The organism is Pantoea dispersa (assembly GCF_014155765.1).
In the GTDB taxonomy this organism is placed as follows: Bacteria; Pseudomonadota; Gammaproteobacteria; order Enterobacterales; family Enterobacteriaceae; genus Pantoea; species Pantoea dispersa.
Genome location: NZ_SCKT01000002.1, coordinates 372,602 through 426,354, shown reverse-complemented (window position 1 = coordinate 426,354; position 53,753 = coordinate 372,602). Strand labels below are relative to the sequence as shown.

62 protein-coding genes (1 of these 62 cut by a window edge) are annotated in these 53,753 nt (G+C 58.3%); 34 read left to right on the top strand and 28 right to left on the bottom strand.

From position 1 onward, the window contains the following. The first annotated feature begins 23 nt into the window (after positions 1-23). Positions 24-1,235 carry an MFS transporter gene (locus H7K56_RS08735; RefSeq protein ID WP_150360114.1) on the top strand — a complete coding sequence of 404 codons (1,212 nt, stop codon included), beginning with the start codon at positions 24-26 and terminating at the stop codon, positions 1,233-1,235. After that, positions 1,232-2,146: an EamA family transporter gene (locus H7K56_RS08730; RefSeq protein WP_059009351.1), complete on the top strand. Its 915-nt coding sequence runs from the start codon at positions 1,232-1,234 to the stop codon at positions 2,144-2,146. The genes H7K56_RS08735 and H7K56_RS08730 overlap by 4 nt, the downstream gene beginning before the upstream one ends. A gap of 50 nt (positions 2,147-2,196) precedes the next feature. On the opposite strand, the gene H7K56_RS08725 is transcribed toward H7K56_RS08730, so the two are convergent. After that, positions 2,197-3,969 (bottom strand): methyl-accepting chemotaxis protein, encoded by a 1,773-nt coding sequence (locus tag H7K56_RS08725; RefSeq protein ID WP_223815660.1) that lies wholly within the window; start codon positions 3,967-3,969, stop codon positions 2,197-2,199. A 389-nt stretch (positions 3,970-4,358) separates the two neighbouring features. Continuing rightward, positions 4,359-5,297 (bottom strand): aromatic alcohol reductase, encoded by a 939-nt coding sequence (locus H7K56_RS08720; protein WP_150360113.1) that lies wholly within the window; start codon positions 5,295-5,297, stop codon positions 4,359-4,361. 84 nt (positions 5,298-5,381) lie between these two features. Between H7K56_RS08720 and H7K56_RS08715 the strand changes: the two genes are divergently transcribed. Further along, positions 5,382-5,789 (top strand): winged helix-turn-helix transcriptional regulator, encoded by a 408-nt coding sequence (locus H7K56_RS08715; protein WP_150360112.1) that lies wholly within the window; start codon positions 5,382-5,384, stop codon positions 5,787-5,789. A gap of 82 nt (positions 5,790-5,871) precedes the next feature. Here the strand turns inward: H7K56_RS08715 and H7K56_RS08710 are convergent, their stop codons facing one another. Continuing rightward, the gene (locus H7K56_RS08710) at positions 5,872-6,276 is read right to left on the bottom strand and encodes a winged helix-turn-helix transcriptional regulator (protein ID WP_211368501.1); all 405 of its coding nucleotides are present in this window, start codon (positions 6,274-6,276) and stop codon (positions 5,872-5,874) included. A 30-nt stretch (positions 6,277-6,306) separates the two neighbouring features. On the opposite strand from H7K56_RS08710, the gene H7K56_RS08705 reads away from it, so the two are divergent. The 5 genes from H7K56_RS08705 (at position 6,307) to H7K56_RS08690 (ending at position 10,156) form a co-directional block, all read left to right on the top strand. Beyond that, positions 6,307-6,879 carry an SDR family NAD(P)-dependent oxidoreductase gene (locus H7K56_RS08705; protein ID WP_211368500.1) on the top strand — a complete coding sequence of 191 codons (573 nt, stop codon included), beginning with the start codon at positions 6,307-6,309 and terminating at the stop codon, positions 6,877-6,879. Between the two features lie 106 nt (positions 6,880-6,985). Then, positions 6,986-7,114: an SDR family oxidoreductase gene (locus H7K56_RS23515; RefSeq protein WP_375140414.1), complete on the top strand. Its 129-nt coding sequence runs from the start codon at positions 6,986-6,988 to the stop codon at positions 7,112-7,114. Positions 7,115-7,353: 239 nt separating this feature from the next. Continuing rightward, a complete protein-coding gene (locus H7K56_RS08700; protein ID WP_150360111.1) occupies positions 7,354-8,373 on the top strand; it encodes an ABC transporter substrate-binding protein in 1,020 nt (339 codons plus the stop codon). After that, positions 8,370-9,401: a FecCD family ABC transporter permease gene (locus H7K56_RS08695; protein WP_150360110.1), complete on the top strand. Its 1,032-nt coding sequence runs from the start codon at positions 8,370-8,372 to the stop codon at positions 9,399-9,401. Before H7K56_RS08700 ends, H7K56_RS08695 begins: the two co-directional genes overlap by 4 nt. After that, positions 9,398-10,156 (top strand): ABC transporter ATP-binding protein, encoded by a 759-nt coding sequence (locus tag H7K56_RS08690; protein WP_150360109.1) that lies wholly within the window; start codon positions 9,398-9,400, stop codon positions 10,154-10,156. Before H7K56_RS08695 ends, H7K56_RS08690 begins: the two co-directional genes overlap by 4 nt. 12 nt (positions 10,157-10,168) lie before the next feature. On the opposite strand, the gene H7K56_RS08685 is transcribed toward H7K56_RS08690, so the two are convergent. Beyond that, positions 10,169-10,354 (bottom strand): tautomerase family protein, encoded by a 186-nt coding sequence (locus H7K56_RS08685; protein WP_021508848.1) that lies wholly within the window; start codon positions 10,352-10,354, stop codon positions 10,169-10,171. A gap of 200 nt (positions 10,355-10,554) precedes the next feature. On the opposite strand from H7K56_RS08685, the gene H7K56_RS08680 reads away from it, so the two are divergent. The 4 genes from H7K56_RS08680 to H7K56_RS08665 are packed head-to-tail and all read left to right on the top strand — an operon-like array spanning position 10,555 to position 15,194. Continuing rightward, on the top strand, positions 10,555-12,087 hold the full coding sequence (locus H7K56_RS08680; RefSeq protein ID WP_150360108.1) for an ABC transporter substrate-binding protein: 1,533 nt from the start codon (positions 10,555-10,557) through the stop codon (positions 12,085-12,087). Continuing rightward, positions 12,080-13,015: an ABC transporter permease gene (locus H7K56_RS08675; protein WP_021508850.1), complete on the top strand. Its 936-nt coding sequence runs from the start codon at positions 12,080-12,082 to the stop codon at positions 13,013-13,015. The genes H7K56_RS08680 and H7K56_RS08675 overlap by 8 nt, the downstream gene beginning before the upstream one ends. 2 nt (positions 13,016-13,017) lie before the next feature. Beyond that, positions 13,018-13,794 carry an ABC transporter permease gene (locus H7K56_RS08670; RefSeq protein WP_150360337.1) on the top strand — a complete coding sequence of 259 codons (777 nt, stop codon included), beginning with the start codon at positions 13,018-13,020 and terminating at the stop codon, positions 13,792-13,794. Further along, positions 13,794-15,194, top strand: a complete 1,401-nt coding sequence (locus H7K56_RS08665; protein WP_150360336.1) for an ABC transporter ATP-binding protein — start codon at positions 13,794-13,796, stop codon at positions 15,192-15,194. Before H7K56_RS08670 ends, H7K56_RS08665 begins: the two co-directional genes overlap by 1 nt. Here the strand turns inward: H7K56_RS08665 and H7K56_RS08660 are convergent. Then, positions 15,191-15,712 carry a GNAT family N-acetyltransferase gene (locus tag H7K56_RS08660; protein ID WP_058776198.1) on the bottom strand — a complete coding sequence of 174 codons (522 nt, stop codon included), beginning with the start codon at positions 15,710-15,712 and terminating at the stop codon, positions 15,191-15,193. The two genes, H7K56_RS08665 and H7K56_RS08660, sit on opposite strands and share 4 nt — an antisense overlap. Positions 15,713-15,903: 191 nt before the next feature. On the opposite strand from H7K56_RS08660, the gene H7K56_RS08655 reads away from it, so the two are divergent. Together H7K56_RS08655 and nadS are read left to right on the top strand one after the other, a co-directional pair. Then, positions 15,904-16,239 carry a type II toxin-antitoxin system RelE/ParE family toxin gene (locus H7K56_RS08655; RefSeq protein WP_104187610.1) on the top strand — a complete coding sequence of 112 codons (336 nt, stop codon included), beginning with the start codon at positions 15,904-15,906 and terminating at the stop codon, positions 16,237-16,239. 25 nt (positions 16,240-16,264) lie between these two features. Beyond that, positions 16,265-16,561, top strand: coding sequence for a NadS family protein (gene nadS, locus H7K56_RS08650; protein ID WP_150360107.1), 297 nt, complete (start codon positions 16,265-16,267; stop codon positions 16,559-16,561). A 128-nt stretch (positions 16,562-16,689) separates the two neighbouring features. On the opposite strand, the gene H7K56_RS08645 is transcribed toward nadS, so the two are convergent. Further along, complete coding sequence (locus H7K56_RS08645; RefSeq protein ID WP_058758972.1) at positions 16,690-17,238, bottom strand: helix-turn-helix domain-containing protein; 549 nt, start codon at positions 17,236-17,238, stop codon at positions 16,690-16,692. A gap of 102 nt (positions 17,239-17,340) precedes the next feature. Between H7K56_RS08645 and H7K56_RS08640 the strand changes: the two genes are divergently transcribed. From H7K56_RS08640 to corA, 3 genes are all read left to right on the top strand, one after another. Continuing rightward, complete coding sequence (locus tag H7K56_RS08640) at positions 17,341-18,015, top strand: AzlC family ABC transporter permease (protein ID WP_150360335.1); 675 nt, start codon at positions 17,341-17,343, stop codon at positions 18,013-18,015. Further along, positions 18,005-18,325 (top strand): branched-chain amino acid transport AzlD family protein, encoded by a 321-nt coding sequence (locus H7K56_RS08635; protein ID WP_150360106.1) that lies wholly within the window; start codon positions 18,005-18,007, stop codon positions 18,323-18,325. The genes H7K56_RS08640 and H7K56_RS08635 overlap by 11 nt, the downstream gene beginning before the upstream one ends. A 96-nt stretch (positions 18,326-18,421) precedes the next feature. Beyond that, a complete protein-coding gene (gene corA, locus H7K56_RS08630; protein ID WP_021508858.1) occupies positions 18,422-19,390 on the top strand; it encodes a magnesium/cobalt transporter CorA in 969 nt (322 codons plus the stop codon). A gap of 79 nt (positions 19,391-19,469) precedes the next feature. On the opposite strand, the gene H7K56_RS08625 is transcribed toward corA, so the two are convergent. After that, complete coding sequence (locus tag H7K56_RS08625; RefSeq protein WP_150360105.1) at positions 19,470-20,204, bottom strand: SDR family oxidoreductase; 735 nt, start codon at positions 20,202-20,204, stop codon at positions 19,470-19,472. A 160-nt stretch (positions 20,205-20,364) separates the two neighbouring features. On the opposite strand from H7K56_RS08625, the gene H7K56_RS08620 reads away from it, so the two are divergent. Next, on the top strand, positions 20,365-21,297 hold the full coding sequence (locus H7K56_RS08620; protein ID WP_021508860.1) for an AraC family transcriptional regulator: 933 nt from the start codon (positions 20,365-20,367) through the stop codon (positions 21,295-21,297). A gap of 1 nt (position 21,298) precedes the next feature. Here the strand turns inward: H7K56_RS08620 and H7K56_RS23350 are convergent, their stop codons facing one another. The 3 genes from H7K56_RS23350 to H7K56_RS08615 all read right to left on the bottom strand — a co-directional run bounded on the left by H7K56_RS23350 (position 21,299) and on the right by H7K56_RS08615 (position 22,504). Continuing rightward, entirely contained in the window at positions 21,299-21,430 is a 132-nt protein-coding gene (locus tag H7K56_RS23350; RefSeq protein ID WP_255412114.1) for a hypothetical protein, read from the bottom strand. 29 nt (positions 21,431-21,459) lie between these two features. Further along, positions 21,460-21,591 carry a hypothetical protein gene (locus H7K56_RS23345; RefSeq protein WP_254919537.1) on the bottom strand — a complete coding sequence of 44 codons (132 nt, stop codon included), beginning with the start codon at positions 21,589-21,591 and terminating at the stop codon, positions 21,460-21,462. A gap of 208 nt (positions 21,592-21,799) precedes the next feature. After that, on the bottom strand, positions 21,800-22,504 hold the full coding sequence (locus H7K56_RS08615) for an SDR family oxidoreductase (protein ID WP_104187607.1): 705 nt from the start codon (positions 22,502-22,504) through the stop codon (positions 21,800-21,802). A gap of 104 nt (positions 22,505-22,608) precedes the next feature. Between H7K56_RS08615 and H7K56_RS08610 the strand changes: the two genes are divergently transcribed. From H7K56_RS08610 to H7K56_RS08580, 7 genes are all read left to right on the top strand, one after another. Then, the gene (locus tag H7K56_RS08610; protein WP_104187605.1) at positions 22,609-23,508 is read left to right on the top strand and encodes a LysR substrate-binding domain-containing protein; all 900 of its coding nucleotides are present in this window, start codon (positions 22,609-22,611) and stop codon (positions 23,506-23,508) included. Between the two features lie 271 nt (positions 23,509-23,779). After that, a complete protein-coding gene (locus H7K56_RS08605) occupies positions 23,780-24,967 on the top strand; it encodes a M20 metallopeptidase family protein (RefSeq protein ID WP_150360104.1) in 1,188 nt (395 codons plus the stop codon). Positions 24,968-24,982: 15 nt separating this feature from the next. Next, complete coding sequence (locus H7K56_RS08600) at positions 24,983-25,831, top strand: transporter substrate-binding domain-containing protein (RefSeq protein WP_021508866.1); 849 nt, start codon at positions 24,983-24,985, stop codon at positions 25,829-25,831. A gap of 12 nt (positions 25,832-25,843) precedes the next feature. Continuing rightward, positions 25,844-26,563, top strand: a complete 720-nt coding sequence (locus H7K56_RS08595) for an ABC transporter permease (RefSeq protein ID WP_058758979.1) — start codon at positions 25,844-25,846, stop codon at positions 26,561-26,563. A gap of 9 nt (positions 26,564-26,572) precedes the next feature. Next, complete coding sequence (locus tag H7K56_RS08590) at positions 26,573-27,256, top strand: ABC transporter permease (protein ID WP_058758980.1); 684 nt, start codon at positions 26,573-26,575, stop codon at positions 27,254-27,256. Next, positions 27,256-28,032, top strand: coding sequence for an ABC transporter ATP-binding protein (locus H7K56_RS08585; RefSeq protein ID WP_058758981.1), 777 nt, complete (start codon positions 27,256-27,258; stop codon positions 28,030-28,032). Before H7K56_RS08590 ends, H7K56_RS08585 begins: the two co-directional genes overlap by 1 nt. 210 nt (positions 28,033-28,242) lie before the next feature. Next, positions 28,243-28,632, top strand: coding sequence for a response regulator transcription factor (locus tag H7K56_RS08580; protein WP_021508870.1), 390 nt, complete (start codon positions 28,243-28,245; stop codon positions 28,630-28,632). Here H7K56_RS08580 and H7K56_RS08575 read toward each other — a convergent pair. Next, complete coding sequence (locus H7K56_RS08575; RefSeq protein WP_150360103.1) at positions 28,629-29,411, bottom strand: molybdate ABC transporter permease subunit; 783 nt, start codon at positions 29,409-29,411, stop codon at positions 28,629-28,631. The two genes, H7K56_RS08580 and H7K56_RS08575, sit on opposite strands and share 4 nt — an antisense overlap. After that, positions 29,408-30,304 (bottom strand): extracellular solute-binding protein, encoded by an 897-nt coding sequence (locus H7K56_RS08570; RefSeq protein ID WP_150360334.1) that lies wholly within the window; start codon positions 30,302-30,304, stop codon positions 29,408-29,410. The genes H7K56_RS08575 and H7K56_RS08570 overlap by 4 nt, the downstream gene beginning before the upstream one ends. Positions 30,305-30,636: 332 nt before the next feature. Between H7K56_RS08570 and H7K56_RS08565 the strand changes: the two genes are divergently transcribed. Both H7K56_RS08565 and ahr read left to right on the top strand, forming a co-directional pair. Then, the gene (locus H7K56_RS08565; protein ID WP_010616678.1) at positions 30,637-30,906 is read left to right on the top strand and encodes a hypothetical protein; all 270 of its coding nucleotides are present in this window, start codon (positions 30,637-30,639) and stop codon (positions 30,904-30,906) included. 123 nt (positions 30,907-31,029) lie between these two features. After that, positions 31,030-32,046, top strand: coding sequence for an NADPH-dependent aldehyde reductase Ahr (gene ahr, locus H7K56_RS08560; protein WP_182688990.1), 1,017 nt, complete (start codon positions 31,030-31,032; stop codon positions 32,044-32,046). 68 nt (positions 32,047-32,114) lie between these two features. On the opposite strand, the gene H7K56_RS08555 is transcribed toward ahr, so the two are convergent. The 3 genes from H7K56_RS08555 to glsB form a co-directional block, all read right to left on the bottom strand. Further along, positions 32,115-33,854 (bottom strand): DUF2534 family protein, encoded by a 1,740-nt coding sequence (locus H7K56_RS08555; RefSeq protein ID WP_150360102.1) that lies wholly within the window; start codon positions 33,852-33,854, stop codon positions 32,115-32,117. 65 nt (positions 33,855-33,919) lie between these two features. Then, on the bottom strand, positions 33,920-34,336 hold the full coding sequence (locus H7K56_RS08550) for a DUF2946 domain-containing protein (RefSeq protein WP_104093432.1): 417 nt from the start codon (positions 34,334-34,336) through the stop codon (positions 33,920-33,922). Between the two features lie 543 nt (positions 34,337-34,879). After that, positions 34,880-35,839: a glutaminase B gene (glsB, locus tag H7K56_RS08545; protein ID WP_150360101.1), complete on the bottom strand. Its 960-nt coding sequence runs from the start codon at positions 35,837-35,839 to the stop codon at positions 34,880-34,882. Positions 35,840-36,136: 297 nt separating this feature from the next. On the opposite strand from glsB, the gene clcA reads away from it, so the two are divergent. Beyond that, the gene (gene clcA / locus H7K56_RS08540) at positions 36,137-37,540 is read left to right on the top strand and encodes a H(+)/Cl(-) exchange transporter ClcA (protein ID WP_150360100.1); all 1,404 of its coding nucleotides are present in this window, start codon (positions 36,137-36,139) and stop codon (positions 37,538-37,540) included. Between the two features lie 53 nt (positions 37,541-37,593). Here the strand turns inward: clcA and H7K56_RS08535 are convergent, their stop codons facing one another. Next, complete coding sequence (locus tag H7K56_RS08535; RefSeq protein WP_058758987.1) at positions 37,594-38,820, bottom strand: MFS transporter; 1,227 nt, start codon at positions 38,818-38,820, stop codon at positions 37,594-37,596. 159 nt (positions 38,821-38,979) lie between these two features. Here H7K56_RS08535 and H7K56_RS08530 point away from each other — a divergent pair, with 159 nt between their 5' ends. Both H7K56_RS08530 and sfnG read left to right on the top strand, forming a co-directional pair. After that, positions 38,980-39,327, top strand: a complete 348-nt coding sequence (locus H7K56_RS08530) for an ArsR/SmtB family transcription factor (protein ID WP_104093428.1) — start codon at positions 38,980-38,982, stop codon at positions 39,325-39,327. A gap of 220 nt (positions 39,328-39,547) precedes the next feature. Further along, positions 39,548-40,642, top strand: coding sequence for a dimethylsulfone monooxygenase SfnG (gene sfnG / locus H7K56_RS08525; protein ID WP_021508881.1), 1,095 nt, complete (start codon positions 39,548-39,550; stop codon positions 40,640-40,642). Between the two features lie 2 nt (positions 40,643-40,644). Here the strand turns inward: sfnG and H7K56_RS08520 are convergent, their stop codons facing one another. Then, on the bottom strand, positions 40,645-41,835 hold the full coding sequence (locus H7K56_RS08520; protein WP_150058874.1) for a CynX/NimT family MFS transporter: 1,191 nt from the start codon (positions 41,833-41,835) through the stop codon (positions 40,645-40,647). Between the two features lie 308 nt (positions 41,836-42,143). On the opposite strand from H7K56_RS08520, the gene H7K56_RS08515 reads away from it, so the two are divergent. Beyond that, the gene (locus tag H7K56_RS08515) at positions 42,144-42,677 is read left to right on the top strand and encodes a sterol desaturase family protein (protein WP_150360333.1); all 534 of its coding nucleotides are present in this window, start codon (positions 42,144-42,146) and stop codon (positions 42,675-42,677) included. Here the strand turns inward: H7K56_RS08515 and crtB are convergent. The 5 genes from crtB to H7K56_RS08490 are packed head-to-tail and all read right to left on the bottom strand — an operon-like array spanning position 42,616 to position 48,386. Then, positions 42,616-43,545 (bottom strand): 15-cis-phytoene synthase CrtB, encoded by a 930-nt coding sequence (crtB, locus tag H7K56_RS08510; protein ID WP_150360099.1) that lies wholly within the window; start codon positions 43,543-43,545, stop codon positions 42,616-42,618. The genes H7K56_RS08515 and crtB overlap by 62 nt on opposite strands. Then, positions 43,542-45,023, bottom strand: coding sequence for a phytoene desaturase (locus H7K56_RS08505; protein ID WP_150360098.1), 1,482 nt, complete (start codon positions 45,021-45,023; stop codon positions 43,542-43,544). Before H7K56_RS08505 ends, crtB begins: the two co-directional genes overlap by 4 nt. Next, positions 45,023-46,189 carry a lycopene beta-cyclase CrtY gene (gene crtY, locus H7K56_RS08500; RefSeq protein ID WP_058770349.1) on the bottom strand — a complete coding sequence of 389 codons (1,167 nt, stop codon included), beginning with the start codon at positions 46,187-46,189 and terminating at the stop codon, positions 45,023-45,025. The genes H7K56_RS08505 and crtY overlap by 1 nt, the downstream gene beginning before the upstream one ends. Next, a complete protein-coding gene (locus H7K56_RS08495) occupies positions 46,189-47,466 on the bottom strand; it encodes a glycosyltransferase (protein ID WP_150360097.1) in 1,278 nt (425 codons plus the stop codon). Before H7K56_RS08495 ends, crtY begins: the two co-directional genes overlap by 1 nt. Before the next feature lie 14 nt (positions 47,467-47,480). Further along, a complete protein-coding gene (locus H7K56_RS08490; protein ID WP_022547229.1) occupies positions 47,481-48,386 on the bottom strand; it encodes a polyprenyl synthetase family protein in 906 nt (301 codons plus the stop codon). Between the two features lie 117 nt (positions 48,387-48,503). Between H7K56_RS08490 and H7K56_RS08485 the strand changes: the two genes are divergently transcribed. After that, the gene (locus H7K56_RS08485; protein ID WP_346265372.1) at positions 48,504-49,775 is read left to right on the top strand and encodes an NAD(P)/FAD-dependent oxidoreductase; all 1,272 of its coding nucleotides are present in this window, start codon (positions 48,504-48,506) and stop codon (positions 49,773-49,775) included. Positions 49,776-49,916: 141 nt separating this feature from the next. Further along, positions 49,917-50,132: a hypothetical protein gene (locus tag H7K56_RS08480; RefSeq protein ID WP_021508891.1), complete on the top strand. Its 216-nt coding sequence runs from the start codon at positions 49,917-49,919 to the stop codon at positions 50,130-50,132. 34 nt (positions 50,133-50,166) lie between these two features. On the opposite strand, the gene H7K56_RS08475 is transcribed toward H7K56_RS08480, so the two are convergent. Further along, positions 50,167-50,874, bottom strand: a complete 708-nt coding sequence (locus H7K56_RS08475) for a phage antirepressor KilAC domain-containing protein (RefSeq protein WP_021508892.1) — start codon at positions 50,872-50,874, stop codon at positions 50,167-50,169. A gap of 263 nt (positions 50,875-51,137) precedes the next feature. Here H7K56_RS08475 and H7K56_RS08470 point away from each other — a divergent pair, with 263 nt between their 5' ends. Beyond that, complete coding sequence (locus tag H7K56_RS08470; protein WP_125310199.1) at positions 51,138-52,331, top strand: zinc-dependent alcohol dehydrogenase; 1,194 nt, start codon at positions 51,138-51,140, stop codon at positions 52,329-52,331. Between the two features lie 39 nt (positions 52,332-52,370). Here the strand turns inward: H7K56_RS08470 and H7K56_RS08465 are convergent, their stop codons facing one another. The 5 genes from H7K56_RS08465 to H7K56_RS08445 form a co-directional block, all read right to left on the bottom strand. Next, positions 52,371-52,718 (bottom strand): hypothetical protein, encoded by a 348-nt coding sequence (locus tag H7K56_RS08465; protein ID WP_150360096.1) that lies wholly within the window; start codon positions 52,716-52,718, stop codon positions 52,371-52,373. 29 nt (positions 52,719-52,747) lie between these two features. Beyond that, the gene (locus tag H7K56_RS08460; RefSeq protein WP_021508895.1) at positions 52,748-52,921 is read right to left on the bottom strand and encodes a hypothetical protein; all 174 of its coding nucleotides are present in this window, start codon (positions 52,919-52,921) and stop codon (positions 52,748-52,750) included. 105 nt (positions 52,922-53,026) lie between these two features. Next, positions 53,027-53,359, bottom strand: a complete 333-nt coding sequence (gene mazF / locus H7K56_RS08455; protein WP_058781048.1) for an endoribonuclease MazF — start codon at positions 53,357-53,359, stop codon at positions 53,027-53,029. After that, on the bottom strand, positions 53,359-53,604 hold the full coding sequence (locus tag H7K56_RS08450; protein ID WP_058770344.1) for an AbrB/MazE/SpoVT family DNA-binding domain-containing protein: 246 nt from the start codon (positions 53,602-53,604) through the stop codon (positions 53,359-53,361). The genes mazF and H7K56_RS08450 overlap by 1 nt, the downstream gene beginning before the upstream one ends. 99 nt (positions 53,605-53,703) lie before the next feature. Then, a protein-coding gene (locus tag H7K56_RS08445; RefSeq protein WP_058770343.1) for a helix-turn-helix transcriptional regulator crosses the window boundary here: on the bottom strand, positions 53,704-53,753 show its final stretch. It continues 805 nt past the right edge of the window; 50 of the gene's 855 nt are visible here — the last part of the coding sequence; its start codon lies beyond the right edge, outside the window — the gene reads right to left on this strand; its stop codon occupies positions 53,704-53,706.

The window sequence follows — 53,753 nt, the reverse complement described above, 5'->3', positions numbered from 1 at the left end:
AAAAAACCACATAGGAATGCAACATGACTTGCACCAGTGACACCCCTGCAACCTCTGAGGTGCCTCTTTCGCCGGCGACGTCCTCAGTGCTGTCGCCTCACATCATTTTTCTGTTCTCACTGACCTGCGCGCTGGCTGTCGGCAATGTCTATTCTGCCCAGCCATTGCTGGAATCCATCTCCGCAACGCTGCAGGTTTCGCCCGGTACCATAGGCCTGGTTATCACAGCAACGCAGGCGGGTTATGCCATGGGATTGTTCTTGCTGGTGCCGCTCGGCGATCGCTTTGATCGCAAAAAGCTGGTGGTCACGCACCTGCTGCTGTCGGTGCTGGCCCTGATCGCTGCGGCGTTAGCAGAGAGTTTGCTGGCGCTGCTGGTGGCGATGCTGCTGGTGGGGCTGATGGCGGTGGTGACGCAAACCGTGGTGGCGTGGGCCGCTATCCTGTCGGCACCGGCTCAGCGTGGCAAGGTGGTAGGCAGCGTCACCAGTGGCATCGTCATGGGCATACTGCTGGCGCGCCTGGTCTCTGGCATCATCGCCGATATCGCCGGCTGGCGGGCGGTGTATATGACCTCAGCCGCGCTGATGCTGCTGATTACCGTGCTGCTGGTAAAAGTGATACCTGCTGCCGGTCCGCAGAACACAGCCACTTCCGTGGCCGGGCTGCTGGGGTCTGTCCCGCGTCTTTTTGTCTCCGAGCCCTTGTTGCGTCAGCGCGGCGCGCTGGCTCTGCTGATTTTTGCCGCGTTCAGCATGTTGTGGAGTTCCATGGTTTTGCCGCTCACGGCCATGTCGCTTTCCCATACGCAAACAGGGCTGTTTGGTTTGGCTGGAATAGCCGGAGCGCTGGCGGCTTCCAGAAGTGGTGCCTGGGCTGACAGGGGAACCGGGCAGCGCGCCAGCGGATGCGCACTGGTTTTACTAACGCTCTCGTGGCTCCCGATCGCCTTCGCGCAGGCCTCTTTATTATTGCTGGTTATTGGCGTGATCATGCTGGATTTCGCCGTGCAGACGGTGCATGTCATCAACCAGAGCATGCTGATTGCCGGCAAACCCGCTATCACCAGCCGGCTTATCGGTGCCTATATGTGTTTTTATGCGGCAGGCAGCGCGCTGGGCGCTATTGCTGCCACCCAACTCTATGCGCACTGGGGATGGTATGCCGTGTGCGGCGGCGGGGCACTGGTCAGTGCCTGCGCATTTATTCTCTGGTATGGAACACGTCAATCATGAAATTATCACACCTGCTGCTGGCCATCGGTATTACCGCCATCTGGGGCATTAATTTTTCGGTGATTAAATTAGGGTTGCACGCCATCGATCCATTTATTCTGGCAGGGCTGCGTTTTACGCTGTGTGCCATCCCGGCGCTCTTCTTTATTAAAAAACCTGACGTCCCGTGGCGCTACCTTATTGGCTACGGACTGGTGTTCGGCATTGGCTTGTGGGGCCTGGTCAATCTGGGGATAAAAACCGGGCTGTCGGCGGGGATCGCCTCGCTGGTGCTGCAGTTCAGTGCCTTTTTCACTCTGCTGCTCGGCAGTTATGTGTTTAAAGAACAGCTCAGCCGCTATCAGATCGCTGGCTTTGTGCTGGCGTGCAGCGGATTGATGAGCATTGTGTTTATTACCGACGGCTCGGTGACGTTTGCCGGGTTGCTGCTGGTGCTGGCAGGCGCCATAGCCTGGAGTATTGCCAATATCATCATGAAAAAAGCCGGCACGAAGCAGGTATTCGCGTTTCTGGTCTGGTCGAGCGCCTTTTCGCCGCTTCCGCTTTTCCTGCTGGATGGATTAATTAATGGCAGCACGGGCTATAGCGCATTAATCAGCCATATGGATACCCGTGCGATATTATCCATTCTGTTTCAGGTCTACCCCAATACGTTATTAGGCTACTGGATCTGGAATTCATTGCTCAAACAGTATCCTGTCTCCACCGTTGCGCCATTATCACTGCTGGTGCCGGTATTCGGCATTCTCGGTTCGATGATGATATTTGGTGAAGCTATTTCTCCGATGAAAATCCTGGCGCTGGTACTGATTATTACCGGGCTGGCGGTTGGGTTGTATGGACAACGCATCAAACGTTATTTCATCCGCAGTCGGATTCGCTGTGATCAGCAGCCCGCTGATGAGCCGTGATCCGACAAGAGCGGGCATCCCGCCCGCTCTCTCTGTCAGTGAAAATCCGCTTACTGCACCACGAAACGCGCGACTGAGCCTTCCAGTGTCGACGCCTGATCGCGCAGTGCGCTGGCGGCGGCCGATGATTCCTGCACCAGCGCGGCGTTCTGCTGCGTCACGCTGTCCATCTGAACGATAGCGACGCCAACCTGCGAAATGCCGCGATTCTGCTCATCGGAAGCCTGCGCGATTTCGGCGAGGATGCTGGTTACGTTGCCAACGGAATGCACAATTTCATCCATGGTTTTACCGGCCTGACCCACCAGCTGTGAACCACTGCTGATACGCGCGACCGATTCGCCAATCAGGGTTTCGATCTCTTTGGCCGCCTGAGCGCTGCGCTGCGCCAGACTGCGCACCTCGCTGGCGACCACGGCAAAGCCGCGTCCCTGCTCACCGGCGCGCGCTGCTTCTACTGCTGCGTTTAACGCCAGGATATTGGTCTGGAAAGCAATGCTGTTAATGACGGTGGTGATTTCGGCGATTTTGCCGGAGCTGGCGCTGATCTGGTCCATGGTTTCAACCACGCCTTTGACCAGCGAGCCGCCCTGATTGGCCTTCTCTGAAGTGGCACGCGCCAGTTCGCTGGAGTGATGAATGTTTTCAACGTTCTGCTTCACGGTAGCGGTTAACTGCTCCATGCTGGCTGCCGTCTGCTCCAGCGCGGCCGCCTGCTCCTCGGTGCGGGCGGAAAGATCGTTATTGCCTGCGGCAATTTCTGCGGAAGCGTGGCTGACCTGCATCACGCCGCTGCGAATGTTACCAATGATGCCGCGCAGATCGTTGCTCATCTCACCGACCGCCTGCATCAGCTCGCCCAGTTCGTCCTTACGCGAAGTTTGCAGCTGTACGCTCAAATCTCCCTGCGCAATCTGCCGCGCGACGTTCAGTGTTACCGCTAAAGGACGGGTAATCTGCCGGGTGATAAACACCGCAATCAGAATGCTGATTACCACAGCCGCCGCCAGGATCAGCGACATCCACAGGATTGCCCGGGCGATATCCTGGTGCGTGGCGGCCAGCTGCTGGGTAAATAATTGATTACTGGTATTGGTCAGATGCAGGCCCGCGATGGCAAGCTGGCGGGTCGCTTCCACTTCTTCTTCCGCGGAGGCGTTGTAGTCCTGCACGCTGTCGCGTCTGGCCGCCAGCGTTACGGCAATTTTATCCAGCGCGTTGCTGTCATCAGCGCTCAGGCGTGGTCGAGCCTGGTCAATGAGTTGAATCGTTTCAGCTATAAAGCCTGACAAAGCCAGACGGTTTTCTTCACTGTTGTCCAGTGCCATCAGCTTTACACGAATACTGATACCATTCAGATATTTAGCGATTTCATTGAGCGCGGTTGCCGTATCCTGCTGTGTGCTGACGTAGTTTCTGGCCAGCGCGGCAACCGCCGTGGTTTCGTCACTGAAGCGCAGCGCCTGCAGAATGCTCTGGCGCTTATGCACTTCGTTCACCGTTTCTGCACGATGCTGACGATAAAGGTTCATCGCAGCCGGCAGAGAGGCAATCAGCGCGGTCTGCGCGCTATCCCATCGCCAGGTTTTCAGCTGGTTGATACTGCCCTCAATCGCCTGCAGTCGCGATTCGTTGTCGGCAATGAATTTTTCATCGTGGGTTTTAACGTATTGCAGGCGGGCATCTTTAGCTTGCGCGAACTGATCGTTGATGCCTTTCAACTGGCTGAGTTTTTCCGCACGTTCCGCGATGTCGTGCAGGTTTTTGATGCCACAGGAAGCTACAGCAATGCTGAGGATAAGCAGCACACCAAACCCGAGCATGAGTTTTCTGCTGACTCTGATATCTTCCAAAAAAACACGTATTTTTTTCATTAAGGTGAATCTCCCTGGTTGTTGTTGTCCACTCTTTTGCCTGATGGCAATGGCGTTATCGGCAGGGAGATGATTAATTTCAATTAAAATAATTAAAAAACATATAATCACCTAAATTTATTAGATGAGCTATGCTGGGGGAAGGGCTGGAGCGATGGGGCAGGCGTTGAGCTCGGATTTTCTTTTTTAGGCTGGTACTGATTTTGGTTGATGGCGGTGCGGGGGAAAGTATTGACGCAACCTGCCGGTTTGTCAAAGCGCCGGGATTTCAGGCGAAGGGCCCGATAGCCCTCAGGCCAGGCGTTGCGCCTGAGGACATTCCGCTACGCCTGAAATCCTCAGGACTCCGCTGGCTGGTTCGTCAGCCACTGAGCGGCGCTGGTGGTGGCAATGTGTTCGCGGTAATTAAACGTCTCCTGTTTAGGCCATGCCACACCGTCCGGACGGGCAAAGGCCAGCCGGTAGGCCGCGCCAGTGTCATGGGGATGACGCTCTGCATCTTCCTGTAGCCTCTCCCGGCTAAGTAATACTCGCCTGACCGCGCTTTGCCAGTGAGATTGCATCAGGTCAGCCAGCTCTGCGTAAGTCAGCGTATCGCCAGCGATATAAACAATGGCGTTCTGAAAAGCGGGCTGATGAAAGAAGATATCGGCTGTCAGCTGCCCGATGTCGTCTGGCGTGGTGAGTGTTAGGGCATAGTTCCAGTCGCCGAGGGCATAAACCGTTTTATTCCCGGCATCGATCACGCCAAAATCGGGTTCAAACAGATAGCTGGTAAAAATACCGGTCGAAACAATTACCCAGTCAGTGTTGCTTTGGGCGCGCAGCAGGTGGCGCACTTCAAGCTGCTCATCCCATACCGGTTGCCCACTCTCTTTGCCGATAACGTCATAATCCACGCCAAACTGCCAGGGAAAATAGCGGGCGACACCCGCCTTCAGCACGGCCTGAGTGATTCTGAGCTGCGTTCCCGGCCCGCCGACAAAACCACTGCAATTAATGATGGCATCATAAGAGCGAAATAATGCTGAGAGTTCGCTCAGGCTATTTTTCTGCAGGTCGCCTTCCACCACAGTGATATTTAGCTTTTGCAGCGCATCCAGCCGGGTTTTAAGTGGGCCGGACGTGGCATGTGTAGCCTCGCTTCTGAGTAATACACTTATTTTGATCAGCGGATGCTGCTGCACTTTTTTAGCCATGGCGTTTAACACCGCCATGCCTAATTCTCCTGCGCCGAGGATAAGAATATTTTCGACATGTTGATCAACGGGTAGCATGATTGTCTCCTTAGGTTATATCCGTCATCCTGACAGCGGACAAACCCTGATTCAATCAGGTACACCCGTGATACCGGAGGAGAGATGGAACCTAATCGCGAAGCCCTGCTGCAGTTTTCCAGACAATTTTGTGAGGCGTTGAGTCACGATGATGAAACATTAAAGCGTGAAATTCTTTCACACGCCGGCAATCGCTGGTCGCTGGGTATATTGCATATTCTGGTCACCCATGGACCGTTGCGCCATGCAGAAATGGGTCGTTTACTACAGGGTGTCACACAACGAATGCTGACGCGCACACTGCGTACGCTTGAGCGTGACGGCCTTATATCCCGTTGTGATTATCAGGAAAAAGTACCGCGTGTCGTCTATACGGCCACGGACGCGGGCGAAGAAATGATGATGAAAATGATGCCGCTCTGGGCGTGGATTATTTCGTCGGCCGACTATTTTAAGCAAAGCAGAATTACGTTTGATACTCCTCCTCAGTAATGGCATTAAATTGCGTGATGACGACCTTGCTGAGGATGCGTGATTATTTCCCTGCTGCCAATAGTGCAATTTTTTTGCACTATTAATCCTGTCCCGGTTTTGGCAGGTTGTCTCGTGAGAATTCACGCATTGAGAGCAGCACGGGCATCAGATTATGGCCTGCACGCGTGAGTGCGTATTCAACACGCGGGGGCAGTTCACCAAAATCAGTGCGGGTTATCAGCCCATCACGTTCAAGCTTGCGTAGATGTTGAGTCAGTACTTTATGCGATATCTCCGGCATACTCTTCATGAATTGCGAGTGACGCATCGCAGGCTCCGCAAATAACCTGAATAAAATCTGCAGTGTCCATCTGCCGGAAATAATAGTTAAACATTGCGTGACATAAGCGACCGAACCTTCTGGTCCGAGACAACGTGTTTTCTCATCATCGCCTACAGGCACTTTCAGGTGCGTAATTGATTCATTCATCAGTTTATTTTCCAATAGATTTTTCACGTATTCTGGAGAACAGTAATGGATCTGAAACTCGACGGCAAAATTGCTCTGATAACGGGTAGCACCAAAGGTATTGGAGAAGCGGTAGCCAGAGGGCTTGCCGCTGAAGGCACCCGCGTTATTATACATGGCCGGGATCCAGCTAAAGCTGAAAATATCGCCAGCGATATCATAAAGCAAGGTGGACAAGCATACGCAGTAACGGGAGATTTAACCCGTGAGGCAGATATTCAACTGCTTTATCAGCAAGTCTGTTCGCTTGTACAATCCGTTGATATTGTTGTTAATAATGCGGGTGGCTCCGGCCCCACAGAGGACTGGACGTCTTCTTTGCCAGAAACCTGGGCGGCTGGGTATGATAAAAACGTCCTTTCAGCCTTACGTGTCATTAATCTTTTTCTTCCTGGGATGCGTGAACAAAAATGGGGCAGAATCATTAATATTTCGAGCCTGGCAGCGTTGATGCCTCCCGCCAGGCGTCCGGATTATGCTGCTGCTAAAGCAGGGATTATTGCCATGACCTCATCGCTGGCAAAAGCGGTCGCACACGATGGCGTAACCGCAAATACTCTCACCGGGTACTATTCATAGTGCAAGCCTGGAAAAAGCGTTTCGTCAAACGGCCAAAGATGCAGGGCTTTCAGCTGACGCGCCATGGGAAGATATTGAACAGGCCGTATTGCCCCTGTATGCCAATGTGCCCATGGCGCGCGTAGGGACGCTCAAAGAAATAGCGGACGCCATCACCTTTCTGGCCAGCCCGTTGTCGGGTTACATAACGGGTTCAAATTTAAGGCTTGATGGCGGTATGTGGCCCGGACTTTAAAGCCAGCCGCACAACATCCTGAATAAAATCTCTGTTTCAGCTACTACTTCACTCGATGACATCATCACAGCCGATTTAATTATCAGTACTGGGCGGGCTGCTGTTGCAGCCCTGCTTATACCCTAACGTCATCCTCTTCATGATGCGCGCAGTTCCGGTCGGTATGCCCAATCCTGTTTATTGACAGTCCACGCCTGGTCATGCATATTGTTATGTTATAACGTAACAATGAAAGTACCATGATGAAAAACTCGCTCTCTCTGCTTATTGCGGCGCTGCTGTCGCTTCCTGTATTCAATGCTAATGCCAGTAACTATCCGCTCACCGTTGATAACTGCGGTGTCAAAGAGACCTTCGCTCATCCGCCTGCGCGCGTCGTCACCGTTGGCCAGCATGAAACGGAACTGCTGCTGGCGCTCGGTCTGGCAGATAAAATTGCCGCAACCTCGGTGTGGTTTGGCGCGCTGCCCGCCGACTTGCAAGCGCAGGGCAGTCATCTTAAACGGCTGGCCGATAACGCCCCGGGCTTTGAAGCGGTGGTGGCACAGCGCCCGGAGCTGGTGCTGGCGCAGTACAGCTGGCACGTTGGGCCGCAGGGTGAAGTCGCCACGCGCGATCAGTTTGAGCAGTTGGGCATCCGAACCTGGATTTCGCCTGCCGACTGCATCGGCAAAGCGGTCACCGCAACCTCCAATGGTGATGGTGCACGAACAACGCCCTACGGAATCGAGGTGATTTTCGCTGAAATCAGCGCGCTGGCGCGCATCTTTGATGTGCCGGCGCGTGGCGAAGCGCTCAAACAGCAGCTGGCCGCTCGTATAGCACAGGTTCAGCAGCAGCTGCACAAATCGCCGTCAGCACCGCTAAAGGTGGTTTACTGGTTTTCCAGCCCGCGCCTGAAAGGCGATCCCTGGGTCGCCGGCAATAAAGGGGCGCCGAGCTGGATCAGCCAGACGCTCGGTCTGACTAACATTATCGATTCAGACGAAGAGTGGCCGGCGGTCACCTGGGAGCACATTGTCTCCGCGCAGCCGGACATCATCGTTATTGCCAGCATGGCGCGGCGGCTCTATCCCGCCGATGACGTCGCGGTTAAAAAACACTTTCTGCAAAGCGATCCGGTGACGCGTGAAATGCCAGCGGTGAAAAACGGCCACATTGTGGTGGTACCGGCCATGTCACTGAATCCCTCGTTGCGCAATGTGGAAGCTGTAGAGCTGATCGGTCAGCAGATCGCTGCTTTCGCACCTGCCAAATGAGCGCTCACGCTGTCTGTTACTGGCGCACCGGCCTGCTGATTGCTGCGGGCGCGCTCAGCCTGCCGGTGATGATGACGCTGGCCGCGGCGACCGGTGATGTCGCGATCAGCTTTACCCTGACCGCGCAGGCCATCACCAATGGGCTTGGCATCACGCATTACGACCTGCCGGCGCTGGAAGCCGGCATCGTCTGGCAATACCGCATGAGCCGCGCGCTGATGGCGGCGAGCAGCGGCGGCGGGCTGGCACTGTGTGGGCTGGTGTTGCAGTCGTTGCTGCGCAATTCGCTGGCCGACCCTTATCTGCTGGGGATTTCCGCCGGTGCATCAACCGGCGCGGTGTGCGTGATGCTGCTTGGCATCGGCGGCGGGGCCATCACCACCGGTGCCGGCGCGTTTGGCGGTGCCTGTCTCGCATTTATGCTGATTGTTCTGCTCTCCGGCGGCATGCGGGAAAACACCGCGCGCATCATTCTGGCCGGTATTGCCGGGACGCAATTATTTAATGCGCTGACCGCTTACATTGTCAGCACGGCGGCCAATGCTGAGCAGTCGCGCGGTGTGATGTTCTGGCTGCTCGGCAGCCTGAGCGGCGTGCGCTGGGCAGATGCATTACTGTGTTTTGCCGTAACCCTCGCCGGTCTGCTGACTGTGCTCTACCATGCGCGCGCGCTGGATACCTTCACCTTTGGCACCGAGGTCTCCGCGACGCTGGGCGCGCAGGTTTCAGCGGTGCGCATCGTATTACTGCTGACCACTGCGTTAGTGACGGCGGTGATCGTCAGCGCGATTGGTGCGGTCGGTTTTGTCGGGCTGGTGATCCCGCATATCACCCGCATGATTGCCGGGCCGCGTCATCTGGTGACGATCCCGCTCGCATTCCTGGGCGGCTGCCATTTCATGGTGATTGCCGACCTGGTATCACGCACGTTAATCACTCATCAGGTGCTGCCGATAGGCGTGGTGACGGCGTTAGTGGGCGCCCCGGTGTTCGCCCTGATTCTGTATCGCAACCGGGAGAAATCATGAAGTATGTCGCGGTGGATAAACTGAGCGTGACGCTACAGGCGCGCAGGGTGTTATCTGACATCAGTTTTGCGGCGCAGCGGGGACAAACGGTCGGGTTGCTCGGCCCTAATGGCTCGGGAAAATCGACGCTCATCCGTGCGCTGGCGGGCGTTCAGCCCTGTGCTTATAACGGGCTGGAGATGGGCGGCACGCGGCTGAACCAACTCAGCCGGCGGCAGCGTGCCCGTACGCTGGCCTTCGTGCCGCAGCATGCCGAAATGGAAGCTGAGATGTGCGTTAGCGACATCGTGCGTCTGGGGCGGGCGCCGCATCGCAACGCGTTCAGCCCGTGGCGGACGGCAGATGAAACGGCAGTGCAGCACGCGCTGTCGCTGATGAAACTGGATGCGCTGGCCGGGCGGTCGTGGCAGCGGCTGTCCGGTGGCGAACGCCAGCGCTGCCAGATCGCGCGTGCGCTCGCGCAGCAGCCGGATATCCTGTTGCTGGATGAGCCGATTAACCATCTGGATATTCAGTTTCAGCTTGAGCTGATGCGGCTGATTGCCGCACTGCCGGTCACGGTGATTGTGGCCCTGCACGATCTGAATCTGGCGGCAAAATTTTGCCAGCATCTGGTGGTGCTGCAGCACGGGCAAGTGGTGGCGAGCGGTGAGCCCGCCGCCGTGCTGACGCCTGCCCTGATTCAGCGGACGTGGCAGGTCGAGGCCATCGTCAACCGCAGCGAGCGCGGCTCCATGAATATTCAGTACGCCTGAACCGGGCTGATCTTAACGCTCGTCGAACGGCACGCCGCCTTTGGATTTATGATGCTTCGGCGTTTCGATAATCGACACGGTGACCACATCAGCATCGATCTCAAACGAATCCACCACCGCCTGGGTGATGGCTTTGAGTAACTTTTTCTTCTGCTCAACGCTACGGCCTTCCGCAGCATAAACGACAATCTCTGGCATAACGGCGTTTCCTCACGGGTTAGAGTTCTTCTCAAGCATACCTCAGCCAGGCTGCCGCGCGCAGCGTTAACCTGTCGCGACGGTTAAAAGGCAACAAGCGGCTGACGAATTCCCTGCAAACGCCGTGTGTTAAAGTGTGAATTGTTATGTTATAACGTAATTGATTCGATGATAATGTAACGGTTTATTCGGAAAATTTAATGAAATCAATGCAAAATTTGCTGATCGCTGCGGCGCTCGGCCTGGCTTCCTGCGCCGTTGTGGCGGCGAGCACATCCGAAAAACCGGTGCGGATTGCCGCACCGTTTGAAATTAAAGGCAGCGATCCGGCGCTCTCCGGCGACATACTGTTGCGCATGGAAGTGGTTGAAACGCTGGTAGAAGTGAACGAACGCGGTGAGCCGGTGGCGGCGCTGGCGCAGCGCTGGCAGGTCTCTGACGATGGGCTGCGCTGGCAGTTTCAGCTGCGCGACGGCGTGCATTTTCATGATGGCTCGCTGCTGGATGCGGTTGCCGTGGTGAAATCACTCAACACCGCACGCGGCAAAGCGGGCTTACTGGACAAAACGCCAATCGCCGACATCAGCGGGGCAGGGCAGCTTGTCACCATCACGCTGCGTGAACCCTTCACGCCGCTGCTGTCAGTCCTGGCGGAAAGCCGCTCGCAAATCCTCGCACTGGCCAGCTGGGATGCGCAGGGCAACATCACGCGCATTATTGGCAGCGGGCCGTTTACGCTCACTTCCTTCCAGCCGCCGCAGTCGCTGACGGTGGCGCGCTTCGCGGATTACTGGGGCGAGAAACCGGCGATTGCTGCCGCCAGCTATCTGGCGACCGGCCGCGCGGAAACCCGTGCGCTGCTGGCAGAAAGCGGTGATGCAGATTACGTGTTTAACCTTGATGCCGCCAGCCGGCAGCGGCTGGCACGCAAAGCGTCGCTGCACATTCCGGCGATTCCGGTGCCGCGCACGTTGATGCTGAAGCTTAATCTGGCCGATCCGCTGCTGGCGGAACAGCCGGTGCGTGAGGCGATCAGCATGGCGATCGATCGCAACGCGCTGGCGCAGGCGGTGCTGCGTTATCCGGGCGCAGCCAGCCAGCTGTTTCCCCCTAACATGGCAGAGTGGCACAACCCGGCACTCACGCCGCTGCACTATCAGCCGCAGCAGGCTGCTCAGTTATTACAGTCGGCCGGCTGGCAACGCGGCGCGGATGGCGTATTGACGCGCAACGGCCAGCGCTTCAGCCTGACGCTGCTGACCTATCCCGATCGCCCTGAGCTACCGCTGATGGCAATGGTGATTCAGCAGCAGCTGCGTCAGGTCGGCATAGATGTGCGAATCAACGCAACCAACGCCAGCGAGATCCCGGCGCAGCACCACAACAACCGTCTGCAGCTGGCGCTGTTTGCGCGCAACTTTGCCCTGACGCCCGATCCGACCGGAACGCTGCTGCAGGATTATGGCACCCACGGCGGTGACTGGGGGGCGATGAACTGGCATGCGGCAGGCTTCGACGCGGCGCTCCACACGCTGACGCAATCCACCGATGGCGCAGCCCGCGCCGGGGCGCGCAGCGTCATCACCCGTGCGCTGCAACAGGATCTGCCGGTGATTCCGCTGGCCTGGTATCAGCAGTCGGCGGCGGTTAATAGCCAGCTGCAGGGCGTCAAACTCGATCCGTTTGAACGCCACTTCGGCCTGCGCCAGATGCACTGGGGGAGCCATGATTAAACAACTCAGCTGGCGCATGGCGCAGGCGCTGTTCGTGGTGCTGGCGGTAGGATTACTGACCTGGCTGCTGGTGCAGGCGCTGCCGGGCGACATGGCGTGGCGCATCGCCTCGGGGCGCTATGGTTACGATCGCGTCGATGCCGAAGCGGTGGCGCGGGTACAGCAGGAGCTGGATGGAGCGCTTAGCGGCGGCAGTGCGCTGCTGCACTGGCTCTTCGATCTGCTGCAGTTTAACTTTGGCCGCTCGCTGGTTTCCGGTGAGCCGGTGATGGATGAGCTGCGCTGGCAGCTGGGCCAGACGCTGGCGCTGGCGGGCGTTTCGCTGCTGCTGGCGTTACTGCTGACGCTGCCGCTCGGCATCTGGGCCGGTTGCCACGCCAACGGCCGGCTTGACCGTGCGCTGTTCTGGCTGACCGCCTTGCTGAAATCGGTGCCGCATTTTGCACTCGGCATGCTGCTGATCCTGCTGTTCGCGCTGCAACTCGACTGGCTGCCGAGCGCCGGTCACGGCGAGCTGCGCCATTTCCTGTTGCCGGCACTGACGCTGGCATTGTCGCTGACGGCTGTCGGCGTGCGCGTGGTGCGCGAAGCCACCTGGCAGGTGGTGTCGTCCGGCTACTATCGCTGGGGAGCGCAAAAGGGACTGGCACCCGCGCGCCTGCTGCTGCGTCACGGCCTGCGTAATCTGAGCGCGCCGGTGCTGACGTGGTTTGGCATGCAGTTTGTCTGGCTGGTGGAAGGCGTGGTGGTGGTGGAAACCCTGTTTGCGTGGCCGGGAATCGGTCACGCTCTGGTGCACGCCATTTTTGCGCGTGACGTGCCGGTAATTCAGGCCAGCGCCATGACGCTCGGCCTGCTGTTTGTCCTGCTGAACATGCTGGTGGATGCCGGTTGTCATCTGCTCGATCCCCGGGGGGCGCGCGCATGAAGATGACGCTTTCACGCTGGGTGGGTCTGGTACTGCTGGCGGCGCTGCTGGCTTACGCGTTTGTGCTGCCGATGATTCAGCACGGCGATCCGCTACAGCAGGATTTGCTGCAGATGCTGCAGACGCCGAACCGCAGCCATTTGCTTGGTTTCGACCATCTCGGTCGCGATATGTTAACGCGCCTCAGCGCCGCGCTGCGTCTGTCACTCGGGCTGGCAGCCCTGTGCGTGATCAGTGCGCTGATAGCGGGCGTGTTCACCGGTGTGATCAGTGCGCTGTATGGTGGCTGGCCGGAGCGATTACTGAGCATCGTCGGCGATATGTGCCTCGCGCTGCCGGGATTGCTGCTGGTACTGCTGCTGGCCGCCATTGCGCCAGACGCGCCGCAGATGCTGTGGCTGGGCATTTCGCTGGTGCTGTGGGTGGAATTTTTCCGCGTCACGTGTGCCACGCTGCGGCCAATTGTGCAGGCGCCCGGTATGCAGGCCAGCAAACTGCTCGGATTCTCTGCCTGGTATCGTTTTCGTCATCATCTGTGGCCTGCGCTGGCACCGGTGCTGCTGACGCTGACCTTGTTCTCTTTCAGCAGCGCCATCATGGCGGTGTCGGCGCTCGGTTTTATCAGCGTTGGCGTGCGTCCGCCCACGCCGGAGCTGGGCCTGATGATGACCGAACTGCTGCCGTTTGCGTGGGAAGCGCCGTGGCTGCTGATGCAGCCGGTAGCCGCACTGTTTTTACTGTTGATCAGCCTCAATCTGCTGATGAAAAAGGAGCGATGATGAAGGGATTACAGATCACCGGGCTGAGCGTTGCCACAGCGACTGAAACACTGGTTGAGCCGGTGGATGTGCGGCTACAACCCGGTCAGCCGCTGACGCTGCTCGGCGAAACCGGATCGGGGAAAAGTCTGCTGGCGCAGGCGATCATGGGGATATTGCCGCCATCGCTGCAGGCCAGCGGTGAGGTGATGATCAACGGCAGACGCTTTCAGCTGCCGCATGATACGGCGCAACTGCGTCGGCTGTGGGGCAATACGCTGGCTTCGCTGCCGCAGGAGCCGTGGCTATCGCTCGATCCGACCATGGCGATTCAGCAACAGGTGGCGGAAGGGCATCGCTTCGTGCGCGGTTTGCCGCCCGCCGCCAGCGCTGCAGCGGCGCAGCAGGATCTGCAGCAGCTTGGCCTGGCCGCGGCGGCACGGCGTTATCCGTGGCAGCTTTCCGGCGGCATGGCACAGCGCGCCGCGTTTGCGGCAGCCCGTGCCGGTGGCGCGCAGATTCTGATTGCCGATGAGCCGACCAAAGGGCTGGATGTGGCGCGCCGCGATGAAGTCAGCCAGCTGTTACAGCGTGAAGTGGCCGACGGCGGCATGCTGTTAACCATCACCCACGACATTGCCCTGGCACGCCAGCTGGGTGGCGACGTGCTGGTGATACATAAAGGCAGCGTGATTGAACAGGGCCCGGCGCAGCAGGTGTTGCAGTCACCGCAGCAGCCTTACACGCGCGCGCTGCTGGCTGCCGATCCGGCCGTCTGGCCCGCCCGACAACAAACGGTGATCGGTGCCAGGCCGGTCATCAGCGCCCAGGACATTGTGCTGGCGCGCGGGGGCAAAAGGCTGGGTGTGCCACGCGATTTCACGCTGCACGCCGGTGAAATCGTTGGCCTGCACGGTGCCAGCGGCAGCGGCAAAAGCAGCTTCGGCGACGTGCTGTTGGGGTTGCTCGCGCCGCAGCAGGGCCGCGTAACGCACCACGCTGATGCGGATGCGCTGAAATATCAGAAAATCTATCAGGATCCTTCCGCGCTGTTTCCGCCACAGCGCACGCTGGGGCAAAGCATCAACGATTTGCTGCGGCGTCACGCTCTCCCGCCGGCACAGCGCGATGCGCTCATGGCGCGGCTGGCCTTGCATCCCGCGTTGCTGACGCGGCGACCAGAGGCGCTCTCCGGCGGCGAACTGCAGCGCTTCGCGCTGCTGCGGGTGATGCTGCTGCGGCCGGTATTTCTGTTTGCCGATGAGCCGACGTCACGCCTCGATCCGCTGGTGCAGCAGCAAACATGGCAGTTGATCGCGGAACTGGCGCGTGAGCAGCAGTGCGCGGTGCTGCTGGTGAGTCATGATCGCGATCTGCTGGAGAAAGGCACGCATCGGGTGATCGCCATGGAAGCGGCTTAGCGATCGGGCGGCTGGCTGTCACCGGGCCCGAGACTCCGTTGCATTACCACGGTGTCCAGCCAGCGGCCATGTTTGTAACCCACCGATTTCATCACGCCGGTGTGCTCAAAACCGAGCGCCCGGTGTACTCCCAGCGAGCCCTGGTTGGCGCTGTCACCGATAATCGCAATAATCTGGCGAAAGCCAGCGGCTTCGGCCAGCGCCACCGCTTTTTGCAGCAGCGCTTTACCGATACCGCGTCCGGTTTGCTGCGGGTCGAGATAGATAGAGTCTTCCAGCGTGAAGCGGTAGGCGTAACGCGGACGATACGGCGCCAGATAGCAGTAACCCAGCACCTGATCCTGCTCCTCAGCCACCAGCCAGTAACCGCCGCGCTCATGCACGTCATTAATGCGCCGCAGCATTTCACTCTCCGCCGGCGGTTCCGTTTCGAAGGTTGCGGTGCCGTGCAGCACGTGCCAGGCGTAAATCTTCTGTATCGCCGCCGCGTGATGCGGCTGCGCGGGAATAATGTCCATATGTTCCTGCTGTTCTGCCAATGATGCTGACAGCATGCCACCGCGCCGCAGCGCAATCATCCGCATTAGTCATAGGAAATTGTGATAGTGGTTTCGCTAATGGGTTTTAAGACGATACGCATCTCGCTCAAAATCCTAAAGCCGTACCCTGTACCAAAAATAGCTGGAAATCAGTACGGGGTACGACTAAAATGACGGGTAATTATCTGGAATTTATCGAAACGCGCGTGTTTTCAAAAGCTCGTCAGAGTCTGCTGGCAGACGATCAAGAATTTCAGGAACTGCAAATTTTTTTGCTTGAGCATCATGAGTCAGGTGACACCATTAGTCAGACCGGAGGATGCAAAAAGATTCGCTGGAGCCGGGCCGGAATGGGTAAACGTGGCGGAACAAGGATTATTTATTACACCCGCCTGAGCTCAGGCAGAATTTATCTGTTACTCATCTATCCCAAAAATGTGAAGGATGATTTAAATGAAGCGGAAAAAGCGTTGCTGAAAGTATTTACCCAACAAATAAACCTCTAAGCCACAGACCTGCGAAGATTAAATTATGGAAAAACAGCTATTTAATGACCTGCTGGAAAGCGTACAGGAAATGGTCGCCATTGAGCAGGGTCATGAATCACCGGATATGAACCGTGTCCACCGTCATGAACTGCCGGATGTAAAGCTGATCAGAAAGAATGCCGGGCTAAAACAAGTTGAATTTGCCCATGCGATGGGCGTTAGCGTGGATCTTGTTCGTAGCTGGGAGCAGCACAGACGCAACCCTACCGGTCCGGCATTGAAAATGCTTTATCTGATTCAGCAGCAGCCATTACTCATCAACGCTTTACAGGCGCTGTAATCCTTATTATGCCACCGACTATTATCCCGGCACGGCAGATTGCCTTTTGCGGAGCTTTCAGTAACCACTAAACGGATTGAGCTCACAAACTTTTGCTGTGAGCGAGTCCATATTTGCAGGCTGCACACCTAATTCTGCTCTGACAACTGTACCGCCATGGTATCGGCCTCGAGCGCCTCGAAGATGTGCGGTTCATCGGCGGGATAACAAATATAATCGCCCGGGAACAGTTCGACCGGCGCTTCCATCAGGCCAACCCGCGCGCGGCCGCGTGCCAGGATAATGTGTTCGACGGAACCCGGTGGATGCGGTTTTGACGCGCGCGGTGCGCCGGGCTGGCTGGTAATCAAATACAGATCGCGGCGGCCGCCCGGCGGACAGCTGGCCAGTAGCGCGGCCTGAAAGTCTGCTAACTCTGCTGACACCACCATGCCTTCGCCACGCCGAATCACCTGCATCTTTTTCACTTCCGGCTCCATCAGCCGTGCAAAGGGAATATTCAGCGCCACACACAGTGACCATAACGTCTCAATGCTGGGGTTACCGTTGCCTGCCTCCAGTTGCGACAGCGTTGACTTGGCGATGCCAGCGCGGCGCGCTACTTCTGTCAGCGAAAGTCCGGCACGCTGGCGTTCGCGCACCAGTCCGGCGGCAATGATAGCAATGGGCGGGGTCACAATTACTCCTGTTCTTTATATCGAACGTTTTGTTCATCTTGTAAAACACGTACGGTGCGTTCATTATAACGTCTTTCTTGTTCGTTATGAGATCAAATTGTGATGCGTTTGGGTGCCGTACCGCTTGATCGCGGCGTATTGAAAGCGATCTTCCTTGTTTGTCTGGCCGACGGCATCGTTGGCCTTTCCTATGGTTCTCTCGCCGCTGCCGACGGCTTTCCGCTCTGGGTGCCGATTGCGCTCTCGACGCTGGTGCTGGCGGGGGCATCCGAGTTTTTATTTATCGGCATCGTGGCAGGCGGCGGCAGTCCGCTAACCGCTGCCGCAGCCGGTTTACTGGTCAACGCACGTCATCTGCCGTTTGGCATTGCGGTGAAAGACCTGGTCGGGCAGGGCGGACGCAGTCTGCTGGGCTGCCATATCATAAATGACGAGAGCGTGGTGTTCGGTATTTCACAGCCAAAGCTGGCGCAGCGTCGGGCGGCTTACTGGATTTGCGGACTGGGTATTTTTGCCATCTGGCCGCTCACGGTGATTGCCGGTGCGGTGATTGGACGCTTTATTCCTGATGTGTCGGCGATTGGCCTGGATGCGGTGTTTCCGGCCATCCTGATCGCGCTGATTTTCCCGGCGCTGCGCCAGCGTCGCACGCGTATTCCGGCCACCCTCGGTGCGCTGCTGTCCGTACTGGCAACGCCTTTTGTGCCAGCCGGTATGCCGGTGCTTTTTTCTTTACTCGGTTTGCTGAGCTGGCGGGAGCGTAAAGATGCAAAATAGTTTAGTGATTGCCGGCATCGCGCTGCTGGCTGCAGGGACGTATGCGATTCGCTTTGCCGGTTACCGGCTGGGCAGCCGGATGCACATGTCGGAACGTGTGCGCAACATGCTGTCCGACGCGGCAACGGTGCTGCTGCTGGCTGTCGCTGTCACCACCGCGCTGTTTGAGGGCACCGATTTCGCCGGCGTCGCACGGCTCACCGGCGTGTTGTTCGCGGTGTTTCTCACCTGGCGTCGCGCGCCATTGATCCTGGTAATCATCGGTGCGGCGGTGATGACGGCGCTGCTGCGCTATTTTGGCGTACCGTAAGCGGTTGCGAGATGACCGGCGCAAAGATGACGGCGCACTGGCACCTGCTTTGCAGCTATGATTAGGGATAGTGAGTACAACAAGGACAACGCGAAAATGGTGATTAACTGCGTGGTGTATCGCCACGGCAAACGCGAAGAGCATGTCGAAGTCGATCAAATCAGCGAAGTGCTGAAAGAGGAAAAATCGTTCGTCTGGCTTGGCCTGTATCAACCCGATCCGGCGTTCATGCAAACGCTGCAGGAGGAGTTTAGCCTGCATGAGCTGGCGATTGAGGATGCGCTGGTGGCGCATCAGCGGCCTAAGATTGAGCAGTACGGCGAATCGGTATTTATCGTGGTGAAAACCGCACACATGGAAGATCGCCAGCGCATCAGCTTTGGCGAAACCCACTTTTTCCTCGGCAAAAATTTTCTGATTACCGTGCGTCACGGTTCGGTTGAGGGCTATAAAGCGATCCGCGCTAAAGCCGAAAAAAATCATGCCATGCTGTGCCAGGGACCCGGCTATGCGCTCTACTGCATCCTCGATTTTATCGTCGATAACTACAGCAAAATCACCGAATCGCTGAGTGAACGTATTGCTGACCTGGAAGACGGCATGTTCACCACCCGCTTTGACAGCGTCACGCTGGAAAATGTTTACCATTTGCGGCGTCAGCTGCTGTCGTTGCGCAATGCGGCAATGCCGGTGACGGAAATCTGCCCGCAGCTGGTGCGCTTCCATGAAGATATCATCCCAAAAAATCTGCGCGCCTATCTGCGCGACGTGCAGGATCACGCGCACCACGTAATGATTGATGCCGAAGACATGCGCGAAACGCTGGCCAGCGCCATGCAGGTGAATCTGGCACTGGTCTCGGTACAGCAGAGTGAGGTGAATAAAAAACTGGCCGGCTGGGGGGCAATCCTGATTGTGCCGACCATCATCTTCAGTATGTACGGCATGAACTTCTCAGACATGCCCGAGCTGCACAGCCACTTTGGCTATCCGGCGGCGCTGGCGGTCACGCTGGTGATCTGTTTCGTTATGTGGTGGCGGCTGAAAAAAGCGGGCTGGCTGTAAGCGTGATGGCCTGCGCGCGCTGTCACCAGACGCGCAGGCCAGGGCGATTTCAGCCTGAAATCGCCACGCTCCATTAGCCTCAATGCGCGCTGGCAGTAGGGCGCACCGTGATCTCATTGACATCAACTTCGCCAGGCTGATTAATGGCCCAGCTCACCGCCTGCGCAATGGCTTCGGGTTTTAACGCAATCTGACGATAGCTCTGCATGGCCACGCGTGCGGTCTCGTCAGTGATGGTGTCCGCCAGTTCCGATTCCACCACACCGGGATTAATGACCGTCACCCGCAGCTGGCGCGATTCCTGACGCAGGCCATCCGAAATGGCGCGAACCGCGAATTTTGTGGCGCAGTACACCGCTGCCGTCGGCGATACCGCCAGCGCACCAATCGAGGCGATATTGATGATATGGCCGCTTTGCTGCGATTCCATGACTGGCAGCACGGCAGCGATGCCGTACAGTACGCCACGCACGTTGACATCGAGCATACGATCCCATTCATCCACCTTCAGCGCACTGAGCGGCGACAGCGGCATAACGCCGGCATTGTTGATCATCACATCAATCCGGCCATATTTATCGCGGGCAAAATCGGCCAGCTGCTGCGTATCGGCACGCTGCGTCACGTCGGTGGCCAGATAATTCAGTTGTGCGCCGCTGGCACGCAGTTCATCACACAGTATCGCCAGCCGATCGGTACGGCGCGCGCCGAGCACCAGTTTATGCCCCTGACTGGCCAGCAGACGCGCTATCGCTTCGCCGATGCCGCTGCTGGCGCCGGTCAGAATAATCACTTTCGCATTAGAATGAGCCATGATGATTTCCTCGTGTTGGTTGACGAGGCTATTGTGGAAAACGCCGGCTAAAGCGAACAGACCGGATTGTGGCGCATCATTGCCTGATTCTCTCGTCACGGTTGTGAGTAAGAAAGAAACCTTGCTATGCTTTGCCTGAACCTCTCACCGGAAACCCGTTATGTCGCAAACCGTACAACAGCAGACCTGCGCGCTGCTGCGCCAGCTGGCACCGCAGGAAGGTTACACGGCCTCACTGCTCGACAGCGTGCGCTTTATGCGTGCCGACCGGCAGTGGGCGCGTACGCCGGTTCTTTATGAGCCGAGCATCATCATTATCTGTCAGGGCTCGAAGCGGGCGTTTCTTGCCGACAAAATGTATCGCTACGACGCGCAGCACTATCTGGTGTTGTCGGTGCCGCTGCCGTTCTCCGCTGAGACTGAAGCGACCTCGGCTGAACCGTTACTGGGACTGGCTATCCGTCTGGATGCGGCCACGCTGGCGCGCCTGGTGACGCAGGTCGCAGCGGCAGACATTCCGCTGGCGGAGACACCAGCCAGCATTATTTCGACGCCGGTAAATGAGACGCTGGCGGACAGCACGCTGCGCCTGTTGCAGGCGCTGAGCGATCCGCTGGAAGCGCAGGTTTTAGGCCCGGCACGGGTAGAAGAGATTTGCTTTCGTGTGTTGCTGGGTGAGCAGGGCGGTGCGGTGCGCGCAGCGTTGACCTATCAGGGGCATTTTGGCCGCATCGCGCGGGCGTTGCAGCGCATTCATGCTGACTGGCAGCAGCCGCTGGATGTGCCGCATCTGGCCAGCGAAGCGGGCATGAGCGTTCCGCGCTTCCATCTGCATTTCAAAAGCGTCACGCAGACCTCGCCGATTCAGTATCTCAAGTCCTTACGGCTGCATCAGGCGCGTTTGATGATGATTCGCGATAATCTCACTGCCGCCGGTGCCGCCGCACGCGTCGGTTACGAAAGTGATTCACAGTTTAACCGGGAGTTTAAGCGGATGTTTGGTCGCACCCCGGCTGACGAGGCGCGGGTGATGAAACGCGCATTTGCGCTGCTGCCGCCGGAACAGTTATCCGCGCGGCTGCAGGCACATTAGGTCAGTACGCGATAACGATTGCCACCACCACGCCAATCCAGAACAGCAGGCTGGCAGCCAGTGCCAGCTGGCACAGTAACCGGCGGGAAAAACTCAGCAGCGCACTGAGGCGCGGCGATAACATTAATACCATAATCATCCCTCACAACAGCCATCAACCGATCAGCGCAGCCCCATCACGGCAACCACCAGCAGAATCCAGAAAAATGCACAACCTGTTAGCAGGAAACGCCAGACAAGATGGCGTTCGGGAGTTAGCAGCGTGTGCAGACGCATACGAAGAAGCAGTGGCATAGCGACCTCAAATCAGAAAGTTTTACCGGGAATATCCGGCAGCTGAGAACAGAAAATTCTGTCAGCGAATAAGAACATTCTGACGTGTTATAAGGCCGCGAAACGACAAGACCAGTCTTGAAAACAGGCTGAGAAATTCCTTAGCAGGCAGGCGGTAGCCACAGCAGACATCAGGTGCCGCTGTGACCATCAGGCACAGCAAAGCCGGTTACACGCTTCGCGTGACGCCACCGTCCACGCGAAGATTCTGCCCGGTGATATAAGCCGCGCCGGGCGAAGCAAGAAACGCAATGGTGGCCGCCACTTCTGCAGCCGTGCCGTAGCGCTGCATGGGCACGCTGTCGCGCCGTTCATCCGTTTTCGGCAGGCTATCAATCCAGCCTGGCAGGACGTTGTTGATACGAATATTCTCAGCTGCGTAGGTGTCGGCAAAGATTTTACTGAAAGAAGCCAGGCCGGCACGGAACACGGCCGAGGTCGGGAACATGTCGGTGGGTTCAAACGTCCATGCCGATGAGATATTGATGATACTGCCGCCACCCTGTTGCTGCATGATCGGCGTGACCAGACGTACAGCGCGCACCACGTTGAGGAAGTAGGTTTCCATTCCCTGCTGCCACGCGTCATCGCTTAATTCGAGGATCGGCGCGCGCGGACCGTGACCGGCACTGTTAACCAGCACGTCAATACGTCCCCAGCGCGCCAGAGTGGCATCAATCAGGTGCTGCAAATCGTCCACTGACTGATTCGAACCGGTAATACCGAGCCCGCCCAGACGATTCGCCAGCAGCTCGCCTTTGCCGGAGGAGGAAAGAATCGCGACCCTGAAACCCTCGCTGGCCAGCTTCTCCGCTGCCGCTGCGCCCATACCGCTGCCACCTGCGACAATCACCGCAACTTTTTCTACTGTCATGTGAGTAACCCCATCAATTAAATATCCTGTGATGCCAGTATAATGGCCGGGAGATGCCGCAGAGAGTCAGCTCAGCTGGCAATTGACGATAGGAAAACTACAGGATGAATCAGGGCTTTCAGGCATTACCGTCGCTGAATGCGCTACGGGTATTTGAAGCCGTGACGCGGCACCTTAATTTTCGCCTCGCCGCTGAAGAGCTCGGTGTGACGCAGGGTGCGGTTGCGCAGCATATTCGCGGCCTGGAGGCCAGCCTGGGCTTGAAACTGTTCGATCGGCTGCCGCGTACGCTGGCGCTGACCGCTGCTGGTGCAGGCTATGCGGTGCACATTCGTCAGGCATTTGAGCTGATTGATGAGGCGACGCGCACGCTGCGCCCGGAGCCGGATCGCCTGACGCTGAGCGTAACACCGACCTTTGCCAGCCGCTGGATGCTGCCGCGTTTACCGGCATTTACCGCGGCCTGGCCGGACATCGACCTGCGCGTGCTGGCCTCTGAACGGCTGGTGCAGTTTCACCATGAAGGCGTCGACCTGGCGGTGCGCTATGGCCGGCCGCCGTTTGGTAGCGGGCTGGAGGCCATGCTGCTGTTTAGCCAGACGGTGCTGGCGGTGGTCAGCCCGGCGCTGCTGGCACAACACGGTGATGCAGCGCAGCCAGAAAATTGCCTGCGCTATCCGCTGCTGCACGATGGCCATCACCTGTGGCCAGCGTTCCTGGCGTTTATGTTCCCCGGCCAGTCGCTGCAGCATCAGCATCATCTGCGCTTCAACCAGACCGCGCTGGCGCTGGAAGCGGCGCTGAGTGGTCAGGGTATCGCTCTGACCAGCCCGCATTTTGTGCAGAACGATCTGGCCAGCGGTCGGCTGGTTCCCGCCTGGCATCGTGAGATGCCCGTTGATGCCGGCTGGTATCTGGTGGCTCCGCGTCGTCCGCGTGAGCAGGCAACGGTGAGTGCGGTTCGTGCGTGGCTACTCAGTCAGGCGGAGCAGAGCAAAGATTGATGGCTGAGCAACGCGATGCTTTTATGTTCAATAACAAAATCAGTAAAACTGATGATCGTCTGCGAATTATGAATGTTATAACTGACTGAGCATGCATTTTATAAGGTTTATCCTGCACAGGCAGGGTTTTAGAAAAATATCACGCAAATTCAGCAATTAAGGGAAGGAATTGTGCGTTGCAATCTGCTGAGGGCTGTGAATAAATAAAACGCTGAATTTCATAAAAATGCCATAACGGCCAGGCGACAGCCTGCATAACCGTATTACCACCATGACCGATCATAAAATTCTTTTAGCCAGGGATATCAGCGCCAGAAGTGAAAGCATGCAGGCGCACCTCATCGCCATCCGTCGCGATATTCACGCACATCCGGAACTCGGTTTCGACACCGTCCGCACCGCAGCCATCGTGGAAAAGGAATTGTTGCGCCTCGGGCTGACGCCGCAAACCGGCGTGGGCCGCACCGGCGTGATGGTGGACATTACCGGCGCGCAGCCGGGCAAAACCGTGCTGCTGCGCGCCGATATGGATGCGCTGCCGATTCATGAGCAAACCGGCCTGCCGTTTAGCAGCATCTGGCCGGGTAAAATGCACGCCTGCGGCCACGATATCCACACGGCTACGCTGCTCGGCGTTGCGGCGATCCTCGCGGACCTGCGCAGCCAGCTGCGCGGCACGGTGCGGCTGATTTTTCAGCCGGCGGAAGAGACGCCAGAGAGCGGCGCGCAAGCCATGATTGCTGCCGGCGCAGCGGACGGCATTGATGTGGCAATCACGCTGCACAATAAGCCAGAGCTGGCCGCAGGGGAAATCGCCCTGACGCGCGGTGCCAGCACCGCCTCCAGCGATGAATTCGACGTAGTGATTCACGGCAAATCCACCCACGCCGCCCGTCCGCACATGGGTACCGATCCGATCATTGCCGCCGCCAGCCTGGTAACGCAGTTGCAGACCATTGTGTCGCGCGAGCTCGATCCGGCGAACTCTGCTGTGCTGACGATTGGCCATATCCACGGCGGCACCACCCATAACATCATCTCCGACAGCTGCCTGATTCAGGGCACCATCCGCGCTAAATCACCGCAGGCGCGCGCTCACATGGAAGACGCTTTCCGCCGCATCTGTGCCGGTGTCGCGCTGTCGCTCAATACGCGGATTGAGGTCAATTATCAGCGAGGCGTACCGCCGCTGATGAATGATGATGCGCTGATTGATGCACTGGAGCCGATCCTCTCGCACCAGTTCGGCAAGCCGGTGGTGGCAAAACCCAGCAGCAGCTTTGGCGCGGAAGATTTCTCGCTGTTTACTGAGCGTGTGCCGGGCTGTCAAATCCATATCGGCTCTGGCGCGCCGGGGCGCGACGACCATCTGCACAACTCCGACTATCAGCCGGACGAACGCAGCATTCACGCTGGCACACAGGCTCTGGCCCGTATAGCGATCGACTTACTCTCCTGATAATAATGAGGTTTTATGATGATGCGTAAAGGGCTGTTCTCCGCCTCCGCGGGCATGTTGCTGCTGGCTGCTGCCGCTGTGGTTCAGGCCAAAGATTTTGGCACGTTAAAATTCGCCACCGAAGCGGCCTATCCGCCGTTTAACCAGTCCACGCCGAGCGGCAAAATTGTCGGCTACGAGCCCGATATGGTGGCCGAGCTGGCGAAACGCGCAGGATTCAAATATGAAATCGTGGCGCAGAAGTGGTCCGGACTGATCCCCGGCCTCGCCGACGGCAAATATGATGCAGTGGTCGATGCCGTCACCGTGACGCCAAAACGTGAAGAAGTGGTGGATTTTACCCATCAGTACACCGTGAGCGTTTCGGGCTTCGTCACGCTGAAGGGCAGCGCAGTGGATACCCTGCCGGGCAACGGTGAAGTGGTACAGGCGACCGATGAAGCCGGTATGAACAAAGCCATCGACGCGCTGAAGGCTAAGTTCAAAGGCAAAACCATTGCGGTGCAGGTCGCTACCATTCAGGCCGATTTTCTCAACAAATACCTCGGTGATGTCGCGACTATCCGTACCTATCAGGCCGGCCCGGAAACCTTCGCCGATCTGCTCAATGGCCGGGTTGATGCGGTCATGGCATCGCGCACCAATCTCAATGCTTATGTGAAAAAACACGCGGATACGGTAAACAGCACCGGTTACGGCTTTGTGGGTGGTGTACTGGGCCAGGGTTCGGCGATTGCCATTCGTAAAAACAATCCGGAGCTGAAAGCCGCGCTGGATCAGGCGCTGGTATCGATGATCAAAGACGGCACGCTGAAGCAACTGTCAGAGAAATGGTTCGGCGAGAACGTCGCGCCTGCGGAATAATGCTGAGCGCTTATGACTATTGACTGGCAACTGTTAGGTTTTGGTGACGAAGGCTGGGGCGGCGTGCTGCTGGACGCCGCCACCGTCACGGTAACGGTCTCGCTGTGTGCGTGGCTGCTGGGCGCGATGCTCGGCAGCCTGCTGTGCTGGATGCAGATTGGTGGCGGCCGCTGGCAGCAGCGTGTTGCCAGCGGTTACATCACGCTGTTTCGCGGCGTGCCGGAGCTGCTGGTGATCTACCTGTTCTACTTTGGTGGCCGACAGGTGGTCGGGTTTATCGGTGAAGCTATCGGCCTGCAGGGACCGTTTGACGTTAACGGCTTCGTTGCCGGCGCGATCGCCATCGGGCTGATTTCTGGTGCTTATCAGAGCAGCGTATTCCGCGGCGCATTTTACGCGATTCCTGCCGGCACGCTGGAAGCCGCTACGGTCACCGGTATGGGCCGTTTTATGCTGTTCCGCCGCATGATTGTGCCGCAGGCGCTGCGCACCGCGCTGCCGGGCATGGGTAATCAGTGGCAATCGGTGATTAAGGAGTCGGCGCTGGTATCGGTGACCGGGCTGGTGGAAACCATGAACCAGATTTCCACCGCGTCGAATTCCACCCAGATGCCGTTTTTCTTCTACAGCGTAGGCGCGGTGATTTACCTGATTATCACCACCTGTTCAGATTTCTTCTTCCGCTATGTGGAAAAAGTGGCCATGCGCGGGCAACAACGCGCGCGGTTGTAAGGAGCCACGATGGATTTCACCTTTTTACAGCACACGCTGGCGGCACTGCTGCGCGGACTGCCGCTGACGCTCAACCTGGCGGTATTGTCCCTGCTGGGCGGCGGGATACTGGCGCTGCTGCTGAATTTGCTGCGTCAGCATCGCCTCGGCAGCTACGTTACGCGTTTTTATGTCTGGCTGTTCCGCGGTACGCCGCTGCTGATACAAATCTTCATGATTTACTATGGCCTCGGCAGCCTGCCGGCGGTGCGCGAAAGCGTGCTGTGGCCGCTGCTGCGTGAGCCCTACTGGTGCGGGTTAATTGCGCTGATTCTCAACGACGCGGCTTACACCGCCGAGATCCTGCGCGGCGGACTGAATGCGGTTAGCGTGCAGTCACTGGAAGCGGCGAAAGTGTGCGGCATGTCGCGCTTCACTACGCTGCGGCGCATCACGCTGCCGCTGGCGGTGCGACAGGCGCTGCCGGCCTACAGCAATGAGATCATCTCGATGATCAAATCCACATCGCTGGTGAGCACCATCAGCCTGATGGAGATGACCGGCATCGCCGACTCCATCGTGTCAGAAACCTTCCGCGCGCTGGAGGTGTTTATCAGCGCGGCGATTATCTATCTGCTGCTGACCGTGCTGGTGAGCAAAGCGGTGGCGCTGCTGGAGCGCCGTTTGTCCCCTTATCACGCTGGAGCACGTTAATGAATAAACCCACTATTGCCCTGAGCCATCTCAGAAAAAGTTATAGCGGGCATGAAGTGCTGCATGACATCAGCCTGACGGCGCAGGATGGCGACGTCATTTCGCTGATCGGCGCCAGTGGTTCCGGTAAAAGTACGCTGCTGCGCTGCATCCCGTTTCTTGAAGTGCCACAGGCCGGTGAGATTGCCGTGGGCGATGAAGTGGTCACCCTCGATAACGCGGACGAAAAGCTGAGCCGTGAACAGCGCCGCCGCATTAAGCTGATGCGCATGCAACTCGGCTTTGTGTTTCAGGGCTTCAATCTGTGGCCGCACAAAACCGTGCTGCAGAACATCATTGAGGCGCCGATCCATGTGCAAAAGCGCAGTCATCAGGAGGCCGTTGCCGAGGCCGAAGCGCTGCTGCAAAAAGTCGGGTTATACGAAAAGCGCAACGCATGGCCGTCACAGCTTTCCGGTGGACAGCAGCAGCGCGTGGCGATTGCCCGGGCGCTGGCGCAGCAGCCGAAAGCGATACTGTTTGATGAACCCACTTCCGCGCTCGACCCGGAGCTGGTGGGCGAAGTGCTGCGCGTCATCCGCAGCCTGGCGGAAGAGGGGCGCACCATGATTATCGTCACCCATGAAATGGGGTTTGCGCGCGATGTATCCAACAAAGCGGTGTTTCTGCATCAGGGCAAAATCGAAGAGTCCGGATCGCCGCAGCAGGTGTTCAGTGAACCGATCTCGGCGCGCTGTCGCGCTTTTGTCAGCAGCCACCTGCAGCGCAACAGCTAACCAGATTTGTGCCAATGGTGTTCTAAGCCAAATTATGGAAAAATCGCCCTCCCTCAACGGAGGGCTTTTTTATCGGCGCAGGGAAGGTGCACGCTGTCGCGCACTTCACGTCCATCGATAACCAGCTACCGTCAGGTCTGGCTGCTGTTGCGTCACCGCGCGACAGAGAGGGCCGAAATTTTCCTCATTTTTCTACAGGCGGAGTACGTAATGGGCGCGAAGGTGTGGTTAGTGGATGATGATGTATCCGTGCGTGAGTCGCTGGGATTTCTGCTGCGAACCGTGGACTACGAGGTCGCCGACTTTGCCGACCTGGCATCGTTCGAAACAGCCGCCGCTGGTCAGCAAGCCGTATGCGGCTGTCTGCTGCTTGACGTGCGACAGCCAGAGAGTAGCGGCCTGAGCTGGCTGGCCCGGCAGGGTGCACGCCATCCGCTGCTGCCGGTGATCATCATGACCGGGCACGACACGCTGGAGGCCTGCCGGCGCTTGTTTGCTCAGGGCGCCTTTGCCTTTTTCACCCGGCCGCTGGAGATTGAACCGCTGCTGGAGACGGTCCGGCTGGCGATGCGTGAGAGTGAGCAGCGCGCCAGCCTCTAATGATACCGCGCCGTGTTGCCGCAGAGCGCGCGCCGGGAAGCCAGCGCGCACAGCAGCGGCACCGGCAGGGTAAACAGCAGTAACAGCCACAACAGCACATACACCGCATCCACGCCGTCGTTTTGCAGATTGTTGTACAGCTGCGCCGGCATTCCGTGGGGAAACCAGGCGAAAATCATCACAATGCCGAATTCGCCCATCGCCCGCACCCACGCCAGTGCCGTAGCCGACGCCAGGCCCGGTGCGGCCAGGGGCAGCGCCAGCCGCCAGAAGCGCGGCCATGGCGCGGCACCCAGCGTCCGGCCCGCTTCAAGGATCTCCGGCGGCACCGCGATAAACGCCGAGCGTGCGCTGGTGACAAAGTAGGGCAGCGCGCCATACCACTGCGCCAGAATAAAGGCGGCGGGATTGTTCACCAGCGTCCAGCCAAGCTTGCTCAGCAGCTGGCCAGGCAAACTGTACGGACCGTACGCGCTGACCAGCAGGATTCCCATCGCCAGCGGCGGCGTCAGCAGCGGAATCATCACCAGCGTTTCCACCAGCCAGCGTATTTTTCCCCGCGCCTGCGACAGCCACCAGGCCAGCGGTAAGCCGGTCAGAAAAATCAGCACCAGCGCGATCGCTCCCAGACTGAGCGAAGTGGTAATCGCCGCGCCGTCACCCCACGCCAGCCGCAGATGTTGCCAGTGTGTGACGCCCATCAGGGTGATAAACGGCACGGCCAGCAGCACCAGGGCGGGCAGCGACAGCCACAGCGCGCCAGCATGGCGGATTTTCATGGCGTATAAAGCCCATCGCCCTTCGGTGCGGCGTAGCCTTGCTGTTTAAACAGCGCCTGTCCTGACGGACTCAGCATGAAATCTACAAAGGCTTTGCCAGCGGCCGTACCGTGCGGCGCATTCCTGAGCACCGCCGCGTAGTAGACCAGTGGCTGGGTGTGCAGCACTTTATCTTTACCCTGGCTGTCTTTGACGCTAAAGCTGACCGTGTTGTACCACTTAGTCGCCATCGCCGGATTGCTGAGGTTGATTTCATCGGGCAGCGCGATGTAAGGCTGATGGGCAGAGATCACTTCGCTTTCATAGCCCGCAGCTGCATCCACCTGACCGCTCTCGAGCCGCGTCAGCAAGCCACCTTCCAGATGGGTTTGTGCGGGATTCTGGTAACCGCCGAGAATGTGGTCAGCGATGCCGGGCTGCCGGTAATACTTCTGCGCCAGTAGCAGGGTGAAAATGATGTTCTGGCCTTTAGGATCGTTTACCGGATCGGTCCGACCAAATTTCAGTCCCGGCGCTGCCAGCAGCTGAAGCCAGCGGCCATCATTGCCTTTGGCTGCGGCAAACTGCGGCGCAAACGGCCCCTTCGGGTTATAGGCGATCACCATGCTGGTGCTGGCTACCGGTACTGCGTTGTCGATCAGTCCGGCATCTTTCAGGATCTGCATCGGACCGGGAGTAATAGACACGAACACGTCAGCAGTGGTTTTTTTGCTCGCCAGCAGGCGCGCCATGCCGTAAGCCCCCTGGCCCTGACCTTCATACTTACCGTCATGCTGTTGTGCAAATGCCGGGCCCAGTGCCTGATCCATCACTTTTCCCATCGAGCCGGCATACGTCACGCGGATATCCATAGCGGCCTGCGCCGGTAAACTCAATCCGCCGGCGGCAGTCATTAACAGTAGGGTAAGCGTCTTCACGCGGAGATTCCTTATCGCTATATAAATGAGTAAATAGCGATTATCGGAATTCTCCGTTTTAGCGCAAGGTAAAATCTGTTGCGAAATCCTGCGGTCGCGCGCCAGTGCCGGGTTTTAGTGCCATTGCAACGCGCGCTGAGAGAAAAAATTCATTTACCGATCCGTGAGCTACCGCAAACACAGGCGGCCAGCCGTCTGCTGGTTAAATAAGCGGCTATAGTTATCCCAGTTGGATTATTTTGCATGCCGCTGGGCGTGCACCTTTTCCTCATTTGCCTGGAGCCCGTTACTACGTCACGAGGTTTAACGTGTTTGCCGATCTTTCCTGGAAAATTATTCATCAGGTCATCAACCAAACCATCGCTGAGATGGTGGATGAACAGCAAACGCTGGACGTGCTGAGCCTGCGCAGGCGCTTAAGGGAAATGGCGGAGAACGAAACTAACGAGGAGATGGTGCTGTGTTACTGGCAGGCCAGCAAAGTGCTGACGCGTTTGCCGCCCACCGTCACCGCCAGCCAGCTGATAGAAGAGGCGCGCCATGCGTTCCGCAGTCCGCCCAGTCACGATTCGCTTTAACGCGAAATGCTTTTCTTTCTCCGTTGCGCTTAACAGACTCTAATTGGCTGAAATTTAATCATAATCAGGCAATACGCTCTGCTAGACTTCCCGGGTTAACAACGCTGAAAACAGAGGACAGTAATGAAAATCAAAAGTTATGCCGCACACAACGCTGGTGATGCGCTGGTACCGTACGAGTACGAAACCGGTCCGCTGGCGGCGGAAGAAGTGCTGGTTGAGGTCGATTACTGCGGTGTGTGCCATTCTGATTTGTCGATGATTGATAACGAGTGGGGCATTTCCTCTTATCCGGTCATTGCCGGTCACGAAGTGATTGGTCGCATCAGCGCACTCGGCGATGCGGCGCAGGACAAAGGATTGAAGGTCGGGCAGCGCGTGGGTATCGGCTGGACCGCGAAAAGCTGCCAGCACTGTGATGCCTGCATCAATGGCGAGCAGGTCAACTGTGAGAACGGTTCAGTGCCAACCATCATGAACAAAGGCGGTTTCGCCAGCCATCTGCGCGCCGACTGGCAGTGGGTGATTCCGCTGCCGGAATCCATGGACATCACCTCTGCCGGTCCGCTGCTGTGCGGTGGGATTACCGTGTTTAAACCGCTGCTGATGCACCATGTAACGGCCACCAGCCGCGTCGGCGTTATCGGTATTGGCGGCCTCGGCCATATGGCGATCAAACTGCTGCGCGCCATGGGTGCTGAAGTTACGGCGTTCAGCTCGAATGCCAGCAAAACCGAATCCATCAAAGCCATGGGCGCCGATCGTGTGGTCAACAGCCGCGATCCGCAGGCGCTGAACGCGCTGGCCGGGCAATTTGATTTGGTTATCAGCACCGTAGCCGTCGATCTGGACTGGCAGCCGTACTTCCAGGCGCTGGCTCCGCACGGTAAGTTCCACACCGTGGGCGCGGTGATGAAGCCATTTGAAGTGCCGGCGTTCAGTCTGATTCTGGGCGATCGCGCGGTAACGGGTTCTTCTACCGGTTCACCGGGCCAGCTGCGTAAGCTGATGCGTCTGGCGTCACGCGCCGATGTGGCACCGCAGGTGGAAGAGTTCCCGATGTCAAAAATCAATGAAGCGCTGGATCACGTACGCGCCGGTAAAGCTAATTACCGCGTGGTGCTGAAGGCCGATTTCTGAGGCGGATAACACGCTGACATTTGTCAGACAAAACGGCGGATGGGGGATCATCCGCCGTTTTTTACGCCTTATCCCTGCGAATCATCCTTTTCGCCGAGGAAGAAATACCACAGCGGAATCGACATCAGCGCGGTGAACACCGTGGTGTAAAGCGCGATCATAAAGCCCTGCGTCAGATACATGGTCAGCGTCCAGTGGCTGAACGGGATGCCGTATTGATCGATCACGCCGCCGATAATCGCATTGCTCATCACCGTACCGACAATCAGCGCCAGAATAAACAGCCCACGCAGGTAGTAACGCATCTCCTTGCGTTTCACCGTGAAGCGCGCCCGCACGATACCGAGCGGCGACTGCTGCGCAGCGAGAATTTCCGCTTCGCTCATCGGCGCACGTTGTTGTCTGCGCCAGCGCAGTACGTCCACCAGCACGAAGGCCAGCAGGCTGACGCCCATCACCGGCAGGGCATAACCGAGCGCCAGCGCCAGCATCAGGCAGACCCCTTTGGCATAGTGCGGCAGCGCCAGCCAGCTTGCGCTCATGGTTTGCGCCGGGCTGGCCTGATCGAGAGCCGGGCGGCGCAGCCACCACATGCGATAACCCAGCACAATCATGCTGCACAAACCCAGGCCAAACAGCGCCAGCAACAGCTGATTAGGCCAGCCAAACAGCACGCCCATGTGCGCATCGACGCCCCAGCGCGTCAGTTTTGCCACCAGCGGGAAGCGATCAAACCAGACGTGATCGACAATCGCGAAGCTGTGCGGATTCACGGACACCGCATCCACCTGGGTGGGCCAGCTGCGATCAATCTCGCTGACAGTCCAGGCTTTGCCCTCGCTTTTCGGCTGGCGCAGCTCCACTTTAGCCGCGCGGATGCCATCCTGACGTGCCGCCGCCAGCACGCGATCCCAGTCAGCGTCGGCGGCATTTGCCGGCAGTGACTTCGCCGGCTGCGCCGCCGGTTTCGCCATCGACGACATCGGCATGCTGGTCATGTCCATGTCCGGCATACTGCGGTGATCGGCGTGAGGATCGGCCGGCGCGGCGGGCGCATCACCGCTGAGCGCCGTATTCACCTGTGGCGTCAGCCAGTTAAGCTCGGTGCGCATCTTATCGATATTGCCACCTGCCCATTGTGACCAGGTGAGGCCGGTAACGGAGAAGAACAGCAGCCCGAGCATCAGCGTCAGCCCCAGCGTGATGTGCCAGTGCCGGGTGAAGGCAAACCCCTTTCGCACGGTTTTCAGCCGGCGTTTTGGTCGCGTGCCCAGCCACAGCAGCACGCCGCCGAGCGCGGCCACCCACAGCCAGCTCGCCGCCAGTTCGCTGTAGTTGCGACCAAAGTCACCGAGTAACAGGCTGCTGTGCAGCAGATCGAGCGTGGTGCGCAGCGGCAACACGCCACTGGTGCCATACACCGTCATGTCGCCGGTTACTTTGAGGCTGTAGGGATCGATAAACACCGCGCGCGACTGCGACGGACCAAGTGTGGCATCGCTGAACTGTACGCGCGTGGTATCGCGCGCGGCGGGCGCAGGTCGAACCGCATAAATGTGCTGATTTTCGCCCGCATAGGCGCGTGCCGCGGCGATCTGCGCCGAGAGCGGTTGTGCATTGCCCTGCGGCTGCGCGGTGAGCGCATCAGCGTAGATCAGATTTTCCAGCTGCGGCGTCAGCACATAGAGCGTGCCGCTGAGCGCCGCCACGAAGATGAACGGCGCGACAAACAGGCCAATGTAAAAATGTAAGCGGCGTAGCAGATTAAGCACCGCGCCGCGCGGTGCTGCAGAGTGAACAGCAGACAAAGCCGTCTTCCTTCCTATAAGAGAATGTCAGGGCACAGCGCAGGCGTTGTACCGATTAATGAGATTCAGCAGGAAAGAAAAACCGGTGGCGCGCGCGGACGATGGGTACCGCTGAAGCGGCGCGGCCGGGGTGCCACCAGCGGCGGCAGCGGTGGGGCGCGCGAGATCACCAGCATCAGCCAGATGAACGGGATAAACACCCACATCATCATCGGAACATGCACCAGCAAATCACAATAGCCACAGGCAAATTCGCCGTCGTCCATGTTGTGATGCATCATGCCCGGCATCGCCATCTCCATCGGCATATCGTGATGGTGCATTGGCATGGCAGATGAAGGGCTGTGCGACGCCACGGGGTCAATGCGCGTTTGCCGCTCCAGCAGCGTTTTCGACACAATCGGCGCGACGAACAGCAGCAGCACCGCCACAATGGCGACGCAGGCGGTCAGGCGCTGGCGAAAGTGATAGGAAAACGTCATGGCAAATACTGAGTGCTTCAACAAATGAGGCCGAAGTGTAACGCGATTGCCGCACAAGGGTTAATAAAAGTGAGGCTGGGAGCGACAAAATTCGCACCTTTTGAAAAGGGTCACTTAACGTGGTGCGTTTGTTAACTTAATTGCAACCTGATGAGTACATTAGAGAAACACTATTTCTCATTGCTGAAGGATGAGCGGTGTCTGATGGCATAACCTGTCATTGCTCAGAATTTGTGGTCGCCATTAATGGCGACCCTACAAGGTATTGGCACTATTTGCACAGGGTGCGCATTGATCCGCACCGATATAAACAGGCCACTTGCAGCTTTATTACAAGGCGTCACGTCATTTATTGCGGCATGTAGGCAGTTGCACGATTTACACATGACGGCGCATTGATACGGACCGTTGTAATCAGGTCACTTTCAACTTAATTGCAAGGCATAACGGCATCGATCGCAATCAGCAAGGAATTACGCGATTTTCGTAGGGTGCGCATTTATGCGCACCGATATAAACGGGCGGCTCGTTGTTTAACTCTTTTCATTTACAGGGAAGCCTCTCAGTATGAGCCGGGCCTTGAAATATCGATCGCCCCAGCCGCTCCGTGAGTTTCTCCAGCATGGCGGTGCCGGCCAGCGAGTTACCGGAATGATCCAGCGCCGGCGACCAGACGGCAATACTCATCTCACCGGGAATCACTGCGACAATCCCGCCGCCGACGCCGGATTTAGCTGGCATGCCCACGCGCCAGGCAAACTCACCGGCGCCGTCGTACATGCCGCTGGTCATCATCAGTGCGTTCACCTGCCGCGCCTGGCGTGCAGAGATCACCGCCCACTCATCATCCAGCGTGCGGCCGTGATTAGCGAGATAGAGAAACGTGCGCGCCAGTTCGCTGCAGCTCATCGCCAGCGAGCAGTAGTGAAAGTAGGTTTCCATGACTTTACTGACGTCATTATGAAAGTTGCCAAACGACTTCATCAGCCAGGCAATGGCGGCGTTACGTGCCGAGTGCTCATATTCAGAGCGCGCGACCGCACGGTCATACTGAATGTCCGGCTGCTGTGTCAGACGACGCACAAACTCCAGCATGCGCTGGCGTGGCGCGGTGAGTCGGCTTTCCAGCAAATCGCACATTACCAGCGCGCCGGCGTTAATGAATGGATTGCGCGGCTTTCCCTGTTCCAGTTCAAGCTGCACCAGAGAATTGAATGCCTGGCCGGATGGCTCTTTGCCCACGCGCTGCCAGATCTCGGCGTCCTCGTACAGCGTCAGCGCGACGGTAAGCGACAGGACTTTGGAGATGGACTGGATCGAGAAGCGCGTGCCTGCATCGCCGGCCTGATAGCTGCGTCCATCGGCGGTGGCAATGGCGATGCCCAGTTGATCGGCATCCACGCCGGCCAGCGCCGGGATGTAATCTGCCACTTTGCCCTGACGGGTGAGGGGGCGTACGTCCGTGATAATCTCTTCAAGCAATGCATTACTGAGTTCCGACACCTTGTGGCTCCGGGGTGACTAATCCTGGCGCGATCATGGTGATTTGCCGTCGGCGCGTCAATCCACCGCGCAAAATTCTGTGAGCATGCTGCAGCAAGCCTGCACCGCATTGCGGATTTTCTGCGCGGTTTGTTGCGCCCGATCGCAACCCAGCCTTGCGCCGACGCCACATCGCGCGGCCTGAGGTAAAATTATGTTGCGAATGATTGAGTTACCGATCAGGCAATTTTGGTTATGCTAAGCCCAAACTCTTTCCGGCGCTGCCAATGCGCTTAACCGTTGTAATTGAGGATGACGATGTCTGCCTTACCTGATGCCACCGAGCCTGCCAACGCGATGCGCGCCGGGCGCTTTATGCTGCTGCAAAAACTGCTGCGACGCGATAAAACCCCGCTGGCATTGCTGCTGCTGGCCGCGCTGGTCGGTATCCTCACCGGGCTGGTGGGTGTGGCTTTCGATCGCGCGGTCAATTTTATTCTCCACCTGCGGATCGGCTGGCTGACAGAGCGTGCGGATAACCTGGCCATGGCGTTGCTGAGCGCGTTTTTTATCTCGGCGCTGCTGGGCGGCATCGGCTATTTTCTGGTGCGCCGCTTAGCGCCGGAGGCAGGAGGCTCGGGCATTCCGGAAATCGAGGGCGCGCTGGAAGAGCTGCGCCCGGTGCGCTGGTGGCGCGTGCTGCCGGTTAAATTTATCGGCGGCATGGGCGCGCTGGGTTCTGGCATGGTGCTGGGGCGCGAAGGACCCACGGTACAGATTGGCGGCAACATCGGCGGTATGTGCCTCGATCTGTTTCGCGTGCGCGATTCCGAATCGCGTCATACGCTGCTGGCGACCGGTGCCGCGGCGGGGCTTTCGGCGGCGTTCAACGCGCCGCTGGCCGGCATTTTGTTCATTATCGAAGAGATGCGCCCGCAGTTTCGCTATAGCCTGATATCGATAAAAGCGGTGTTTGTTGGCGTGATCATGTCGAGTATTGTCTTTCGCGTGCTCAACGGTAATGAAGCCATCATTAATATCGGTCAGCTGCGTGACGCGCCCACCGAGACGCTGTGGCTCTATCTGGTGCTGGGTGTGCTGTTTGGTGGCTGCGGCGTGGCGTTCAACCGGCTGATATTTCTCGCACAGGACCAGTTTCAGCGCCTGCATCTCGGACGTACCGGGCGCTGGGTGCTGTTCGGTAGTCTGCTGGCCGGACTGTGCGGCGTGCTGGGTTTACTGCTGCCGCAGGCGGTGAGCGGCGGAACGACGCTGATTCCGGAGTTCGCTACCGGACACTATGGCGCGCTGGCGCTGTTTGCTCTCTTCGCGCTGCGCACGCTGGTCACCATTTGCTGCTTCTCTTCAGGCGCGCCGGGCGGCATTTTTGCGCCCATGCTGACGCTGGGTACGCTGCTGGGCACCTGCTTTGGTCAGTTGAGCGCCGACTGGTTCCCGCATTATCAGCTGGAAGCCGCCACCTTTGCCGTCGCCGGGATGGGCGCGCTGTTCGCCGCCTCGGTGCGCGCGCCGCTTACCGGCATCGTGCTGGTGCTGGAAATGACCAATAATTATCAACTGATTCTGCCGATGATCATCACCTGCCTGGGCGCGACGCTGGCGGCGCAGTTCTTTGGTGGCAAACCGCTCTATTCTTCAATCCTGGCGCGCACTCTGGCCAAAGCACAGCTCACTAACCGCGCCAGCGCCCGAACGGAATAAGGATTATCCCGGCTTATCGAAGCGCGACTCAAGCCGGGTGGAAAGATATCCCCTCACGCCCGGCTTTTAACCCATCGGATGCGCTGGCTGAGGCTCCAGAGCATCAGTGCGGCGAGGGCAATGCTGCCGAGCACGGCGAAAGCGACCTGATAAGACCAGGCGGCGGCGATGCTGCCGGTCAGTGCCGGGCTGCATGCCGCGCCCACGCCCTGCATCAGCATGACGAAACTCTGGCCGGCATTGGTGTGTCCGCTGCCGTCAAGCACGCTGACGATGTAGCCCGGTACTGCCACGCCCAGCAGCCCGGCGGCCAGACCATCAAGAATCTGTACCGGTACCATCGCATAGGTGCCATCGAACAGGGAGGCGATGCCGGCACGCACCGGCAGCACCACCAGCGCGAGGGTTATCAGCAGCGGGAAACCGAGGCGGCTGGCGTTTCGGGCGGCGAATAACGCCACGGGAATCATCACGCATTGCGAAATCACCACGGTTGCAGCGGTATAAACACCCGGGCTGAGCTGTCCGCTGTGCGTTGCCGCCGCGCGAATGCCCAGCATCGGCAACAGCGCGGCGTTGCCGAGGTGAAACAGCAGCAGCGTCAGGCCGGTAATCAGCAGCACCGGATTGCGCAGCAGGGCAGAGAAACCCGGAAGCTCTGCGGCCTGCTGTCCGGCACCGCCGCGCGCCGCGCGGTCATCGATCGCGTTACGCTGAATGGCGGCCACGGCAAAACATGCGCACAGTGCCATCGCGGTCATCAGGATAAAAACCGCATCGGTGCCCCACAGCCAGACGGCAAACCCGGCAAACAGCGCGGCAGTCATATTGCCGCCATGATTGAACGCCTCGTTTCTACCCATCTGCTGGCTGAACCCCTGAGAGCCGGTCAGGCCGAGGGTGACGCCGGTCAGTAACGGGGCAATAAGCGCGGCCGCGAGACCGGTAACCACCTGCGAGCCAACCACCACTCCACCGTAAGGAAACCACCACAGCATCAGGGTGGCCAGCGTAATGAGCAGTGAGGCCAGAATCAGCAGCCCTTTTTTATGGTGCGTGGCATCGGTTGCCAGACCCGCCGGCAGCGTAGCCAGCAGACCGGCTAAACCGCCGGCAGTCATCGCCCAGCCAATATCATCCGCTCTCCAGCCATGTTCAGTAAGAAAGATTCCCAGGAAAGGGCCGAGTCCATCCCGCACATCGGCCATGAAAAAATTGACCAGGCACAACGCCTGGAGAGACCGCAAAGCAGCGGGATGCGCTATCGGATTTGCATTCATGTTGTGATGAAGAAAGAGTGGAGGATGGTGACAAGCATAGAGCAGCAATGTGACATCGTAAATTAGCGCAGCGCGATTGGCGCACCGCTCGTACTGCGCTATACATCGCCCGCCGACTCACGGATAATTTGCTGTCTTACGCCCTTACAGAGATAAGCAATGCTGGAAAATCATCCGTCGCGTGACGCCATCAGGCTGGAGAATGTGCTGGCCGCGCTGGGCAATCCGATGCGCATGGCGGTCGTCGCGCTGCTGGCACAGGGGGAGGAGCGCAGCTGCGGCTCGCTGCTGCAAGGCGTATCCAAATCTACCTTAACCCATCACTGGCGGGTACTGCGTGACAGCGGCGTAATCTGGCAAAAACCCTCTGGCCGCGAGAATCTGCTGTCACTGCGTCGCGACGATCTGGACGCGCGCTTTCCCGGTCTGCTTGATGCGTTGCTCAGCGCCGCCGTTGACGATGCCGCCACCCGAAGCGCGCTGCAGGCTTTTCAGCACGCGGAGTAGCGCCCTTTTCGCCGGAGCGGCTGCAATTGCAACAGCCTGGCGACAGCGGCTGCTGCATCCGCAACAGACATTCCTCATCCTCTCATTCAGTTAGCCGGCAAATCAGGCGTTTAATCTCTGCCAGGAACTGGCACGCTCACTGCATAGCCTCTTATAGCCAAAAGCATTAATGAAGATAATTTTCCGTTAATCCAGCTATAAGAAGTCTCAGGAGAAACCTATGTCACAGGTAAAACCGCTGCAGTTTGCTTACTGGGTGCCTAATGTTTCAGGTGGTTTAGTTATCAGTCAGATCGAGCAGCGCACGCGCTGGGACGCGGAGTACAACCGTGAACTGGCGAAAATCGCTGAACGCGCTGGCTTCGATTATGCCCTGACACAGATTCGCTTCACCGCCGGCTATGGCGCGGATAATCAGCACGAATCAGTCACCTTCTCTCAGGATCTGCTGAGCCACACCACAAAACTCAAAGTGATTGCCGCGCTGCTGCCGGGGCCGTGGAACCCGACGCTGGCGGCGAAGCAGATCGCTACCATCAGCCATCTGTACGGTCCGCGCATCGCGGTGAACATTGTCAGCGGCTGGTTTCGCGGCGAGTTCAAAGCGATTGGTGAACCCTGGCTCGATCACGAAGAGCGCTATCTGCGTTCGGAAGAGTTTATTCGCTGCCTGCGCGGCATCTGGCGTGAAAGCAGCTTCAGCTTCGCCGGAGATTTTTATCGCTTCCGCGACTACGCGCTCAAGCCTAAACCACTCGATCCGCTACCGGAAATTTTTCAGGGCGGCAGCTCGCGCGCCGCGCGGGACATGGCGTCACGGGTGTCTGACTGGTACTTCACCAACGGCAACACGCCACAGGGCGTACGCCAGCAGGTAGACGATATCCGCGCCAAAGCCGCCGTCAATCAGCACGCCGTTAAAATCGGCCTGAATGGTTTCGTCATCGCCCGCGAGAGCGAACAGGAAGCCCAGGCGGTGCTGCAGGAGATCATCGCCAAAGCCAATCCGGATGCAGTGAAAGGCTTCCAGCATGAGGTGAAAAATGCCGGCAGCGCGTCGCCGGAAGGCGAGGGCAACTGGGCCAAATCCTCCTTTGAGGATCTGGTGCAATACAACGACGGTTTCAAAACCAATCTGATTGGCACGCCGCAGCAAATTGCTGAGCGCATCATGGAGCAGAAACGCGCTGGCGTGGATTTACTGCTGCTGGCGTTTCTGCATTTCCATGAAGAGGTGGAGTTCTTTGGGCGGGAAGTTATCCCACGCGTGCGCGAACTGGAACGGCAGGAGGCGCTTAACGCCGTCACGGTCTGAGGTCAGATAGCGCGGTCGCGTCCGGCCAGCAGCGCCATCGCCATTTGCAGCGCGCTTACTGCCAACAGCATCAGCAGCGGGAGCTGCCAGCTGCCGCTGACATCATGCAGCATGCCGAAGCACAGCGGTCCCAGCGCCGCCAGCCCGTAACCCACGCACTGTGCCATGCCGGAGAGTTTCGAGGCCTGGCGATGGTCCCGGGTGCGTAAATTAAACAGTGACAGGCTGATCAGCAGCGAGGCGCCCGCACCGAGGCCTGCCAGAATCAGCCACAATAGCGACCATGCGGGTGCCAGCAGCAGGCCGGTCACCGCGATGAAGATCGACAGCGAAGCCAGCAGCCCGATTAGACGCTGATCGCGCAGCTGCTTCAGTGCCCGCATACAGGCCAGATTGGAGGCGATCGCCACAATTTGATAGACGAACAACATGCCGCCCGCCTGCAGCTGACTGATGCCATTATCCTGTGCGAACGGGGTAAACCAGCCAATCAGGGTATAAAACAGTAACGACTGGCTGGCCATGAACAGCGACACCTGCCAGCCGATCGCGGAACGCCACGGCGAACGCGTTACGGTGACCTCTGTCGCGCGCTGCTCATGCGTCGCGGGATTTTTCAGCTGCGGCAGCCATGCCAGCAGCGCGATCAGCGCCGGAATCAGCCAGACCGCCAGCGACAGACGCCAGCCGGCGCTGCTGAGTTCGGCCAGCGGCACGGCCACGCCGGAAGCGATGCTGGCGGTGATGCCCATGGTCATGGCATACAGCCCGATATAACGCGCGGTGTGCGCGGTGTAATCCCGCTTAATCAGCGGCGGCAGCAGGACGTTGGCCGCCGCGATCCCGCTGCTGAGAATCAGCGTCCCCAGCCACAGTGCCGTTTCGCTGCCGCTGATTCGCAGCAGTGAACCCAGGACGATCAGGAGTAACGCCCCCCACAGACTGCGCTCGAGGCCAAAGCGATTGCCAAACCAGGCGGCTGGCGGTGCCAGCGTGGCAAACATCAGCAGCGGTAAAAAGTTAATCACGCCGGCAGCGCTGGCGCTCAGGCCAAATGTCAGGCGAATATTTTCCAGTACCGGCCCGGTGGCGGTGATGGGCGTGCGTAAGTTGGCGGCGGTCAGTAACAGCAGCAGCAGGAAAAAGCCGGAGCGACGCAGGGCAGAATCAGCAGATAAAGCGGTATGGGACATGTTTGCGCACCATGGAAATGAGGCAGAAAGTCTCTGCATATGGTGCGTTGATTGACGTTAACGCCTACGCAGCAGCCTGGACCGCTGAACCGCTGGCTATACTAACCAGCTGTTAAATCGATGTAAAGCAGAGCGACCCGGCCGCCATGCAGGATAACCTTCTTGCCGCTTTGCTTGTCTGACGGTGACAGCACGCGTCCGTGACCTGGCTGGTATTTACGCTGCCGGTGCGTTTTTTTGCCGGAGACTTGCGCCTTTCGCTATCCACGTCCACCTTTATACTCTCACTCTTCGCAAATGGACCAATGATGCTCTGGTTATGGAATGCGCTTATCCTGCTGGCTACCGTGATACTGATGGAGATCGTCGCGGCGCTGTCGCATAAATACATTATGCATGGCTGGGGATGGGGCTGGCATTTGTCGCATCATGAACCGCATGAGAGCAAATTTGAGCTCAACGACCTGTATGCCGTGGTGTTTGCGCTGTTATCGATTGGCCTGATTTGGCTGGGTGTCAACGGTGTCTGGCCGCTGCAATGGATTGGCGCTGGCATGACGACTTATGGCGCGCTCTATTTTATGGTGCACGACGGTCTGGTCCATCAACGCTGGCCGTTCCGCTATATTCCACGCAAAGGCTATCTGAAGCGGTTGTATATGGCGCACCGCATGCATCATGCGGTGCGGGGACGGGAAGGTTGCGTTTCCTTTGGCTTTCTTTACGCCCCGCCGCTGCACAAGCTGCAGGCGACGCTGCGCCAGCGCCATGGGCGTCGTGTCAACGCGGACGCTGCCACAGACCGGCAGGACGCGGCTGGGGATGAGCAAGGCGCGAAGTAAGCGCGACGCCAGCACCTTTCACCAGCAGCGCCAGCTTTTCGCCTTTACTGGTGCGCTGGCGCGCATCCCACGCCCGGGCACCGGCATGCTGCACTTTTACGCCAATTTCACGGTAAACGCCGCGTGCGGTGGCGATCGCCCACGCCGAACGGAGCGGCAATCCTGGCAGCCCGCTGCGCGCTGACTGATAGTAAGGTTCAGCCTCGCGCACCAGACGCGCAGCCAGTGGGGCCAGCGCTGCGCGATGTTGCGGATCGGCGAGCTGGGCGGCGCTCAGTCCGGCCTCATCCAGCCAGCTTTGTGGCAGATAGCAGCGGCCATTCTCCGCGTCTTCAACGATATCCCGTGCGATATTGGTCAGCTGAAACGCCAGACCCAAATCACAGGCGTGATCGAGTACGCGCTCATCACGTACGCCCATCACGCGCGCCATCATTAACCCCACCACGCCGGCCACGTGATAGCAATAACGCAGCGTGTCCCCGAAACACGCGTAACGTTCTTCACGCGCATCCATCGCAAACCCTTCCAGATGATCAAACGCCAGCTGCTGGGGAAGCTGATGCGTCAGCGCCACTTCCTGAAAGGCACGAAACGCCGGTTCATCCATGTGGGCACCGCTATAGGCGCGGCGGGTTTCGATTTGCAGGTGGCGCATCCGCGCCTGGGCATCCGCCACCGCGTGCTGCGTGCCGCCTTCGCCCAGCGTCTGACCATCTATCACGTCGTCACAGTGACGACACCACGCGTACAGCATCAGCGTACTGCGGCGCGTTGGAGGATCAAACAGCCGGGTAGCGCTGGCGAAACTTTTGGAGCCCTGCGCCATGGTTTGGGTGACCTGCTCAATCAGCGGCGGTTGGTTCATCCGGTCAGATCCTCCACCATCAACTGGGCGGTCGCTTTCGCGGAGCCGATCACGCCTGGTACACCGGCACCGGGATGCGTGCCAGCCCCCACCAGATAAAGGTTACTAATGTCGGCATCGCGGTTATGCGGCCGGAACCAGGCGCTTTGCGTCAAAATGGGTTCGAGCGAAAACGCTGAGCCCTGATGCGCGTGCAGCGTGTCGCGAAAATCAAACGGCGTAAACATACGGTGTGTCACTAACTGCTGTCGCAGACCCGGCATATAGTGCTCCTCCAGATAAGCAAAAATGCGATCGCGCAAGCGCGGTCCTTCCTGTTGCCAGTCAATTGCGGCGGTGCCGAGATGCGGCACCGGTGCCAGCACGTAAAAACTGCCGCAGCCCGCCGGTGCCAGCGACGGATCGCTGGAGCAGGGCGCATGCAGATACAGCGAGAAATCTTCCGCCAGCTGGCTGCTATTGAAGATCTCATCGATCAATTCACGATAGCGCGGACCAAAGCACACCGTGTGGTGCGCCAGCTGCGGGTGGGCATGATTAAGACCAAAATAGAGCACAAACAGCGAGTTACTCATCCGCTTGCGCTTCAGCGTCGCCGCGCGTTTACGCGCCGCAGGATGCTGGCTCAACAGGCGATCGTAGGTATGCACCACGTCAGCATTTGACGCAACGGCGGCGGCGGCAAACCGGCGCCCATCCTTTAGCTGTACACCGCTGATGCGGTTACCCTCGGTCTCCAGCTGGCTGACTTCGGCGTTGAGCAGCAGTTCACCGCCCAAATCGCGAAACAGCCGCGCCATGCCATCAACCAGCGCACCGGTACCGCCGCGCGGAAACCACACGCCCCATTCGCGCTCCAGTGCGTGAATTAAGGTATAGATCGAAGACGTTGCAAAAGGATTACCGCCGACCAGCAACGAGTGAAAGGAAAAAGCCTGGCGCAGATGATCGTCCTGAATAAATTTCGCTACCATGCTGTAGACACTGCGCCAGGCCTGCAGCCGACCCAGCTGTGGCCCGGCACGCAGCATGTCGCGGAAATGCAGAAAAGGCACAGTGCCAAGTTTCAGATAGCCCTCACGAAACACATCCTGTGAATAGGCCAGAAACTGGCGGTAACCGGCGACATCCTGCGGGTTAAAGGTGGCAATCTGCTGCTCGAGCTGTGTCTGGTTGTTGTCGTAGTCCAGCTGCCTGCCGTCTTCCCAGCACAGGCGATAAAACGGCGTCACCGGCATCAGGTCGACATAATCACTGAGTTGCTTGCCTGCCAGCGTAAACAGCGCCTCGATAGCGCTGGGATCGGTAATCACCGTCGGACCGGCATCAAAGGTAAAACCCTGATCCTGATAAACATAGGCGCGCCCGCCGGGCTTATCGCGCTGTTCCAGCAGCGTGACCGGCACGCCGGCCGCTTGCAGACGAATCGCCAGCGCCAGGCCACCGAAGCCTGCGCCAATCACATAGGTGCGTTTCATTATTTCTTCCCTGGTAACGGAGAGGTCATCATCAATGCGCGCAGCGCTTCGCCGAGAGGGACCGGCGGTTTGCCGCACAGAATGCGTGCTTTATCGCTGAGGCGCAGTTGCCCGGCGTAAAAGCGGCTAATCAATCCGGCATCAAGCCGGTAAAAACGCTGCATCACGCGCCAGCGCTGTTCAGGCCGTCCGGCAAGAAACAGCATGCGATTTAACAGACGGAAAAAGCGCTGCTCGCGCCAGTGCTGACGGGCAAAGGATTCGATGCAGTGGCTCAGCGTGTGGGCATCGGCGGGCAGCGTGCTGGCAATCTTCTCCGCCAGCGCCACTGCCGCAGGCAGCGAGTAACCGGTGGTGGCGTGAAACAGTCCGGCGCGCAGCCCGCTGCACGGTTGTCCGTGCTGCTGTTGCCAGAACTGATCGATATCGCCGCTGAGCGTGATCGGCAGCGAGCCGTGCTCCTCGCGCAGCAGCTGGCGCAGATTCCAGCCGCGCTGGTGGGCATAGTCCGTGATGTGCCGGCGCGCCTGTGCGGCATCCAGCGTGGCATGGTTGATATAATGGGTATCTTCAATCAGTAGACGGCTGGCACTGAGCGGCAGGGTGTAAACAAAGCGATAACCCTGCTGCTGATCGACGCTGGCGTCCATCAATATTGGCTGCTGCAGGCCATGCGGCGCGGCCAGCTGCCACTCCTGACCGACAAATGCCTGATAGCCGAGCTGCAGATGCGGTGTCGGCTGCAGCCCGCGTCCGTCAATCACCGCCTGCGCCTGTAACATCCCGCCATCCGCCAGTCTGACCCCGGTGGGCGAGACCTCGCTGACCGGCGCTGCGGTGCGTAGCGCGGCACCGAGCACCTGCTGCAAGTGCCGGGCAAAATCCTCCGAGGCAATGGAGCAATATTCACCATCCATCTGGCGACGCAGGGTGGGGAAGCGTACCTGATAACCGGGCCAGCGCGCCGAAAGCAGCGGTTCGAGCCAGCGGAACTGCGCTTCGCTGACGTCTTCGCGATGGAACGACCAGGTATGATTGCCGGCCGGCTGCGCCTGACTCTCCAGCAGCAAAACCTTAAGTGCGGGCTGCAGCTGGCGTAAACGCAGCGCAATCAGCCCGTTAGCCAGGCCGGCACCGACCAGAATGACATCGTAAGGTGCGCGCATCAGGTGGCCTCCGCCAGCACGATTTGCTGCTGACACAGCGCCTGCTCGACAATATCCGCCGCGCGCGTACAGCCACCGGCCCGCTGCAGCTGCGCCTGAATGGCTGACATGCGCAGACGATAGCGATCGTCACTCAGCAACTGTTGCAGGTGGTGCTCCAGCTGCGCGACGCGGCTGAAACGTGAGGCGCGCCGGCCGACGCCGTGCCACTCAATACGTGCCGCCACGCCGGGCTGATCGAAGGCGATCGGCAGCGCCAGCATCGGCGTGCCGCATTCCAGCGCTTCCAGCGCACTGTTCAGACCGGCGTGAGTGATAAACAGTTGCGCATGCTGCAGCGCCGCCCGCTGATCCACAAAATCGGTTACCCACGCAGCCCCGGCCAGTCTCAGCTGATGTGCCTGGCTGGCGGTCAACCCGCCACAGTGTGCCACCACCAGCGACAGCTGCTGATTGCGGCAGGCCTGAGCCAGATGCAGAAACAGGCGAAAGCGATGTCCCTGTAGCGTGCCCAGAGAGGCATACACCACCGGCTGGCGCAGCGCTGACCAGGGAGCGGCAAGTGCGCCGCTAGCGACCTGGGTCCGCAGCGGGCCCACGCTGTGATAGCAGGCTGGCAGTTGCTGACGTGGAAAATCAAAAGCGGGCACCAGCTGACTGATTTGCGCCAGCGGCGACAGACACTGATGTAAGCCATGGCTTTCGGGCAGGCCGAAGGCGCGCGCATGACGAGCGATGACAGCGCCATGACGACGCATGATGCGGTCGTAGATGTCACTGCTGGCCTGATAGCGCTGCAGCGCTTTCTCATCCTGAGCAAAGCGAAAGGGCATTACCGCCAGCGGAATGGCCGCTTCACGATTGACCGGCAGCGCGCAGGCCACCGACACGAACGGCAGCTGTAACGCCTCTGCCACCAGACCGCCAGCCGCTTCCATTTGGTCGGCAATCACGCCATCGACCTGCAGGCGTTTCAGCACCGCGGGCAGTTCGCGGCACAGCATATCGGTGGTGCTGGCCAGATCGTGAATCACGCGAAACAGCGACAGCCCACCCGGTGCGGCCAGCCGCCTGAGTTCGCTGGAGAGCGATCCGGCAGGATGCGTGCGCTCGCCGACGGCCACAAAGGCAATACGCTCGTCGCTCAGCAAGGTGCGTGCATCGCTTTGCTGAATAAAGGTGATGCGGTGTCCGCGCGCCAGCAGCGTTTGCGCCAGCGCCTGCAATGCGTGAAAGTGGCTGTAGAGCGGTGGTGCAATAACGGCAAAATGCCCCATAGGTATGACCGGCTTCAGTTAAACATCGCCAGCTGTTGATTAAACAGGGCGTGCATATATTGACGGGTGGCGACACCGCGATGGCAGGCGCAGGCAAGATGTGCATCGGCACTGCTTAAATGGTCGCGCAGACGACGTTCAGCCCCTTCCGGGCCCAGCATCTGCACCAGCGTGGATTTGCCCTGATCCTGATGACAGTCCTTGCCGGTGTGCTTAGAGCCATCCGCCAGGTCGTCCAGTAACTGGAAAGCCTGACCTAAATCCTGCGCAAAATAGCTTAAACGCTGACGCACCTGCACTGACGCATCGGCCGCAATCGCCGCCATTTGCAGCGTGGCGCGAAACAGGACGCTGGTTTTCAGTTCGTTGGTCAGGGTGATGGCTTCCGGACTGCGGCTGTGTGCGCCGTCATGCAGATCCTGGAACTGACCCTGGACCAGTCCCTGCAGGCCGACGGCAGAGGAGAGCTCGGCAATGGCTTCGGCTTTGTGCGTTGCCGGCAGACCCGGCGCGAGGGCAATCACCTCAAAGGCGCGGCTGAGTAGCGCGACCGCCGCCAGGATCGCCACGTTTTCCCCATATTCACAGTGGATCGCCGGGCGTCCACGTCGCATCCGGGCGTTATCCATTGATGGAATGTCGTCAAGGATCAGTGAGGCGGCGTGCACCATTTCGACTGCACAGGCAAGATCAAGGATACCCTGCTGCGCCACGTCACAGCCCATATCGCGTGCTGCCAGCAGCAGCAAGAGCGGACGAATACGTTTGCCCGGTGCCAGCGTGCCGGCACGCATGGCGGCCCGAACGCGATCGGCCTGCTGCCCGGCAGGCAATAAATGTTCAAGATGAGCCTGCAATGCGTGATGCAACTGAAGGAGATCGCTTTCCTGGCTTGCTGTGGTATCGACATGGGCGGTCATAGCGGCTTTCCATGGTTAGTTAAATTCTTGTGCTTTTTCAATTAACCGTAGACCCGGTAAGGGGAGTGCGCCAGCGAGCGAAGCGACTTTAACGCACCGTCACGCTTTTTTTATTTATTGAATAATCTGAGAAGTAATTCCTATGACCCTCAGGCCAGTTTTCGCTGCGGTGACTGTTATGATGTTGGGCGAGCAGAGGAGACAGCTATGACGACGCAAAAAGTGGCGGTAATCGGTGCGGGTGTGATCGGCCTCGCCGTGGCGTGGGCGCTGGCGCGGCAGGGGGCGCAGGTGACCCTCTTTGACCGGCAACACATGGGCGCGGGCACCAGCAGCACCACATTTGCCTGGGTAAACTCCAACGGCAAACAGCCTGCCAGCTATCACCGCCTCAATGCGCTGGCGATGGAGGAGCATATCCGGCTGCAGCTGACGCAGACCAATGGCGTGCGCTGGCTGGAACCTTGTGGCACCTGGGAGTGGGCCGGCGCGGGTGAAGCCGAACAGCAACTGCAGCAGCGTGCTACCGCCTTGCAGGCCGCTGGCTATGCGTCACGGCAAAGGACGCTGGCCGAGCTGCAGCAGGAAATTCCTGAACTGCGCGCGTCTGCGGTGCACGGCAGCATCTGGCATTTTCCAACGGAATCGGTGCTCTATCCAGCGCTGTATCTGGCACGGCTGTGGTCAGAGGCGCAGGCGCACGGCGCGGTACTGCATCAGCATCAGGCGATTCAGCACATCAGTGAAAATGCGGAAGGCGTGACGGTGCAGCTGGAGCAGGGTGAGCAGTGGCAGGGTGATCGTCTGGTGCTGGCGACCGGACGCTGGGCCAATCAGCTGCTGCATACGCTTGGTCTGGAACTGGCGCTGATTGACACCAGCAAGCCTGATGCGGTGGCCTGCAGCTTTCTGGCGCGCACCGCACCACAGCCATTATCGCTTGGCACCAACCTGATTTCTCCGCAGCTGAACGTGCGGCCGGACGGCGGCGGGCGGTTACTGTTACAGGCGCTGGATCTCGATCATCTGGCCGATCCGGGCGCGCCGCCGTCGACTCATGGCGCCATCGCCGATCAGTTTCGTGAGCGCTACCGTGCGCTGTTTGCCACGGCTGGTGCGTTGCAGATCGAGCAGATTGTCGTCGGGCAGCGGGCGCGTCCGGCTGATGGTTTGCCGGCACTGGGCTTTGTCACCCCGCATCAGCGCGTGTATGTCGCGGTGACGCACAGCGGCGTCACGCTGTCACCGCTGATTGGCAGGCTGGTGGCGGAGGAGCTGATCGGCGACAGTCCCAGCGACCTGCTGAAAGAGTTCCGGCCACAACGGCTGATCGGCAAAGCCGCCAGCGCGTTTGCACCGATTCAGCGAAACTTTCCGGCGGCACAGTGAGCGAAGCGATGGCGCAGACCACAGGGTGGCAGATTGATTAATTTTTAACCTGAATTAAGGCGTAGGCTGATCGCGATCAAAAAAACATCTGCCGGGCTGCTCAACCATGGAAGGCGAAACATAAGCCAAATGGAGGTGAGTATGCGTACCACCCTGATGACGCTGCCGCAGATGGCGCATTACCTTGATATCCCCTGTACCACGCTGGCGCGTGCTATGTGTAATCGTGGCACGCTGGAAAAATTGCCGCTGCCGGCGGCGGTTGATGACAGCCTGCCGCTCTCCTCTCGCTGCTGGTCACGCGAAGAGGTCAGGCAGTTTCGCCATCGGCTCCAGCGCCGCCGCCATCAGCGCTAAGCGAATCCAGCCGGTCGTCCTGACCGGCTGAATATCAGGCAGCGACACCATTTGGCCGTGCAGCGACATGACCGGCCCACAGGCTGGCAACCCACTTCACACCTTTCGCGGTAAACCGTGCCTGCGAAAAAGCATGCTGGTTTTCACCCATTCCGCTGCGCAGTGCAAAATAGCCAGCCTGCAGATGGTGCTGCTGTGGTGTCAGCGCACCTTTGTCACGGTACATAATGTTGCGCTCAAGCAGAAACTGCCGAAACTCCGGCTCTTTCACCTTGAGCATTTTGCACAGCTGGCGAAAACCCAGCGACTCATGCACATCCACAAAGCGATCAAAGAATTCTGCCTTTGGGGCCGTCAGCGCCAGTTGCTGTTCCGCCGCACGGCGTTGCTCAAACTGTTCTGCCCAGGCACGTGCCGCTTCCGCCGGATTGGTGAAATCGGGCAGATGGGTGAATTTCTCCCGCTCCTGCCAGCGGTCCAGCAGTTCGGCGGTAAAGCCAGGGGAAAGACGAGCAACCGCCAGCAGCGAGTCACGTTTATTCAGCTGGAACTCCTGACGTGTCTCACCTTCATGCTCGTAATGATTCACCGTGACAGGCTGGGAAAGGCGCTGCGCGGTTTCCAGGCTTTTAATCAGGCGCTTCACTTCGCCATGCGTGATGCCGGTTATTCTGGCAATTTCACGGCTGCTCATCAGCAGAGTTGCGTTGAGAGCAGCAAGACTTTCCGTTGAGATCATCATCAGTATCACCTCTTACAAACGTGGAACAGTCCATCAGACTGCTGGATAAGTATACAATATACTGTTTGCATATCCAGTATTATTTTTAGCCGTTACTGTAAGAAATGCCTCTCTGCGAGATATCGCACAAAGCGCAACTGCGCCGGACCCCGCTCTGCACCCGATACCGATACGCTTGCCTATTCGACTATTACTACCAGGCTTAAGCGATTCAGGTTAAATAAAGACAGCCTTTCGTTACGCTTATTTATGAGGAGCTGATTATGAAAGCGTTAACTTATCATGGCCCACATCGGGTGCGCGTTGAAACTGTTCCTGACCCGATTTTAGAGCAGCCGGACGACATTATTTTACGCGTCACCGCGACGGCAATTTGCGGCTCCGACTTACATCTTTATCGCGGGAAAATTCCCGGTACCGATCACGGTGATATATTTGGTCACGAATTTATGGGTGAAGTGGTCGAAGCGGGAAGTGAGGTTACCAACGTAAAAATTGGCGATCGCGTTGTGGTGCCCTTTGTTATTGCCTGTGGCGACTGTTTCTTTTGTCATCTGCATCAGTATGCGGCCTGTGAAAATACCAATAGCGGGCGCGGTGCTATTTTAAACAAGAAAAATATTACCCCGCCTGCAGCGTTATTTGGCTACAGCAAACTGTACGGCGGCGTGCCGGGCGGCCAGGCGGAATATGTGCGGGTACCAAAAGCCAATGTCGGGCCGTTTAAAGTGCCGCTGGCGCTACCGGATGAGAAAGTGCTGTTTCTCTCCGATATCCTGCCCACCGCCTGGCAGGCAGTGCAAAATGCCGGGCTGGATAAAGGCTCCAGCGTCGCCATTTTTGGCGCCGGCCCGGTCGGGTTACTGAGCGCCGCCTGCGCGCGCCTGGTAGGGGCGGAAGAGATCTTTATGATTGACCACAACGCTTATCGACTGGAATTTGCCCGCCAGCGTTATGGGGTTACGCCGATCAATTTTGACGAAATCGACGATCCTGCTGGCTGGATCATTGATCATACCCAGGGCCACCGGGGCGTTGATGCGGTAATCGATGCGGTAGGTTTTGAAGCCAAGGGCAGCCTGACGGAAACGGTGATGAGTAATCTGAAGCTGGAGGGCAGCAGCGGGAAGGCGCTGCGGCAGTGTATTGCGGCAGTGCGCCGTGGCGGTGTGGTCAGCGTGCCGGGCGTGTATGCCGGCTTTATCCACGGCTTCCTGTTTGGCGATGCATTCGATAAAGGACTGACGTTTAAAATGGGCCAGACGCATGTGCAGGCCTATTTACCGCGCCTGCTGTCGCTGATTGAGCAAGGGCTGCTGACGCCGGAAGAGATTGTGACGCACCATATGCCGCTGGAAGAGGCCGCGCGCGGCTATGAAATCTTTGAAAAACGCAAAGAGGATTGCCGCAAAGTGATTCTGGTGCCCGGTATGGCCAGTACCACGCCGGCGACCTGAGTGCTGACAGGCTGCCTGACGGCAGCCTGCTTCTGTGGCTTAACGCACGATGTCTTCATCGCGGTCGTTGAGCTCGGGTAGTGCAATTTGCTGTGAGGGCGCGTTGTCGAGCCGATCGCCATAATCAGCACTGACATCGGGCAGGCTGGTAAACTGGCCATCGACGAACAAAAAGCTCAGGTGTTTTTCCACCTCGGCCAGTAATTCGTCCACTTCCTGCTCCGTTTCTCCCCCGGCATCTTTACCGTCAAGCTGCCAGCGATAACGATCGCCCACTCTTTCCGCACCGCCAATATCAACGATGTGGCCATCAATATTTTCCACCAGTAAACGCTGACGGGAAAAATAGAGTAGATAGGGCATCCGATCGCGATTGTTTTCTGACATAACATAACTCCTTCATGACGTTACCATGGTTAGCGCAGAAAATAATAGCGAAACGCAAATACTGCCCAATATACCGCGTTCAGACCTAAATAAGCCCAGCACCCCCAATAAGCCACAGGCTCGCGACGGGTGCGCAGTTTAGGTAAGAAAGCCAGTAAATAACCGGCTGCAGCAATAAGCGAAACGAAATAAAGTAGTTTCATGCGCTCTCCTGAATTTATTATCGTCTGATAAGCATAGTCAGGATAAATAAGGTTGGGGATAGCGCAGGACATTCTTATCGGTGGCGATGGCAAAGATAACCGACGTCAGCCAATCAGCGCTTTAGCTTTAGCGCGAATCTCACTCAGTTCGTCGGCGGTCACATGGCTTTTTTTCACCACTTTTCTGGCGCGCCAGTCGATGGAGGTGACCTGATCGGCCAGCGCCACACTATCACGGCTACCGGTAAGGGAAACTTCAAAAGGATAGCCTTTGACCTGGGTGGTACACGGGACGCACAACAACATGCCAACCTTGTTGTTATAGGCAAAGGGACTCAGCACAACCGCAGGACGATGGCCGCCCTGTTCATGGCCGAGGGTGGGATCAAAATCCAGCCAGATGAGATCGCCTGCATCGGGAACAAAACGTGACACCATCAGATTCTTTCCTTGCCCACTGAAGGTCCAAAATCAATTTTATCATGGACGTTATCGTCGGTGATCTCGTCCAGCAGAGCGTCCAGTGAATACACCTTTTCCCTGAGCGGCACAAGGATCAGTTTGCCATCTTCAACGCTGAGTTCCAGTTTATCGTCCACGCTGAGCGACGCGGATTGCATCACGCTGGACGGGATGCGAATCGAGGGACTGTTGCCCCATTTCTTTAAGGTGACGGTCGTCATAACAGGCCTCCGAAGAATGTGTATACATTGTATAGCCGTGATGATGTTGATACAACGTATAAACACCTTCAGCCTGACATGTTAAGAAAGCGGCAGGATTCAGCGCGCCGTTAACTGTTGCAGCGCCGCTGCGCTGGCGGCATCATCCG

Excerpts from the sequence above, each read along its gene's own strand:
- H7K56_RS08735 (WP_150360114.1), top strand. The coding sequence starts at position 24 with ATGACTTGCACCAGTGACACCCCTGCAACCTCTGAGGTGCCTCTTTCG.
- H7K56_RS08730 (WP_059009351.1), top strand. The coding sequence starts at position 1,232 with ATGAAATTATCACACCTGCTGCTGGCCATCGGTATTACCGCCATCTGG.
- H7K56_RS08725 (WP_223815660.1), bottom strand. The coding sequence starts at position 3,969 with ATGCTCGGGTTTGGTGTGCTGCTTATCCTCAGCATTGCTGTAGCTTCC.
- H7K56_RS08720 (WP_150360113.1), bottom strand. The coding sequence starts at position 5,297 with ATGCTACCCGTTGATCAACATGTCGAAAATATTCTTATCCTCGGCGCA.
- H7K56_RS08715 (WP_150360112.1), top strand. The coding sequence starts at position 5,382 with ATGGAACCTAATCGCGAAGCCCTGCTGCAGTTTTCCAGACAATTTTGT.
- H7K56_RS08705 (WP_211368500.1), top strand. The coding sequence starts at position 6,307 with ATGGATCTGAAACTCGACGGCAAAATTGCTCTGATAACGGGTAGCACC.
- H7K56_RS08700 (WP_150360111.1), top strand. The coding sequence starts at position 7,354 with ATGATGAAAAACTCGCTCTCTCTGCTTATTGCGGCGCTGCTGTCGCTT.
- H7K56_RS08695 (WP_150360110.1), top strand. The coding sequence starts at position 8,370 with ATGAGCGCTCACGCTGTCTGTTACTGGCGCACCGGCCTGCTGATTGCT.
- H7K56_RS08690 (WP_150360109.1), top strand. The coding sequence starts at position 9,398 with ATGAAGTATGTCGCGGTGGATAAACTGAGCGTGACGCTACAGGCGCGC.
- H7K56_RS08685 (WP_021508848.1), bottom strand. The coding sequence starts at position 10,354 with ATGCCAGAGATTGTCGTTTATGCTGCGGAAGGCCGTAGCGTTGAGCAG.
- H7K56_RS08680 (WP_150360108.1), top strand. The coding sequence starts at position 10,555 with ATGAAATCAATGCAAAATTTGCTGATCGCTGCGGCGCTCGGCCTGGCT.
- H7K56_RS08675 (WP_021508850.1), top strand. The coding sequence starts at position 12,080 with ATGATTAAACAACTCAGCTGGCGCATGGCGCAGGCGCTGTTCGTGGTG.
- H7K56_RS08670 (WP_150360337.1), top strand. The coding sequence starts at position 13,018 with ATGACGCTTTCACGCTGGGTGGGTCTGGTACTGCTGGCGGCGCTGCTG.
- H7K56_RS08665 (WP_150360336.1), top strand. The coding sequence starts at position 13,794 with ATGAAGGGATTACAGATCACCGGGCTGAGCGTTGCCACAGCGACTGAA.
- H7K56_RS08660 (WP_058776198.1), bottom strand. The coding sequence starts at position 15,712 with ATGGACATTATTCCCGCGCAGCCGCATCACGCGGCGGCGATACAGAAG.
- H7K56_RS08655 (WP_104187610.1), top strand. The coding sequence starts at position 15,904 with ATGACGGGTAATTATCTGGAATTTATCGAAACGCGCGTGTTTTCAAAA.
- nadS (WP_150360107.1), top strand. The coding sequence starts at position 16,265 with ATGGAAAAACAGCTATTTAATGACCTGCTGGAAAGCGTACAGGAAATG.
- H7K56_RS08640 (WP_150360335.1), top strand. The coding sequence starts at position 17,341 with ATGCGTTTGGGTGCCGTACCGCTTGATCGCGGCGTATTGAAAGCGATC.
- H7K56_RS08635 (WP_150360106.1), top strand. The coding sequence starts at position 18,005 with ATGCAAAATAGTTTAGTGATTGCCGGCATCGCGCTGCTGGCTGCAGGG.
- corA (WP_021508858.1), top strand. The coding sequence starts at position 18,422 with ATGGTGATTAACTGCGTGGTGTATCGCCACGGCAAACGCGAAGAGCAT.
- H7K56_RS08625 (WP_150360105.1), bottom strand. The coding sequence starts at position 20,204 with ATGGCTCATTCTAATGCGAAAGTGATTATTCTGACCGGCGCCAGCAGC.
- H7K56_RS08620 (WP_021508860.1), top strand. The coding sequence starts at position 20,365 with ATGTCGCAAACCGTACAACAGCAGACCTGCGCGCTGCTGCGCCAGCTG.
- H7K56_RS23350 (WP_255412114.1), bottom strand. The coding sequence starts at position 21,430 with ATGGTATTAATGTTATCGCCGCGCCTCAGTGCGCTGCTGAGTTTTTCC.
- H7K56_RS23345 (WP_254919537.1), bottom strand. The coding sequence starts at position 21,591 with ATGCCACTGCTTCTTCGTATGCGTCTGCACACGCTGCTAACTCCCGAA.
- H7K56_RS08615 (WP_104187607.1), bottom strand. The coding sequence starts at position 22,504 with ATGACAGTAGAAAAAGTTGCGGTGATTGTCGCAGGTGGCAGCGGTATG.
- H7K56_RS08610 (WP_104187605.1), top strand. The coding sequence starts at position 22,609 with ATGAATCAGGGCTTTCAGGCATTACCGTCGCTGAATGCGCTACGGGTA.
- H7K56_RS08605 (WP_150360104.1), top strand. The coding sequence starts at position 23,780 with ATGACCGATCATAAAATTCTTTTAGCCAGGGATATCAGCGCCAGAAGT.
- H7K56_RS08600 (WP_021508866.1), top strand. The coding sequence starts at position 24,983 with ATGATGATGCGTAAAGGGCTGTTCTCCGCCTCCGCGGGCATGTTGCTG.
- H7K56_RS08595 (WP_058758979.1), top strand. The coding sequence starts at position 25,844 with ATGACTATTGACTGGCAACTGTTAGGTTTTGGTGACGAAGGCTGGGGC.
- H7K56_RS08590 (WP_058758980.1), top strand. The coding sequence starts at position 26,573 with ATGGATTTCACCTTTTTACAGCACACGCTGGCGGCACTGCTGCGCGGA.
- H7K56_RS08585 (WP_058758981.1), top strand. The coding sequence starts at position 27,256 with ATGAATAAACCCACTATTGCCCTGAGCCATCTCAGAAAAAGTTATAGC.
- H7K56_RS08580 (WP_021508870.1), top strand. The coding sequence starts at position 28,243 with ATGGGCGCGAAGGTGTGGTTAGTGGATGATGATGTATCCGTGCGTGAG.
- H7K56_RS08575 (WP_150360103.1), bottom strand. The coding sequence starts at position 29,411 with ATGAAAATCCGCCATGCTGGCGCGCTGTGGCTGTCGCTGCCCGCCCTG.
- H7K56_RS08570 (WP_150360334.1), bottom strand. The coding sequence starts at position 30,304 with ATGACTGCCGCCGGCGGATTGAGTTTACCGGCGCAGGCCGCTATGGAT.
- ahr (WP_182688990.1), top strand. The coding sequence starts at position 31,030 with ATGAAAATCAAAAGTTATGCCGCACACAACGCTGGTGATGCGCTGGTA.
- H7K56_RS08550 (WP_104093432.1), bottom strand. The coding sequence starts at position 34,336 with ATGACGTTTTCCTATCACTTTCGCCAGCGCCTGACCGCCTGCGTCGCC.
- clcA (WP_150360100.1), top strand. The coding sequence starts at position 36,137 with ATGTCTGCCTTACCTGATGCCACCGAGCCTGCCAACGCGATGCGCGCC.
- H7K56_RS08535 (WP_058758987.1), bottom strand. The coding sequence starts at position 38,820 with ATGAATGCAAATCCGATAGCGCATCCCGCTGCTTTGCGGTCTCTCCAG.
- H7K56_RS08530 (WP_104093428.1), top strand. The coding sequence starts at position 38,980 with ATGCTGGAAAATCATCCGTCGCGTGACGCCATCAGGCTGGAGAATGTG.
- sfnG (WP_021508881.1), top strand. The coding sequence starts at position 39,548 with ATGTCACAGGTAAAACCGCTGCAGTTTGCTTACTGGGTGCCTAATGTT.
- H7K56_RS08520 (WP_150058874.1), bottom strand. The coding sequence starts at position 41,835 with ATGTCCCATACCGCTTTATCTGCTGATTCTGCCCTGCGTCGCTCCGGC.
- H7K56_RS08515 (WP_150360333.1), top strand. The coding sequence starts at position 42,144 with ATGCTCTGGTTATGGAATGCGCTTATCCTGCTGGCTACCGTGATACTG.
- crtB (WP_150360099.1), bottom strand. The coding sequence starts at position 43,545 with ATGAACCAACCGCCGCTGATTGAGCAGGTCACCCAAACCATGGCGCAG.
- H7K56_RS08505 (WP_150360098.1), bottom strand. The coding sequence starts at position 45,023 with ATGAAACGCACCTATGTGATTGGCGCAGGCTTCGGTGGCCTGGCGCTG.
- crtY (WP_058770349.1), bottom strand. The coding sequence starts at position 46,189 with ATGCGCGCACCTTACGATGTCATTCTGGTCGGTGCCGGCCTGGCTAAC.
- H7K56_RS08495 (WP_150360097.1), bottom strand. The coding sequence starts at position 47,466 with ATGGGGCATTTTGCCGTTATTGCACCACCGCTCTACAGCCACTTTCAC.
- H7K56_RS08490 (WP_022547229.1), bottom strand. The coding sequence starts at position 48,386 with ATGACCGCCCATGTCGATACCACAGCAAGCCAGGAAAGCGATCTCCTT.
- H7K56_RS08480 (WP_021508891.1), top strand. The coding sequence starts at position 49,917 with ATGCGTACCACCCTGATGACGCTGCCGCAGATGGCGCATTACCTTGAT.
- H7K56_RS08475 (WP_021508892.1), bottom strand. The coding sequence starts at position 50,874 with ATGATGATCTCAACGGAAAGTCTTGCTGCTCTCAACGCAACTCTGCTG.
- H7K56_RS08470 (WP_125310199.1), top strand. The coding sequence starts at position 51,138 with ATGAAAGCGTTAACTTATCATGGCCCACATCGGGTGCGCGTTGAAACT.
- H7K56_RS08465 (WP_150360096.1), bottom strand. The coding sequence starts at position 52,718 with ATGTCAGAAAACAATCGCGATCGGATGCCCTATCTACTCTATTTTTCC.
- H7K56_RS08460 (WP_021508895.1), bottom strand. The coding sequence starts at position 52,921 with ATGAAACTACTTTATTTCGTTTCGCTTATTGCTGCAGCCGGTTATTTA.
- mazF (WP_058781048.1), bottom strand. The coding sequence starts at position 53,359 with ATGGTGTCACGTTTTGTTCCCGATGCAGGCGATCTCATCTGGCTGGAT.
- H7K56_RS08450 (WP_058770344.1), bottom strand. The coding sequence starts at position 53,604 with ATGACGACCGTCACCTTAAAGAAATGGGGCAACAGTCCCTCGATTCGC.